The sequence below is a fragment of the Mycobacterium sp. pW045 genome, assembly GCF_041287085.1.
Classification (GTDB): Bacteria; Actinomycetota; Actinomycetes; order Mycobacteriales; family Mycobacteriaceae; genus Mycobacterium; species Mycobacterium algericum_A.
Genome location: NZ_JBGGKU010000007.1, coordinates 111583 through 169253 on the forward strand (window position 1 = coordinate 111583; position 57671 = coordinate 169253).

Here is a 57671-nt window from a genome sequence, read left to right on the forward strand (position 1 = left end):
GTCGATCTCCACGGCGATCACGTTCGGGTGCCGGGCGGCCATGTCCTGCGCGGACAACCCCAGCCGCGCGGTGGCGCCCGGTGCGAGGTTGGAGACCAGCACGTCGGCGGTGTCCAGCAGTCGGTGCAGAACCTCGCGTCCCGCCTCGCTTTTGAGATCCAGCGTGACCGACTGTTTGCCGCGGTTGACCCAGACGAAGTGCGCCGCCTGGCCGTTGACCACGTCGTCGTAGTAGCGGGCGAAGTCGCCGCCGTCGGGGTTCTCCACCTTGATCACCCGCGCACCGAAGTCGGCCAGCGCGCGGGTGCACATCGGGGCGGACACCGCCTGCTCCAGGGCCACCACCGTGACACCGGCCAGCGGTGGGGTCATCAGTAGCTCCTCGGCATCCCGAGCACATGCGAGCCCAGGAAGTTCAGGATCATCTCCTGGCTGACCGGGGCGATCTTCATCAGCCGGGACTCCCGGAAGAACCGGGAGATGTGGTACTCCTCCGAATAGCCCATCCCGCCGTGGGTCTGCAAAGCGCGGTCCGCCGCCGCGAAACCGGCATCCGCGCACAGATACTTGGCCATGTTGGCTTCACGACCGCAGGACTTGCCGTTGTCATAGAGCCAGGTGGCCTTGCGCAGGATCAACTCGGCGGCGTCCAGGCGGGCCAGCGAGTCGGCGAGCGGGAACTGGATGCCCTGGTTCATGCCGATCGGCCGGTCGAACACCACGCGCTCGTTGGCGTAGCGGACCGCGCGGTCCAGCGCGACCCGGCCGATGCCGAGCGCCTCGGCGGCGATCAGCATGCGCTCCGGGTTGAGCCCGTGCAGGATGTAGGAGAAGCCCTTGCCCTCTTCGCCGATCCGGTGCGCGGCCGGGACTCGCAGGTCATCGATGAAGACCTCGTTGGAGGACACCGCATTTCGGCCCATCTTGGGGATCGGCCGGATGTCGACGTGGTCGCGGTCGATGTCGGTGAGGAACAGCGTGAGGCCCTCGGTCGGCTTGCCTCCTCGCTTCTCCACGTCGTCGCGGGACTCGGTGCGGGTCAGCAGCAGGATCTTCTCGGACTCGAGGGCCTTGGAGATCCACACCTTGCGGCCGTTGACCAGGTAATCGCTGCCGTCCCGCTTGGCGAACGTGGTGATACGCGATGTGTCGAGTCCCGCGGTCGGTTCGGTGACGCCGAAGCACACGTGCAGGTCGCCTTGGGCGATGCGGGGCAGGGTCTCGGCCTTCATCTCGTCGGAGCCGAACACCACCACCGGCTGCATCCCGAAGATCGACATGTGGATGGCGCTGGCGGCATTCATGCCACCGCCGGAACGCGCCACCTCCTCGGCCAGGATGGTGGCCTCGGTGATGCCCAGCCCGTGGCCGCCGTAGGCCTCGGGGATGGTCATGCCCAGCCAGCCGCCGCCGGCGATGGCGTCGTAGAACTCCTGCGGGAACTCGTGCGCCTGGTCCTTGGACATCCAGTAGTGGTCGTCGAACTTGGACGCCAGCTCGGCGACCGACTGCCGGATCAGCTGCTGGTCCTCGGTCAGCTCGAAGCTCATTCCTTCGGGCATGGTCTCCTCCAGCTCGTCGCTGCACTCAGGGATATGCGTTAGCCGAAAATGAGAATAGCATTCTCACTCATTGGGTTCCCTCGGCGTACCAGGTGCGGAACTCGGCGTAGTTGGGCATCTCCTCCGAGTTGGCCTTGGGGTCGATGCACACGTGGATCACCGCGGTACCGCCCGCAGCATAGGCCCGCTTGATCGCCGGTCCGATCTCCGCCTCGTCCTGTACGTATTCCCCGTGGCAGCCCATGCCTTCGGCGATCTTGTCGAACCGGACGTCCTTGCTCCAGTGCACCCCGGGCTGCGGCGAGGGTTGCTCGAAGGTCCGCTTGTACACCCCGACCTCCAGGCCCCACTGGTGGTCGACCCCGACCACGCAGACCAGCGGTAGCCCCAGCCGGGCCGCGGTCTCCAGTTCGGCGATGTGGAACAGGAACGCCGAGTCGCTGGTCAGCAGCATCACCGGGCGCTTGCCGCCTTCGGCGACCGAGGCGCCCACCGCGTACGGCAGCCCGGTGCCGAGGTGGCCGAAGTTCTGGTTCCACATCACGTCGTGCGGTTTGGACTGCGAATAGGTCCACTGGAAGATCACCGTGGCGCCGCCGTCGCGGACCATGATCCCGTCGGCCGGGAATGCCTTGGTGGCCTCGACCACGTAGCGCGCCGGATGCACCGGGGAACGACCCGCCGGTGCGGTCTCGGCCAGCTCGGCCAACTGCTCGGCGTCCTGGCGGATCCAGCGGTCCAGCTCGGCCGACGGGCTCCGCGGTGTGTCTTTGAGGGCGTCGACCAGCTGCGGGACGACGCCGCGCAGGTCGCCCACCAGGGGCACGTCGATCGGCCGGTTCACCCCGATCGCCAGCGGGTCCTGCTCGACGTAGATCCACTTGCGGTCGGCGTTCCGCTCCGCCCAGTGCCGGGTGGTGCCGTAGTGCACCGGCTCGCCCAGTTCGGTGCCCAGCGCCACACAGACATCCGAGGCCACCACCGCCTCGACCGCCGATTGGGAGAACCCGTAGGGGAAGGTGCGGTCTTCCAGACCGGGGATGAACGCGGTACCGCCGGAGGTCTGGATCACCGGGCATGCCAGCAGTTCGGCGAGCTCGCGCACCGCGTCCGCGCTGCGCGAGGTGTGTACCCCGTGACCCACCAGCAGAATCGGGCTGGCCGCGTTGCGGATGATCTCGGCGGCTTCGGCGACCTCGGCCGCCCCGGCCCGCTGGTTGACCAGCCGATAACGGTGCGGCTCCGGCGCACCGGCGACATCGAGCTCTTCGAGGATCACGTGTGACGGGTATTCGATGTAGGCCGGGCCGGGGGTGCCGGACATGGCCCGGCGGATCGCCTCGTGCACGATCTCATCGGTCTGGTCGGCGTACTCGATCGACGCGCTGTACTTCACCGAGGGCGCGAAAAGTTCTTCCTGGCGGACGAATTGGATACGCCCGCGCCGCACTCGCCGCTCGGTGATGCGGGCCCGCTGCCCACCCAGGAACACCACCGGGGAGTTCTCCACCTTGGCGCACATCATCGCCCCGGCGATGTTGGCCACGCCGGGCCCCAGGGTGCCGATGCACAGCCCGGGCGCCCCGGTCATCCGCGACGCCGCCTCGGCCATGAACCCGGCGCTCTCCTCGTGGTGCGGCGCCACCACCGACCAACCGCGCTGTTCGGCCTCGACGAACATGTGCACGAAGTTGGGGTCGGGGATACCGAACAGCGTGTTGACGCCCTCGGCCTCGAACAATTCCAAAATCCGGCGATATACGGGCACACCCACTTCTCGAAACTCCTTGCTTGACTTGTTAATACCGTTGAGCGAGATGTCGGCGGTGCGCTGCCGGTGACCCGAACAGCGACCGATTGAATACGGCGCGTTTCAGATAGACGTGGATGCCGCTCTCCCACGTGTAGCCGATCCCGCCGTGTAACTGCAGCGCCTTGCCGACGACCTCAACCGCGCCGCCGCAGGCATACGACTTGGCCATGGCCACGGCGGTGTCGGTGTCGGTGTCGGAGCCGTCGAAGCCGGTGGTGGCCACCGCGTCGACAGCCTCGCGCACCAGGGCGCGAGCCACCGAGACCGTCACCAGCATGTCCGCGCAGGCGTGTTTGACGGCCTGGAAGGAGCCGATGGGACGGCCGAACTGGTGGCGGGTCTGCGCATACGACACGGTGGCGGCCAGCATGGCCTCGGCCAAACCAAGGCTGTCGCAGGCCACCGCGACGGCCGCCCGGTTCTGCACCGACCGGGGATTGCCGGTGAACCGCAACGGCTCGGCCACCTGCACCCCCTCGGCGAGCACGGTGGCGACCCGGCGAGTCTGGTCGAGCACCGGCTGCGCTGAGACGGCGAGCATGTCGGTGTCCACGGCGACCTCGGCACCGGTGTGGTCGCTGGCCAGCACCAGCAGCCGATCGGCGCCGTCGGCGTCGGGAACGAAGTCGGCACGCCCGGACAGCCGCCCGTCGGCGGCCAGGGTGAAGTCACCCATCACCGTGGCGAGCCGTGCCGTGCCGGCGGTGACATCGGTCAGCAACCGGTCACGAACCGCACTGTGCTGCAGCGCGTTCAGCACTCCCACCGTCAGCACCGCGCTGCCCAGATAGTCGGTCGCCGCGGCGGCCCTTCCCAGTTCTTCGCAGACCACGGCGACCTCGGCGAACGTCGCACCGGCCCCGCCGAAGGCCTCGGGTACCTCCAGCCCCACCCAGCCGGCGTCGGCCATGGTCGGCCAGTCGGTGACACGGCCGCGGGACAGCACGTCGGCGGCGACGGCCCGAAGGTCGTCGTGCAGTTCGGCGAAATCGGTTGTGGTCACGGCAGGCTCGGTTCTCGCGGCAAACCCAGGCCGCGTTCGCCGATGATGGTGCGCTGAATCTCGCTGGAGCCGCCGGGGATGGTCCACTCCCAGGAGCCGATGAAATCCAGCACCCAGGATCCCGACTCCCAGCCGCTGGACAGCGGTTTGGCCAGCGCCGTGTGCGCGGCCAAACCGCCGATCTCGGCGCCGAAGTCGGTGAGCCGCTGCAACAGCTCGCTGTAGTAGAGCTTCACGATCGAGGCGTCGGCGGGCCCGGCCGTGCCGGCCTCGGCGTCTTCCACGAGTCGGCGGCACATCGCCCGCAGGCCGGTGATCTCGGTTTCCAGCTGCGCCAACCTGTCGGCCACCACCGGGTCGTCGGTCGGCGCGGCCTGCACCAGCCAGCGAAAGCCCGCGCAGCCCAGCCGCTCGGCCAGCTCAAGCATGGTCATGCCGCGTTCGGCCCCGAGCGTCGCCTGCGCCACCTGCCAGCCGGTGTTCTCGGCCCCGATCAGGTTGGCCGCCGGGATAGTCACGTCATCGAGGAAGATCTCGCAGAAATGCTCATCGCCGACGGCGTTGCGGATCGGCCGCACCTGCACCCCGGGGGTGGCCATGTCCAGCAGGAAGTACGAGATCCCTTTGCGCTTGGGGGCATCCGGGTCGGTGCGGGCCAGCAGCAGACACCATTGGGCGTGGCTCGCGCCGCTGGCCCACAGCTTCTGGCCATTGATCACATAGCTGTCACCCACCCGGCGCGCGGTGGTGCGCAGCGACGCCAGGTCCGAGCCGGCCTCGGGCTCGGAGAAGCCCTGCACCCAGATCTCGCCGTCGAGGATCCCCGGCAGGTGCCGGCGGCGCTGCTCCTCGGTGCCGGCGGCCAGCAGGGTGGCCGCCGCGTGGTGGATGCCGACGAAGGCCAGCACCAGCCGCGGCGCGTCGTGGGCGGCCAGCTCCTGATACAGCACGGCCTGTTCGGCCACCGACATGCCGCCGCCCCATTCGCGCGGCCAGTGCGGCACGGCGAACCCGGCACTGTGCAGCGTGGCGAACCAGCGGCGCTGGAAGTCGACGAACTCGGCCTCGCTGATCCCGGTCTGGGTGCGGCGCCAGTCCGCCGGGATGTTGTCGGCGCACCACTGGCGTACCTGGGCGCGGAAATCACCGGTGCCGGTCATCCTGCGTAGAGTCCCGTCAGCCCGGCGCGGCCGGCGCGCTCGACCAGCAGCCCGCGGGTCGCCGAGAGCCCCCACGGCAGCCGGCGCAGCGGTTGGCTGTAACGCGACAGCCAGGACAGGGCCGTCTCGTCGCAGAACCCGACGGCGCCGTGCAGTTGGTGGCAGACCCGGAATACCACGTCGGCGGCTTCCAGCGCCGCCGCGCGCAGCGCCAGCGCGTCGTCGACCGCTTCGGGGCGTGCGGTCGCGATGCTCCACAGCGCGTACTTGGCCAGCATGTCCAGCCCGGCGCGTTCCACCTCGGCATCGGTCAGCTGGAACTGCACGCCCTGGAACTTCGCCAGCGGCTGGCCGAACTGTTCACGCAGCCGCACATGGTCTTTCGTGAGGTCCAGCGCCCGGTCCAGCATCCCCAGCAATGTCCAGCATCCCAGCGCCAGCGCCAGTGCCACATCATCGGCGCCGGCGGTGTCGAGCGCGGTCAGCGTCAGCTCGGCAACCAGCCCCGGTCCGGCCGCCGGTTGCGCCACGGCCGTGCTGCGCACCCCGGCCAGCGTGACCGCGGCCCACCGTTTCGACAACCCGGCCACCGCCCCGGCGGGCGCGTGCTCGGCGACCACGATGAGGCCGTCCACATCGAGACCGGCGGGCGCCGAAAGACATTCGGCCACCGGGTAGGGCAGCGCCCAGTAGCCGGCGCTGCGGCACAGCGCGGCGGCGGCTTCGAGTTCGTCGGCGTCGGCACGGGGCTTGAGGTCGAATGCGCCGAGGCCACGCAGCACCGGGGCGACCAGCTCGTCGCGCACGGTCGGGTCGGCGTCGGCGCGCACCACCAGCTCGTCGCCACCGGCCGCGTCGAACGCCCGCAGTGCCGCCCGCCCGTATTCGTCGGCGTCCGCGCCGAGTTCGAGGATCATCGCGACCCCGCCAACAGCGCGCGGGAGAGCAGAATGCGCTGCATCTCGATGCTGCCCGACGAGACGGTGGCGGCCTGCGAATAGCGCCAGTGGTCGTCGACCTCGGCACGGAACCACTGCCCCCGCGGTCCCGCCGGGGCTTCGGCGGCGATCTCCATCAGGACCTCGGCGCTCTCCTGGTCCAGCCGGGTGACCGCGATCCGGTAGGCGGCCGCGTCCCCCGGCGCAATCCGCCCGCTGGCCTGCAGCGAGACCACCCGGTAGGCCATCAGCCGGGCGCGCCGGCAGTGCGTGAGCATCCGCACCCACCGCGCCGTCAATTCGGCGGGCAACGTCTCCCAGCGATCGCCGAGCGCGTCCGGCGCGGCGGCAAGCAGGCGTTCGCAGCGCGCGTAGCGGGCGATGCCCACCCGTTCGTAGGACATCACGTCGGCCACGATCGACCAGCCGGCGTCGACCTCGCCCAGCACGTCGGCGTCGGTCACCCGCAGGTCGTCGAAGAACACCTCGTTGAGATGGTGCGGGCCCATCATGGTGCGAATCGGCCGGACCTGGATCGCCGGGTTGTCCATCGGCACCAGGAACACCGTCAGGCCCTGCTGCTTCTTGGTCGCCACCCCTTCTTTGAGGTCTTCACCGAGGCGGGTGGTGCGGGCCAGCAGGAAACACCACTGCGCCATGGTCGCGTAGGAGGTCCAGATCTTCTGGCCGTTGATCAGCCAGCCGTCGCCATCGCGGCGGGCGTGGGTGCGCAGCGACGCAAGGTCGGAACCGGCCTCGGGCTCGGAGAATCCCTGGCACCAGATCACCTCGCCGGCGGCGATCGGCGGCAGGTGCCGGCGCTGCTGTTCGGGGGTGCCGTGCCGCATGATGATCGGCCCGACCCAGTTGACCCCCATGTACTGCGCCCCGCGCGGTTCGTGGTGGGCCCACATCTCCTCGCGGACCACGGTCTGCTCCCACACCGAGGCGTCCGCTCCGCCGAACTGCTGCGGCCAGGACAGGCACAGCAAGTCGCGCTCGGCGAGCACCCGGCAGAACCGTTGTGCGGCAGCCAGATCGGCCGGATCGTCGGTGAACGCGCCCGGGAAGTGCTCCGGCAGCTCGTGTTCGATCAGCTCGCGCAGCTGGCCTCGCAGCGCGCCGGCGCGGGGCCCCATGTCGAAGTCGAGGCTCATGCGCGCGCTCCGTCGAGCCCGAGTTCGGCGAGCACCGCCGCGGTGTGGGCTCCCAGCTCCGGCGCGGGGCCGGCGACCCGGCCGGGGGTGCGCGACAGCCAGGTGGGCACACCGGGAAAGCGCACCGGTCCGGCCGGGGTGTCGACGGTCTCGAACAGGCCGACCGCGTTGAGGTGCGGATCGTCGAAGAGGTCACCCGGGGCGTTCAGCGGGGCGGCCGGAATCTCCAACTCGTGCAACAGCTTCAGCCATTGCGCGGTGGTGCGTTCCGTCATGGTCTCGGCCAGCAGTCCATACACGGTGTCGATCTGCTGGGCGCGCTGCGCCAGGGTGGCGTACTGCTCGGAGGCCCAGGGCGGCTGCACGGCATCGATGAAGGCGTTCCAGTGCTTGTCGTTGTAGATCAGCGCGGCGATATGTCCGTCGCTGGTCTGATACGGGCGCCGGTTGGGCGCCACCGTGCGCGGGTAGACCGCCGGCCCCAGCGGCGGGTCGAACATCGCGCCGTTGGCGTGTTCGACGAGCATGAACGAGGCCATGGTCTCGAACATCGCGACCTCGACCTCCTGGCCCTGCCCGGTGCGCTCCCGGTGGAACAGCGCCATCATCGTGGCGTACAGCGCGGTCAGCCCGGCGATCTTGTCGGCCATGATGGTGCCCACGTAATCGGCCCGGCCGGTGAGTTGCTGTTGCACCGCGGGCAGTCCGCATTCGGCCTGGATGGTGTCGTCGTAGGCCGGACGGTCGCCCTCGGGGCCGCGGCGGGAGTAGCCGTAGCAGTTGGTGTAGACGATCGCGGGGTTGATCGCGGCCACCGCGCCGTAGTCCAGGCCCAGCTTGGTGATCGCCTTGGCGCGCATCGAATGGATGAACACGTCGGCGCCGGCGATCAGCGCGGTCATCGCCGCCTTGCCTTCGTCGGTGCGCAGGTCCAGCACGATGCCGCGTTTGCCGCGGTTGACGTTGACGAACACCCCGCTCATGTCCGGCGCGGGGCCCGCCGAGATGTAGCGGGTGGCATCGCCTTCGGGCGGCTCGACCTTGATGACGTCGGCGCCCATGTCGGCCATGATCTGCGTGCAGTAGGGGCCCATCACCATGGTCGTCAGGTCGACCACGCGGACACCGTGCAGCGGTCCGCTCGCCGGAGCGCCCCCAGCAACGTCCACCGTGATTTGTTCGGACAAAATACTCCGTTCTGCGTATTGCAGAACACTATTCCGCAGCGCTTATTCGCGCGTCAAGGCCCAGACGCGCATCACCGACGGCTATTGTCTGGACTAACTGCGCTTGGTAGCGTCCGAAGGTATGACGGCACCCTCCCCGCTTCTTCCGCGCGATGGGCGGACCGACCCGACGGTCGCACCCGGCTGGCGGTTGGAGCGGGTCACCGCCCCGAGCCGGCTGTTCGGCGCCAACGGCCTGCGGACCGGCCCCGACGGCCGGGTCTACGTCGCCCAGGTCACCGGAAGCCAGATCAGCGCGCTGGACGTGTCCACCGGCGAGCTGGCCGTCATCAGCGCACGCGGCGGGGACGTCGTGGCCCCCGACGACGTCGCCTTCGACTCCGCCGGCACGCTGTATGCCACCGAGGTGATGGACGCCCGGGTCAGTGCGCTCGACAACGGACGCGCCCGGGTCCTGCGCGACGATCTGCCGTGCGCCAACGGGATCACGGTGCATCAAGACCGGCTATTCGTCGGGGAGTGCCGCGACGGCGGCCGGCTGATGGAGCTGGACCGTGCCACCGGGGCGCAGCGCATCCTGGCCGAGAACCTGCCGTCGCCCAACGCCATGGCGGTGGGGCCCGACGGGCTGCTGTACTTCCCGGTGATGACCGCCAACGAGATCTGGCGCATCGACCCGTTGGCGACCGAGGCCCTGCCGCAGCGGGTTGCAGGCGATCTCGGTGTTCCCGACTCGGTGAAGTTCGACGCGGACGGATTCATCGTCTCGACCCAGGCGGCCACCGGCCAGGTGTTGCGGATCGACCCGCGCACCGGCGATCACACCGTGCTGGCACAGCTGAGTCCCGGCCTGGACAACTGCACATTCGTCGGCGAGCGGCTGTTCGTCTCCAACTTCAGCGGCGAGATCGCCGAGATCACCGGCGGTGCGGTGACCACGGTGCTGCCCGGCGGACTGAACTGGCCGCTGGACCTCACCGTCGACGCCACCGGCACGCTCTACGTCGCCGACGGCACCTACTTCTATGCGGTCGGCGACGACAACCGACTGCAGACGCTGGGCATGCTGTTCAGTCCCGGCTATCCCGGCTTCATCCGCGGCGTGACCGCGGTGGGCGCCGGCGAGTTCGTCGTCACCACCTCCGGTGGACAGGTCAGCCGCTACCTGCCGGCGCAATCGGCCGTCGAGGTGCTCGCCGACGGCTTCGACCAGCTCTACGGGGTCACCGCCGGACCCGCCGGGGTGGTGGTCACCGAGTTCGGCACCGGCCGGGTGCTGCGCGTCGGCGCCGGTGAAACCGAGGTGCTCGCCGCGGGACTGGCCGGCCCGGTGGGCATCGCCGCCACGGGCGATGGTTCCCACCTGGTCGCCGAATCCGGCGCCGGGCGGGTGGTGCGGGTCGGTGGGTCCGGCACCGAGACGGTCGTCGACGGCCTGGCCCGGCCGCAGGGCATTCTGCCGGCCGACGGCCGGCTCTACATCGTGGACGCGGGCAATCGCGAGGTGCTCGCCGTCGACCTGGCCACCGGGTCGCGGCACACCGTCGCAGCCGGCCTGCCGATCGGACCGCCGCCGGGCGTGGTGCCCAAACCGCTGCGGGGCATGCCGCCGTTCTCCGGTCCGCAGGGCCCGTTCGCCGGCATCGCACGCGACCGGGACGGCACGTTGTTCGTCGCGGCCGACGGGGAGGGCAGCGTGCTGGCACTGCACCCGGTCGACCCGTGACCGACCACCGCTACCTCAAGGTTGCGCGGGCCCTGCGCAAGGAGATCGCCGACGGGGTCTATCCGGTGGGTTCCCAGCTGCCCACCGAACACGAACTGTGCGAACGGTTCTCGGTCAGCCGTTACACCGTCCGCGAAGCGCTGCGACGGCTGCGGGAGGACAACCTGGTGGTATCCCGGCCCCGCGCGGGCACCGTGGTGATTCCCCGCGCGGCGACGAACTGCTATGCCCAGGACGTGGTGTCGATCGATGACCTGGTCGCCTTCGCGGCCGGCGCCTCCTTCGAGATCGACGCCAATGCCATGGTCACCGTCGACGACGAAATCGCCGCGCGCACCGGGCTGCCGGCGGGCACCGACTGGCTGGCGGTGCGCGGCTACCGGCGAGCCGACGGCCAGCGCGCGCCGATCTGCCGGACCGAGTACTACATCAACCGCGCGTTCGCGCGCGTCGGCCGATTGCTGCAGCGGCACAGCGGTCCGATCTTCCCGCTGATCGAGGACGTGTTCGGCGTCAGCGTCGTCGAGGTGCGCCAGCACATCCGCGCGGTGATCGTCACCGCCGAACTCGCCGGCGAACTGGCCGTCGAACCCGGAACCGCCGCACTGCAGATGCAGCGCAGCTACACCACCTCCGAGGGCGAGATCGCGCAGGTGACGGTGAACACCCACGCCGGCGACGACTACCGGTATTCGATGACGCTGCACCGGGTGATGGGACAGCCCGGCCCATGAGGCTGCACACGCTGGCCGACGCCCTGGCGCAGGAAACCGATCGGGCTCCCGACCGAGTTCTGCTCGTCGACGGCGAGACCCGGCTGACCTGCCGGGAGTTGCATTCCGCTGCCCACGCGCTGGCCGGCGCGATGTCGCAGAAGATGCCGGCGGGCAGCGTGGTGTCGTTCATGCTGCCGAACTGGCACGAGGCCGCCGTGGTCTACCTGGCCGCGGCACTGGCCGGGATGGTGGTCAACCCGATCCTGCCGTCGCTGCGGGATGCGGAGCTGACGTTTATCCTGTCGGATTCGGACAGCCGAATGTTGTTCGCCCCGCAGCGCTTCCGCGGTCACGACTACGCCGCCATGCTGACCCGGGTGACCGCTGCACTCGCCGAGCCGCCGGAGGTGGTGTTGGTGCGTGCATCCGGCCCGGCCGCCGGCACCGACTACCGTGCGCTGACCGACCACCCGCGCGCGGTGTCGCTGCCGCCGGTGGACCCGGACGCGGTGCTGTTGCTGCTGTACACCTCTGGTACCACCGGCCGAGCGAAAGGCGTGCTGCACAGCCATAACTCGATCAACGCGCTGATCGCTCAGCTCGGGCGGCACTGGCTGATGGAGCCCGGCGCCACGTTCCTGGTGCCGTCTCCGATCGCCCATATCGGCGGATCGATCTATGCGTTCGAGGCACCGCTGCTGCTGCGCACGACCGCGGTGCTGATGGACAGCTGGGATGCCGAGGCGGCGGTGGCGCTGATGCGGGCCGAACACTGCACCCATGTGGCCGGGGCGACGCCGTTTCTGGCCCAATTGCTGGCCGCCGCCCGTCGCGCCGGCACCCGGTTGCCCGACCTGAAGCTCTTCGTCTGCGGCGGGGCAGCCGTGCCGGCGTCGTTGATCCGCGAGGCGGCCGACTACTTCGACGGCGCCGCCGTCACCCGGGTGTACGGGTCCAGCGAGGTTCCGGTGACCACGGTCGGCGCGGTCGGCGCCCACGAGCGCGCCTACGCCGCGGACACCGACGGCCGAGCCGGGATCGCCGATATCAAGTTGGTCGCCCACCGCGGCGCCCCGGACGGCGAGGGCGAGATCTACGTCCGGGGGCCGCAGATGCTGGTGGGTTACCGGCGCAGCGAGGACGCGCGGGGCTGCTTCGACGCCGACGGCTACTTCGCCACCGGCGATCTGGGCCGCTGGGTCGACGACGAGTACCTGCTGGTCACCGGCCGACTCAAGGACGTCATCATCCGCAACGGGGAGAACATCTCCGCGCGAGAGGTGGAGGACATCCTGATCGGCCATCCCGGCATCGCCGAGATCGCCGTGGTGGGCGTGCCCGACGAGCGCACCGGGGAACGCGCCTGCGCCGTGATCGTCCCAGCCGGCGGCACCGCGCCCGACGTGGCCGAGTTGCGCGAACTGCTGACCGCGCAGGGTGTGGCGGTGTTCAAGGCGCCCGAACAGGTGGAGATCTGGGACGAGCTGCCCAAGAACGATGCCGGAAAGGTTGTCAAGCAGCGCATCCGGGCGGTGCTGGCCCGGTCGAAGGTAGGTGAGTGAGCATGCAGGTGGCGATCGTGACGGGTGCCAGCAGCGGAATCGGATTCGGCTGCGCCACAAAGCTTGCCGCGGACGGGCTGGCCGTGCTGGGGACCGGCCGCGACGCCGATCGGCTGGCCGGGCTCACCGCCGAGATCGGCGATCCGGATCGGGTCGCCACGCTGGCCGTCGACCTCACCGCGGCCGACGCGCCGCAGCAGATCGTCGATGCCGCGCTGGGCCGGTGGGGCCAGGTGGACTTTCTGATCAACAATGCCGGCGTCGGCAGCCCGAAACCACTGCACGACACCGACGACGACACCCTCGACCACTTCCTGAACCTGATGCTGCGAGCACCGTTCCGGCTGGCGCGTGAGGTGCTGCCGCACCTGCGGCCCGGGTCGGCGATCATCAACGTCACCTCCACCTTCGCGGTGGTCGGCGGCCTGCGCGGCGGGGCGTACTCCGCCGCCAAGGGCGGGATGACCGCGCTGACCACCCACATCGCCTGCCAGTACGGAGCCCAGGGCATCCGGTGCAACGCGGTGGCCCCCGGGGTCACCGTCACGCCGATGGTCGAACAACGCCTCGACGACCCGCGCTTCCGCAAGATCAACACCGAGATGACGCCGTATCCGCGACTGGGCCGGGTGGACGACATCGCCAACACCGTCGCCTTCTTGTGCTCGGAGGCCGGCGCGTTCATCAACGGCCAGACCATCGTGGTGGACGGCGGTTGGAGTTCGACCAAGTACCTCTCGGACTTCGGGCTCGACTCGCAGTGGGTGCAGCCGTGAACCTGTTCTCGCTGCTCGATCAGGCCGCGGCCCGATTCGGCGAGCGCGGCGCGGTGTATCACGGTGAGCGCCAACTGCACACCTGGCGCGAGCTGGCCGACCGCGTGCTGCGCTTGGCGGCATCACTGCGCGCAGCGGTTGCGCCCGGGGCACGGATCGTGATCGCCAGCGAGAACCGGCCCGAGATCATCGAGCTGATGTTCGCCACCTGGGCGGCCGACGGCGTCGTCGTCCCGCTCAACTACAAGCTGCACCCACGGGAGATGGCCCAGATCATCTCCGACGCCGGCGCTGATCTGATTTTCGCGTCCCCGACGCTCGCCGCCGGGCTGAGCGGTGCGGTACCCGTCCCGATCGAGATCATGGGCAGCGCAGCATATCTGGAGCGGTTCCAGATCGAACCGGCCGCGCCGCCGGATCCGGATCCCTCCCGGCCGGCGTGGCTGTTCTACACCAGCGGCACCACCGGGCGCTCGAAGGGGGCGATGCTGACCCACCGCAACCTGATGGCGATGACGGTGGCGCATCTGGCCGACCTCGACGATCCCGACGCCGATTGCAGCCTGATCCACGGCGCCCCGATGTCGCACGGCTCCGGGCTGTACATCGCGCCCTACGTGTTGCGCGGGGCGCGGCAGGTGGTGCCGGCCTCCGGCGCGTTCGACGCCGACGAATTCCTCGACCTGTGCGGGCATCATCCCGGCGCCACCGCGTTTCTGGCGCCCACCATGGTGGCGCGGCTGTTGGCCACCGGCCGCGGGCGCCCGCCCAACCTGCGCACCATCATCTACGGCGGCGGCCCGATGTATCTCGGGGACCTCAAGCGCGCACTGGCCGCGTTCGGGCCGGTGTTCGCCCAGCTCTACGGCCAGGGCGAGGCCCCGATGACGATCACCGGCCTGAGCCGTGCCGACCACGCCGGCGGCGACGACGCGATGCTGGGCTCGGTGGGCTATCCGCGCTCCGGAGTGCAGGTCTCGGTGCTGCGCGACGACGGCACCCCCGCGCCGGTCGGCGAGGTCGGCGAGATCGTCTGCCGCGGCGACGTGGTGATGGGCGGCTACTGGAAGGACCCGGAAGCCACCGCCGCGACCATCAGGGACGGCTGGTTGTTCACCGGCGACAAGGGCTGCTTCGACGAACGCGGGTTTCTCACGTTGCGGGACCGCTCCAAGGACGTGGTGATCAGCGGCGGCAGCAACATCTATCCCCGCGAAGTCGAAGAGGCGCTGCTGGACCACCCGGGGGTCGTCGAGGCCGGCGTGGTGGGTGCACCGGATGCCGAATGGGGCGAGGTCGTGGTCGCGTTCATCGTCGGCGATGCCTCAGCGGCCGAACTGGACGCCCATCTGCTGGAACGCATCGCCCGGTTCAAGCGCCCGAAACGCTACGAGTTCGTCGACGCGCTGCCCAAGAACAGCTACGGCAAGGTGCTCAAACGTGAGCTGCGGTCGTTGGCCTGCGCGACTACTTGACCTGTGACTTCATCTCGTCGAGGTTGACCAGCACCGGCCAGCCGCAGACCGAGAGCGCGTTGCCGTGGCCGGTCTCGTGGATGTCGAAGGCGGACTGGACCGCCGAGTAGAAGCCCTGCACATCCAGGGTCTGGTTGACCGCCCGCTTGGCCTGCCGCAGCGCGAAGGACGGCATGGTGGCGATGTGCTCGGCGAGCCGGCGGGTCTCGGCGTCGAGCTCATCGCGCGGCACCACCTTGTTGACCATCCCGGTCTGCTCGACTTCCTGGGCGGTCATCGCGCGGCCGGTGAACAGGATCTCCTTGGCTTTGCGCGGGCCCAGTTCCCAGGTATGCCCGTGGTACTCGACGCCGCCGATGCCCATCAACACCACCGGGTCGGAGAACTGGGCGTCATCGGCGGCGATGATCAGGTCGCACGGCCAGCACAACATCAACCCACCGGAGATGCACCGGCCCTGCACCGCGGCGATCGACGGCTTGGGCACGTTGCGCCACCGCAGCGTGTACTCCAGGTACCGCTTGCACTCGTGTTTGTAGATGAACTCCAGGGTGATCTTGTCCGGCACCGGGCCGCCGCCCTTGAGGTCGTGGCCGGCCGAGAAGTGTTTGCCGTTGGCCCGCAGCACGATGACGGCGACATCGTCGTCGTCGGCGGCGCGCGTCCAGGCCGCGTCGAGCTCGTCGAGCAGCTCGGGATTCTGGGCGTTGGCGGCCTCGGGCCGGTTCAGCGTGATCGTCGCGATCCGGTCGGCGACCTCGTAATCGATGTACATGGGTGTCCTTCAGTTGCGGGATCGGCAATCGATGAGAAGCCGCTTCTCATTCTGGGAAAGTTACCATCTTCGCCGCCGGGACGGCACCGCCGCGATCGGCCACGCCGACATGACCGCATTCTCCGGTAAGGTGCATTCGTGTTCTCCCAAAAAGGCAACGGTCGGAGCCGCTGGTGAGCAACCCCGAAGAGGAGCCCGTCTGGAAGCAGCGGGCGGTTGAGCGATCGATCAAGACCGCACGGCTGCGCGCCGCCCAGCGCGTTCAGCGATTTCTGGACGCCGCCCAGGCCATCATCATCGAGAAGGGCAGCACGGACTTCACCGTCCAGGAGGTCGTGGAGCGCTCACGGCAGTCGCTGCGCAGCTTCTACCTGCAGTTCAACGGCAAGCACGAGTTGCTGCTGGCGCTGTTCGAGGACGCCCTGAGCCGGACCGCCGACCAGATCCGCGCCGCCACCGAGGACCAGACCAAGCCACTGCAGCGGTTGAAGGTCGCCGTCGAGTTGCTCTTCGAGCTGTCCCGGCCGGACCCGTCGGCCAAGCGCCCGCTGTTCACCGATTTCGCACCGCGGCTGCTGGTTTCGCATCCCACCGAGGTCCGGGTCGCTTTCACCCCGCTGCTGAGTCTGCTCACCGAGTTGATGGAGGCCGCCGAGCAGGCCGGCGAGTTGCGCAACGGCGTCAACGCGCGGCGCATGGCGGCGATGACCATGCAGACCGTGATGTTTGTGGCGCAGTCCAGCGGCGAATCCGACGACCCGGCGATCCATCCCATCACCGCCGATGAGGTGTGGGACTTCTGCGCCCACGGCCTGGCCAACTGACCGGACTTTCCTGCGCGAGCGGGCGTGTTTCCGGTCGACACGCCGCCGAAATTCCCGGGTTTGCGCACGCTCGCACCCCGGCACCACTGCCAGCGCGACGCCCGGAGCCGGCATCGGCTTCCCTCTCAGATGGTCATATGCTCTAATTGAGAATGTGATTTCCACATTGTGCCGTCCCCCGGCGAGTGCCGCCCATGCGTAAAGTCCTGGCTCCCGAGGTCACCAACTGGCCCGACGAGAACCTCGCCCTGGTCGGCAGTCAATGCGACGACTGCGAGGCGACGGTGTGGCCGCGGCAGGATCACTGCCCGCGCTGCAGCGGCCCGCGGATGCAGGATCTGCTGCTGCCCCGCCAGGGCACGCTAGAAGCCTGGACCACCCAGGGCTTCGTGCCGAAGCTGCCCTACGCCGGCGGCGAGACCGCCGAGAGCTTCACCCCCTTCGGCATCGGATTGATCCGGCTCGGCGACGTGATCCAGGTCGAGGCCCGCCTGACCGAATCGGATCCCGCCAAGCTGAAATTCGGGATGGACGTCGAACTGACCATGGTGCCGTTCTATGTCGACGACGACGGAACCGAGATTCTCACCTGGGCCTTCCAGCCCGTCTAAGGAGACCTGCGACATGACGGTAACCAACAACGATGTGGCGATCATCGGCGTCGGCCTGCACCCGTTCGGCCGGTTCGACAAGTCCGCGATGCAGATGGGCGCCGAGGCGATCCACACCGCGCTGGCCGACGCCGGTGTCGAGTGGAAGGACATCCAGTTCGGGGTCGGCGGCAGCTACGAGATCTCCAACCCCGACGCGGTGACCCGACTGGTCGGGCTCACCGGCATCCCGTTCACCAACGTGTTCAACGCCTGCGCGACGGCGGCGACGGCCACCCAGGTCTGCGCCGACAACATCGCATCCGGCAAGTACGACATCGGCATCGCGATCGGCATGGACAAGCACCCTCGCGGGGCGTTCACCGATGACCCGGCCAAGCTGGCGCTGCCGGCCTGGTACGCCGAGAACGGGCAGTTCGTCACCACCAAGTTCTTCGGCATGAAGGCCAACCGCTACCTGCACAAGCACAACATCTCGCAGCAGACGCTGGCCAAAGTCGCCGCCAAGAACTTCCGCAACGGCGCGCTGAACCCGAATGCCTTCCGGCGCAAACCGATACCTGAGGACGCCATCCTCAACTCGGCGGTGCTGAACTACCCGCTGACGCAGTACATGTTCTGCGCGCCGGACGAGGGCGCCGCCGCGGTGGTGATGTGCCGTGCCGACATCGCCCACCGCTACACCGACAAGCCGGTGTATCTGAAGGCCACCGAGATCCGCACCCGCACCTACGGCGCCTACGAGGTGCACGGCACGTCGGCTCCGATCGAAGAGGACGTCGCGCCGACGGTGTATGCGGCCCGCGCCGCGTTCGAAAAGGCCGGTGTGGCACCCGAAGACGTCGATGTGATCCAGCTGCAGGACACCGACGCCGGCGCCGAGGTCATCCACATGGCCGAATGCGGTTTCTGCGCCGACGGCGACCAGGAGAAGCTACTCGCCGACGGCGCCACCGAGATCTCCGGGTCGCTTCCGGTCAACACCGACGGCGGCCTGATCGCCAACGGCGAGCCGATCGGGGCGTCCGGGCTTCGCCAGCTGCACGAGCTGGTGTTGCAGCTGCGCGGCCGGGCCGGTGACCGTCAGGTGCCGGGCGAGCCGAAGGTGGGCTTCGCGCAGGTCTACGGTGCGCCCGGGACGGCGTCGGCGACCATCGTCACGGTCTGAGCGCTCACGGCGCGACGGCCGGTTACAGCGCCGGCGGCGGCCGGTAGTCGGGTTCGTACCCCGCGACGCGAATCGGGCTGCCCACCAACCGAAAATCGCCGGCGGTGACGATGGCGTGGTGATATTCCTTGAGCGCTTCGGGCATGGTCCGAACGGCGGCCGCGGGGATCCCCAGCGGACGCAGGCGGCGCTCCCAGCCGGCCGCGGTGTCAGCCGCCAGCGCGGCGGTGACCACGGCCAGCACTTCCGCACGGCGGGCTGCGCGCTCCTCCATGGTCGCAAAGCCGTCGATACCCGCTTCGGTGGCAAAGCTCTTCCAGAATCCGTCATGGGTGACGAACAGCGCCAGATAGCCCGCTGCCGTCGGAAATAGCTGGGCCGGCACGTAATAGGAGTGTGCGCCGTGCGGATGCCGCTGCGGCTCGACGCCCTCGTTGAGGTAGGCCGACGCCCGGTAGTTCAGCTGGGACAACATCACGTCCAGCAGCGACACTTCGACCTGGCCGCCGCGGCCGCTGACGATCTGGGCCAGCAGACCCAGGGCGGCCGCCAGGCCGGTGGAGTTGTCCGCCGATGAGTAGCCCGGCAGCGTCGGCGGGCCGTTCGGGTCGCCGGTCATCGCGGCGATCCCGGTGGCCGCCTGGATCACGTAGTCGAACGCCGGCTCGTCGCCGCCGTCCAGCCCGAATCCGGTCAGCGCGACGCACACGATCTTCTCGTTGTGCCGCCGCAGCGCATCGTAAGTGAGTCCCAGCCGGCGGATCACCGACGGCTTCATATTCACCAGCAGCGCATGGGATTCCGCGACCAGCTCGGCCAGCCGCGCCTGCCCGGCGTCGGTGGTCAGATCCAGCCGGACGCTGCGCTTGTTGCGGTTGAGGCTGGCGAAGTAGCTCGGGCCGACCTGGCGGGAGATCTCCCCGCTCGGCGGTTCGATCTTGATGACCTCGGCCCCGAGATCGGCCAGCAGCATCGTCGCGTACGGACCGGCCAGCATCACTCCCACTTCGAGGATGCGGATCCCCGACAGCGGTCCGGTCACGAAATCTCCTTGGCCAGCTCGGCGATCACCTCGCGGGTGCGGTACTTGGAGGCGATCAGCTCATCGCGGTTGTCGCCGATCGGCAGCAGCCGCACCGACAGGTCGGTCACCCCGGCGTCGGCGAACTGCTTGAACCGCTTCAGGATCGACTCCTCGTCGCCGGCCGCGCACAGGTCGCCGACATCGCGGGCCGAGCCGCGGTCGAGCAGGCGCTGATAGTTCGGCGAGGTCTCGGCCTCCGCCAGGATCCGGTTGGCGCGCTCTTTGGCGGTCTCGATCTCGGAATTGGCGCACAGCGTGACCGGGATGCCGGCGACGATACGCGGTGCGAGTCTGCCCGCTTCCGCGGCGGCCTTGTTGATCTTCGGCGCGATGTGCTCGGCGATCGCCTTCTCGTCGGCCATCCACAGCGACGTGCCGTCGGCGTGCTCGCCGGCGATCTGCAACATCACCGGACCGAGCGCGGCCACCAGCACCGGCATCTTGGTCTCGGCGCCCAGTGCGGTCGGATTGTGCACGGTGAAGTGGTCGTTCTCGACGTCCACCGGTCCCGGGCCGGCCAGCGCGGCGTTGAGCACCTGCAGGTAGTCGCGGGTGTAGGCGGCCGGCTTGTCATACGGCAGGCCGAGCATGTCCCGGATGATCCAGTGGTGCGACGGCCCGACGCCCAGGGCCAGCCGGCCACCGGAGACCGCGTGCACCGAAAGCGCCTGGCGCGCCAACGCAATCGGGTGCTGAGCCTGCAACGGCACCACGGCGGTGCCGAGTTCGATCCGGGTGCTGTGGCAGGCCATCAGCGTCACCATGGTCAGCAGATCGAAATCGTCGGGCACCTGCGGCATCCACGCGGTGGACAGCCCCGCCGAGTCGGCCCATTCGATATCGGAGATCAGTTTTTTGACCTTGCGCGCCATGTCGCCGCGCTCGGCGCCGATCATCACCCCAAGTCGCATGTCAGGAGGCCTCCACGTGGCCGATGACCCGGCGAACACCGGTCACCAGGTCGTCCAATGATGTTCCGGTGGGAAAGACCGCCGCCGCCCCCAGCGACAACAGCTTGTCCACGTCGGACTGCGGGATGGTGCCGCCGACCACCACCGCGATGTCACCGCCGTCGGCGGCCCGCAGCGCCTCGACGATGCGGGCGGTCAGCGCAACGTGCGCGCCGGACAGAATGCTCAAGCCCACCACCGCGACGTCCTCCTGCAGCGCGGTCGAGACGATGTCCTCGACACGCTGCCGGATGCCGGTGTAGATGACCTCGAAGCCGGCGTCGCGCAGCGTCCGCGCGACGATCTTGGCGCCGCGGTCGTGGCCGTCGAGGCCGGGCTTGGCGACCAGAACCCGCTGGGGCACAGCCGAAGGGAGCGCAGAAGTCATCAGTACACCACCGGTTGCTGGAACTCGCCCCAGACCGCCTTGAGCGCCGAGACCATCTCACCCACCGTGCAGTAGGCGTTGGCGCAATCGATCAGGGAATGCATCAGGTTGTCATCGCCTTCCGCGGCGCGCGACAGCGCTGCCAGCTTGGCGGCGACGTCGCCGGCGTCCCGCTCGGCTTTGACCCGGGCCAGTCGCTTGAGTTGGACGTCGCGGCCCTCGGCGTCGAGCTCGTAGGTGGCGATCTCCGGTGGCGGCTCGTCGGAGGTGAACTTGTTGACGCCGACGACCGGCCGCTCCCCCGACTCGATCTCGTGATGGATCTTGAACGCCTCGTCGGCGATCAGCCCCTGCAGATAGCCGTCCTCGATGGCGCGCACCATCCCGCCGTGGCGCTCCAGGTCGTCCATGATCTCGATGATGCGCTCCTCGGTGGCGTCGGTGAGCGCTTCGACGAAGTAGGAGCCGCCGAGCGGATCGGCCACCCGGGTCACGCCCGTCTCGTAGGCCAGGATCTGCTGGGTGCGCAGGGCCAGCGTGGCGGACTCCTCGCTGGGCAGCGCGAACGGCTCGTCCCAGGCCGCGGTGAACATCGACTGCACTCCGCCCAGCACCGCCGCCATCGACTCATACGCCACCCGCACCAGGTTGTTCTGGGCCTGCGGGGCGAACAGCGATGCCCCGCCGGCGACACAGCCGAACCGGAACATCGACGCCTTGTCGGTGCCGGCGCCGTAGCGCTCGCGGACGATGGTGGCCCAGCGGCGCCGTCCCGCCCGGTATTTGGCGACCTCCTCGAAGAAGTCGCCGTGGGTGTAGAAGAAGAACGACACCTGCGGGGCGAACTGGTCGATGGTCATCCGACCGCGCTCCACCACGGTGTCGCAGTAGGTGACGCCGTCGGCCAGTGTGAACGCCATCTCCTGGACGGCGTTGGCGCCGGCGTCGCGGAAGTGCGCACCGGCCACCGAGATCGCGTTGAAGCGGGGCACCTCGGCGGCGCAGAACTCGATGGTGTCGGCGATCAGCCGCAGCGACGGCTCCGGTGGCCAGATCCAGGTGCCGCGGGAGGCGTACTCCTTGAGGATGTCGTTCTGGATGGTGCCGGTGAGCTTGGCCCGCGGGACGCCCTTGCGCTCGGCGGCGGCCACGTAGAACGCGAGCAGGATGGCGGCGGTCCCGTTGATGGTGAAGCTGGTGCTGATCTTGTCCAACGGGATCGAGTCGAACAGGATCTCGGCGTCGGCGAGGGTGTCGACGGCCACGCCGACGCGGCCGACCTCCTCGCCGACCTCGGGGTCATCGGAGTCATACCCGCACTGGGTGGGCAGGTCCAACGCGACGGACAGCCCGGTGCCGCCTTGGTCGAGCAGGTAGCGGTAGCGCCGGTTGGACTCCTCGGCGGTGCCGAAACCCGAGTATTGCCGGAAGGTCCACAGCCGGCCGCGGTAGCCGGACTCGAAGTTGCCCCGGGTGAACGGGTAGGTCCCCGGTGCGGCCGGTTCGACGCGACGGTCGTCCGGCCCGTACACCGGTTTCAGCGGGATTCCCGAGGAGGTTTGCACTGGGTCGTTCATCATTGGATACGGTACTTGCAAAAAATGAGAATGCCAATACCACTAGTTGTGACGTGCGTCGATGCCGCCGGACTAGCCCGCCAGATTGAAATTGCCGCTGGCGCCGTAGACCGACAGCGACACCAGCAGCGTCACCGACACGACGACGACCAGTGACGTCCGCACCGCGTTGCCCACCGCGACACCGACGCCGGCCGGGCCGCCCGCGGCAAAATAGCCGAAATAGGTGTGGATCAACAAGATGGTGACCGCCATCAGGAAGGCCTGCAGGAACGACCACAGCAGGTCGATGGGGTTCAGGAAGGTCCGGAAGTAGTGGTCGTAGAGGCCGGCCGACTGCCCGAACAGAAAGACCGTGGTGAAGCGGCTGGCAATGAACGACAGGATCACCGCGATGGAGTACAGCGGTGTGATGGCGACCAGACCGGCAACGATGCGGGTGCTGACCAGGTAGGCGATCGGGCGGATCGCCATCGCCTCCAGCGCGTCGATCTCCTCGTTGATGCGCATCGCGCCCAACTGCGCCGTCACCCCGGCGCCGAAGGTGGCCGCCAGCCCGATGCCGGCGACCACCGGAGCCGAGATGCGGACGTTGATGAACGCCGCCAGGAACCCGGTCAGTGCCTCGATGCCGATGTTGCCCAGCGAGCTGTAGCCCTGCACCGCCAGGGTGCCGCCGGCCGCCAGGGTCAAGAACCCGACGATCACCACCGTGCCGCCGATCATCGCCAGCGTCCCGGTGCCCATGCTGATCTCGGCGATCAGCCGGATGACCTCCCGGCGGTAATGGGTGAACGCGAACGGCGCCGTGGTGATCGCCCTGCCGTAGAACAGCGTGTGGTCACCGAGCCGGCCCAGTGCGGCGATGGGTCGGCGGACCTGCCGGGTCACCCCCGGATAGACCGCCTGCAGAGCCCGTAGCGCCATGGCTCAGCGCGCCGTCATCTTGATGCCGATCGCGGTGACGACCACGTTGACGACGAACAACGACATGAACGCGTACACCACCGTCTCGTTGACGGCGTTGCCGACGGCTTTGGCGCCGCCGCCGGAGATCGTCAGGCCGCGGTAGCAGGCGACCATGCCGGCGATCAGGCCGAACAGCGCCGCCTTGATGCAGGAGATGATCAGCTCGGGCACCCCGGTCAGCAAGGTGATGCCGGCCGCGAACGCGCCCGGGTTGACGTCTTGGACGAAGACCGAGAACACGTAGCCGCCGAGGATGCCGATGATCACCACCAGGCTGTTGAGCAGCAGCGCCACCAGCCCGGCGGCCAGCATGCGCGGTGTGACCAGCCGCTGCACCGGGTTGATGCCCAGCACTTCCATGGCGTCGATCTCTTCGCGGATGGTGCGCGAGCCCAGGTCGGCGCACATGGCGGTGGCACCGGCGCCGGCCACGATCAACACCGTCACCATCGGCCCGACCTGGGTGACCGCCCCGAACGCCGCGCCGGCACCGGAGAGGTCCGCCGCGCCGAGCTCCCGCAGCAGGATGTTCAGGATGAAGCTGACCAGCACCGTGAAGGGAATCGCCACCAGCAAGGTGGGCGCCAGCGACACCCGCGCGACGAACCAGGACTGCTCGAGGAACTCCCGCGCCTGAAACGGGCGCTTGAACAAGAAGCGCACCGCGTCCACGGTCATGGCGAAAAGCCCCCCGACGGCCTGCATCGGCTCCGCCAGCCGCCCGATCGCCAGCTGCGGGGACCACGAGGTCAGGTCCTTGATCCCCATAACGGCAGACTCCTTTAAGAACACTCGTGGCACGCGCGAGTGGATACTATCCGATTCAAGGTTTGTGCGATAGCTGCTTCTAGTTTTTTTGCACACTCATTCTCATTTAGAGCAAACGCCTCATCTATAGTCGTCCGTCGATCCGCAAGTCGGGATGCACCCAGTCCGGAGACCGGCGCTCTTTGAACGACCGGAAGCCCTCGACGGCCTCCGGTGCACGCAGGCTGGTGCTCATCCCGATCCGGTCGAACAACCCGATGTAGGAGTCCAGGCTGGCCTTGACCACCGCGCGCGCGGCCGGCGCCGTCCGGCAGCACTGCGCCAGCACGTCACGCGCCGTGGCGAGCAGGTCGTCATGCGGGACCACCCGGGCCACCATGCCCCAGTCCAGTGCCTCCTGGGCGCCGAACGTGCGACCGGTGAACATCAGGTCGCGGGTCCGGACCGGCCCGATGACCCGCGCCAGCATCTGGCTGTAATAGGTGTCGGCGATACCGCGGAACAGCTCGGGCACCCGGAACGTCGCCCGGTCGCTGACCACCGCGACGTCGCTGCACAACGCGATCTGCAGCCCGCCGCCCTGACACAGGCCGTTGACCGCGGCGACGACCGGTTTGACCGAGGTGCGGACGGCATCGAACGGGGTGACGTCCATGCCGAGCGCGGCGCCGAAGGTGATCCAGTCATCCGCCCCGCCGCCGCCCATGTCACCACCCGGCGCGAACACGTCGCCGGTGCCGGTGATCAGCAACCCGGCCAGCTCGGGGTCCTCGTTGACCCGGCCGACCGCGTAACGAATCCCGAAGTACATCGCGGGCGTCATCGCGTTACGGGCCTCGGGGCGGTCCAGCGTGCACACCGCGATCGGCCCCTCGCGCCGAAACGACAGGAACGGCGTTCCCAGCCAGTCACCCTCGGGCGGCCGCGGTGATTCAGCATTCATTTGCACAGACCTCTCGCACCAACTCCAGCGAGCCCAGCTCGCGGATCGCCTGACAGGCCCGTCGCAACATGGTGACGAACATGTCGTCGCCGCGGTCGGTGCCGGTCGCGAAGACCAGCCCGAACGCGCAGATCAGCGGGGCCTGCAACATCCCGAACCGGTAGTCCTGCCAACAGGTTTCCCGGTCATAATCGGTCACCCCGTGGCCCAGCAGCGCGTCGTGGTAGGCCGCGACCAGATCGGCCTCGATCGCCGACCGCAGCTCGGGCCGCAGGCTCGTCGCGGTGAAGTACGCCAGATCCCGGGCCGGCAGCCCGACACCCAGCGTCTGCCAATCGACCACCCAGATCTGCTTTTCGTCCGGGCTGAACAGCATGTTGTCCAGCCGGTAATCCCCGTGGATCAGCGAGAACCGGCCGAGCGGCGCCGACACCCACGGCGTGATCAGACCCAGTGCGGCCGTCAACGTCTCACAGTCGGCGTCGCCGAGTTGGCCGCCGAGCCGCTCGACGGTGGTGTCGGCGCACATCCGGGCGATGTCGCCCATGCCCTTGGCGCCGGCCTCGTCCAACTGGGTCATCGCCAGGCCGGGGAACGTCAGCCACTTTTCGCCGCACCAGGTGGGCGCGTGCAGTCCGGCCAGCGCGGTCACCGCCAGTCGCGCCTGTTGCTCATCGCATCCCGCGATCTGATCGCCCTGTGCCGCGGGCGCGCGATCGGCGAGCAGCAACGCGTACTCGGTTGCATCGGCATTGATTTCGCAGTGGAAGCACTCCGGGATCGGTATCCGGACGCGGTCGGCGACATCTTGGTAGAAGGCGCACTCACTGCGGTAGCCCAGCACGACACGATCGCGGACGGCATCGTCACCGGCCGGCAGTTTGATCACGAACGTGCCGGGCAGCTCGCCGGGGTTGTCGGTGTAGCGGGCCGTCACCCGGTAGGTGGCCCCGGTCTGGCCGGTGCCGACCGGGACGACGTCGACAGAAGCCACCTCGACCGGTTGTCCCCGGGTACTCAATACCGCCGAAAGCCACTCGCTGGTCACGTCGTGCGGATACCGCGGAACCGAACTACCCGAAGTCACCGGCCACACTCCGGCGCAACGGAACTCATCCCCGAAGTCCCGACCGGCAACCACTTCCAACCATGCCGGGAGACGTTACAGTAAGAATTTCAGTATGGTCAACGAATGGAGACTCCGCAGATGACGAACGCCCAGGGCTGGCAGGAGACGCTGGAGGATCTGGACCGGCGGCGGCAGCACACGCAGGCCATGGGCGGCGCCGAGCGGGTGGCCAAGCACCGCGGCAAGGGCAAGCTCGACGCACGAGCCCGGATCGCTCACCTGCTCGACCCGGGAACCTTCCGCGAGCTGGGCACCATGGTGGGCGCCGAGATCGCCGCCGACGGGATCGTGGTCGGGTCCGGGGAGATCAACGGCTCCCCGGTGATGGTCGGCGCGGAGGATTTCACCACGCTGGCGGGCAGCATCGGGCCCGGCGGCAACGCCAAGCGGTACCGCATCGCCGAACTGGCCCTGCGCGACAAGATTCCGCTGGTGATGCTGCTGGAGGGCGCCGGATTCCGCCCCACCGGTGAGCATTACGGCCGCACCCCGACCGACCTGCTGGCCCAGGCGCAGTGCTCGGGCAAGGTGCCGACCGTCGCCGCGGTACTGGGCCCGTCGGCCGGGCATGGCGCTCTGGTCGGCCCGGTCTGCGATTTCCGGATCATGAGTCGCCACGGCGCGATCTTCACCGCCGGGCCGCCGGTGGTGAAAGAGTCGACGGGCGAAGAGATCTCGAAGGAGGACCTGGGCGGTCCCGAGGTCGCCCTGAACAGCGGCGTGATCCACAACCTCGCCGACGACGACGCCGCGGTGCTCGACGACATCCGCCGGTATCTGTCCTACTTCCCGCCGAGCGCCTGGTCGTATCCGGCGGCGCTGCCCGCCGACCCGGCCGGCGAATCGAGGCCCACACCCGAACTACTCGACATCGTGTCGCGGGACAATCGTCGGGTCTACGACATGCGGTCGGTGCTCGACGTCGTCTTCGACCGGCCCGACTGGTTCGAGGTGCAGCCCCGGTTCGGCCGCGCGATCATCTGCGCGCTGGCCCACCTGGGTGGCCATCCGGTGGCAGTGGTCGCCAATCAGCCTCAGGTGCTGGCCGGCTCCATCGACACCGACGCCGCGGACAAGGCCGCCCACTTCATCACCGTCGCCGATTCGTTCCACCTGCCGATCGTGTTCCTGGCCGATAACCCCGGCATGCTGCCCGGCAGCCGTTCGGAGCGCAGCGGCGTGCTGCGGGCCGGCGCCCGGATGTTCGCCGCCCAGACCGCGGCCACCACCCTGAAACTGCATCTGACGCTGCGCAAGGCCTACGGTTTCGGCTCGATGGTGATGTCGCTGCTCGGGTTCGACTCGCAGGTGGCGACATTCGCCTACCCGGGGGCGACGATGGGAGCGATGAGCGCGGCCGCTTTGAGCGCCGCCTCGCACGCCGGCGAGGATCTGGCGGCCAAGCTGCGCGACACCGAACTGCAGGCGTCGTATCACTCAGCCAAGCAGCTCGGCTTCGACGAGCTGATCGACCCGCGGGAAACCCGCGATGCGCTGCTGAGCGCCCTGCGGCGCGGTCTTTCCAGCCGGCAGGCCGCCGCCGAACCGGTGACCCGAACCGTCATCATGCCCTGATGGCCACCTTGCGCGACGCGATCCTGGGCGGCTGGGAATTGTCGTCGATGGAATCCCGCGACGTCGACACCGGGGCGGTGTCGCACCCGCTGGGCTCAGCACCGCGCGGCCTGATCCTCTACACCGGTGACGGCTACATGTCCGCGCAGCTCGCTTCGGGCGACGATGCGGCGCTGCGCCAGTACATCGCCTACGGCGGGCGGTTCCGGGTCGACGAGGACACCGCAACCGTGCACCATCTGGTGAGTGTGTCGATGCTGCCGGAGTTGCTCACGGCGCCGCAGTTGCGTCAGGCCACCGTCGACGGCGACCGGCTCACCTTGTCGGCGACCACCACCAGCGACGGTGTGACGAGCCACAACACGCTGGTCTGGGTCAGACGTCGATGATGATCTTGCCGATGGCCTTACGGTCGGCCACGTAGCGCAGCGCCGCCGCGGTCTCGGCCAACGGGAAGCGGGCGCCGATGTAGGGGCTGACTCTGCCCTCGGCGAACAGTCGCTGCAGTTCGGTCAGGTCGCGCTCGTTGTATTCCGGGTGGTCGTCGGCGAATGTCCGGATCTCCATGCCCTGCACCGTGATCCCCTTGAGCATCACCAGGTTCAGCGGGATCGCCGGGATCGAACCGGCGGCGTAACCGAGCGTGACGAAGCGGCCGCCGCGGGCCAGGCTGCGCAACGCCGGTTCGGCATAGCGCCCGCCGACCGGGTCGAGCACCGCCTGCGCGCCGTCGCCGGTGATCTCACGGATCCGGACCTTGAGATCCTCCCGGTCATAGTCGATCACAGCCTCCGCGCCACGTTCGGTGCATACCGCGAGCTTCTCCGGGCTGGACGCGGCGGCCAGCACCCGCGCGCCCATCGCCACTCCCAGGTCGACCGCAGCCAGCCCGACACCGCCGGCCGCGCCGAGCACCACCACCCAATCCCCTTGCACCACTTGGGCGACCGAACGCAGCGCGTGATACGCGGTGCGGTACGTGACGCCGAATCCGGCCGCGGCCGCGTAGTCGACGCCGTCGGGAATCGCGCTCGCCGCCGCCGCCGGCAGCAGCGCCTGCTCGGCGAATCCGCCCACGAACGAGGTGCCGGCCACCCGGTCACCGGGGGCGAACGGCACCCCGTCGCCGACTGCGATCACATCGCCGGACAGTTCGCTGCCGGGAGTGAACGGCGTCGGGATCTTCAGCTGGTACTTGCCGTCGATCATCAGCACGTCGGGGAAGTTGACCGCCGCGGCCCGCACCCGCACCACCATCGTGCCGGGCCCGGGTGTGGGGTCCGGAAGCTCCTGCAACACCAGGTCTTCCGGCGGTCCGTACTGTTGGCAAACGATCGCGCGCATCAAACTCCCAGTCCACGTAGACAGAACGCCACCAGATGGTCGACATCGGTCCGCTTGGGCTGGGCGGCGCCGCCCAGGTAGCGGCGCATGGCGGCCAGTGTGCAGGTGAAAACGATATCCGCGTCCCGGCTCGGGTCGCGACCCCCGAGTGCCGCCACCGGTTCGGTGAGCAGATCGCGCAGCGGCGCCAGGATCTCATCATCGGAGACCCCGGTGGCCGTCAGCTGGGAACTGGCCGCGCGGCTCAGGCTCAGCAGATGCGGGTCGGACACCTGCGCCACCGTACCGCGGATCCATCGGGCCACCTTGCCGGCCGGCGTGGCCTCCTTGGCCAATTGGTGCTCCAGATAGGAGACGACGATCGCGACGCCGCGTTCCATCACCGCCTGGAAGAGTTCGTCCTTGCCGGTGAAGTAGCGGTAGAACGCCTTGTTCGACGATCCGGACTCGGCGACGATGTCCGACACCCGCGGCTCTTCGGGCGCCACCCGCGCCAGCACCGTCACCGCGGCGGCCAGGATGCGTTCCACCTCGGCGGTCGCCTGCTGCTCGCGCAGGTCGAGCGCGCGGTGTACCGCGGCGTCGACACGTGTGGTCACGGCAGCGCGGGGACCCGGTCGACCAGGTCGCCGTACTTGGCGCGGGCGGCCTCGATGCGGTTGTCCAGGAATTCGCTGGGCCACTCCGGGTCCTCGGCCTCATAGCCTTTGAGCAGTAGCCGGGCCAGGTTGACCTTGTGCGCCTCGGTGGGCCCGTCGGCCAGCCCGAGTGCCACCCCACCCAGCAGCACGTTCACCAGCGGGAGCTGCTCGGTCAGCCCCATTGCGCCGTGAACCTGGATGGCGCGCAACCCGATTGACTTCAGTACCTGCGACGCCAGGATCTTGCACACCCCGATCTCGGCGCGGGCGGCATGCTCGCCGGCGGTGTCGATCAGCCAGGCGGCGTGCAGCACCGTCAACCGGAAGGGCACCAGCTCGGCGTAGGAGTCGGCGATGAATTCCTGCACCAGCTGCTTGTCGGCCAGTGAACTGCCCTGGGTGAAGCGGCTCTTGGCGCGGCGGGCCATCATGTCGATGGCGCGTTGCGCCACCCCGATGGAGCGCATGGCGTGATGCAGCCGCCCGCCGGCCAGCCGGTTCTGCAGAATCAGGAACCCTTGGCCCGGCTCGCCGAGGATGGCCTCGGCCGGCACCCGCACGTCGTCGTAACGCACCAGCGAATGCCCGGCCTCATGCGGATGTGAACCCACCAGGTGGTGGGTGGCCTCGACGACCAGCCCCGGCGTGCCGGCCGGGATCAGGAACGTCGACGCGCCGCGGTGCACCGGCACGTCCGGGTCGGTGATGGCGACCACGATGAAGAACGATGCCACCGAGGCGTTGGAGGAGAAGTACTTTCGGCCGGTGATCACCCACTCGTCGCCGTCGCGCACCGCCTTGGTGGTGAACACCCGCGGGTCGGCGCCGCCCTGCGGTTCGGTCATCGAGAAGCAGGAGAAGATCTCGCCGGACAGCAGCCCGGCCAGATACTTGTCCTTTTGGTCCTGGGTGCCGAACCGGGCCAGGATCTCGGCGTTGCCGGTGTCGGGGGCCTGGGTGCCGAACACGATCGGCGCCCAGCTCGACCGGCCCAGGATCTCGTTGATCAGGGTCAGTTTGACCGCGCCGAAGCCCTGCCCGCCGAGTTCGGGACCCAGATGCGGGGCCCACAGTCCCTGCTCGCGCACCCGGTCTTTGAGTGGGTCGACGATGCGGCGCCGTTCGTCGTTCAGCGGCAGATATTCGCAGCCCGGGAACAGCACCTCGAGTGGTTCGACCTCGTCGCGCACGAACTCCCGGATCCAGTCGAGCTTCGCCTCGAACTCCGGTTCGGTGGAGAAATCCCACGCCATGTCCGCTCCTTTCGTCGCTCGATCAGGGCGGGCCGCCGTCGGCCCGCAGTATCGAGGCAGTGGTGTAGCTGGATGCATCCGACATCAAAAACAGTGCCGCGCCGACGATCTCGTTCGGCTGGCCGGCACGTTGCAGGGCGAAGTGACCGAACGGGTTGGCGTCGCCGAAGTTCCACGCCTTGGAGATGTCGGTCAGGAACGGCCCCGGCATCAAGGTGTTGACCCGCACGGCCGGCCCGTACGCCTGGGCCAGCGCTTCGGTCATGACGTTGAGTCCGGCTTTGGCTGCGGCGTAGGGGATGAACGACGGATGCGGGCGCAGCGAGCCGTGGGTGCTGACGTTGATGATCGAGCCCCGGCCGGCGGCCACCATGCGTTCACCGACCAGGGCCGAAAGCCGGAACGGCCCCTTGAGGTTGAGGTTGACCACCGCGTCGAACATCTTCTCGGTGACGTCGGTCTGCTTGTCGTACACCGGCGACATGCCCGCATTGTTGACCAGCACGTCGACCCGGCCGAACTGCTCATAGGCCGCGTCGACCAAGCCGTCGAGCTGATCCCAGCGCCCGACGTGCACCGCGTACGGCATGGCGGCGCGCCCCGTCGCCGCCTCGATCTCGGCGGCGGTGGCCTGGCACGCGTCGAGTTTGCGGCTGGCGATCACCACGTCCGCGCCGCAGTGGGCGGCCGCCAGCGCCATCTCGCGGCCCAGACCGCGGCTGCCACCGGTGACCAGCACCACCCGGTCGGTCAGGTCGAACAATCCGTCGGCATACCCCATGTCAGGCTCCCGTCGACGAGCGGGCCAGTTCGGCCGCGCTGGCGATCAACTGCGGGATCATCGGGCCCATGGCCGCGGCGATCTTCGGGTCGACCCGGTCGCCGGTGACCGAGGCGGCGTAGGTCTTCTCCAGCACGATCCCGAGTTTCCAGTTGGCCAGCACCAGGTAGTAGTCGATGTGCTCCGTCGACAGCCCGCTGATCTTCTCGTAATGCTCGAGCAATTCGCTGCGGGTGGGCATGCCGGCCAGGTCGGCGTAATAGCCTTGGGTGCGAGGGTTTTCGCCGTCGTAGCCCAGCAGCGCCCAAGCCAGATCCAGTAGCGGATCGCCGATGGTGGTCATCTCCCAGTCGATGATCGCGACGAGTTTCGCCGGGGCGCCGTGGGCATACATCACGTTGGCGAACTGGTAGTCGCCGTGCATGATGCCCGGGGTGTAGTGGGTGGGGCGGTTGCCGCGCAACCAGTCGGATGCCTCGTCGAGGCCCGGCAGGTCGCGCACCCGGTAGCTGTCCAGGAAGGCCAGCCAGCGATCGACCTGGCGCTCGTGAAATCCGTCTGGACGGCCGAACCCTTCCAGCCCCTGCGCCCGCCAGTCCACCCGCCCGAGCCGGGCGGCGCCCTCGACCAGTTCGAAGGCCAGGCCGCGTCGCGCGGTCAGGTCGGCGTCGAACGGAGCCGGCCACGCGTTGCCGGTCGAGTTCCAGCCGTCCACCTCGGCCATGACGTAGAACGGTACGCCGAGCAGTTCGCCGGTGTCGTCGGCGGCGATCAGTTCCGCGTGCGGGACGTCGGTGCCCGACAGGGCACGCACCAGCCGGATCTCGCGCCGCAGCCCGTCGATACGGGCCGCGTCGGCCCGCGCGCCCGGCATCCGCAGCACCATCGCGGCACCGCCCCGGCACAGCCGGTAAAGGGTGTTCTGCGAGCCGCCGGTGAGCGGTTCCAGCGTGGGGGTCTCGCCATCTCCGGGGGCGCCGTTGGCGTCGAGCCAGCGGCCCAGCGCCACCGCGTCGAGCCGGGTTCCTTGTCCGTCATCCATCGGCCGCACCTCTCAATCTCCAAATGGAGAATACCGTTCTCCGCGGAAAACGGAAGGGCTGCCCGCGATTGCGCGGGGACTGCTGCCGCGGTCAGGAGTTGAGGACCTCGGCGATCGGGGCGCCGCCGGCGATCTTGGCCCGCACCCCCATCACCTTGCCGGGCCGGCCCGCGCCGACGACACCGACCAGCACGCCGTCCCGCTCGTAGTAAGCCAAGAACTTGTGGCCGTCGTCCTCGACCAGGTGCACAGTGTCGGTGGCCTTCGGCTCGCCCAGGCACTGGATCTTGACGTCGTACTGGTCGCTCCAGAAGTACGGCGGGACCAGTACGTCGTGCAACGACTCCCGGCCCAGCATCGTCGGCACCATCACCCGCACCTGGGTGACCACGTTGCTCCAGTGCTCGACCCGGACTTCATGTCCGCCACCGCGCCAGAACGCCACGTCGCCGACGGCCCACACGTTCGGCGCGCTGGTGCGCCCGGTCAGGTCGCAGAGCACCCCGTTCTCGACCTCGATGCCGCTGCCGTCCAGCCAGCCGGTCGCCGGGTGCGAGCCGACGCCGAGCACCACCAGGTCGGCGGCCAGCTCGGTGCCGTCGGTGAGCACAACGGTCTCGACGCGCCCGGCGCCGCGGACCTCCGCGACCCCGATGCCGCCGCGGACCTCGACACCGTTGGCACGGTGCATTCGCGCCACCAGTTCACCGATCTGCTCCCCGAGCACCCCGGCCAGCGGGGTGGGCTGCGGCTCGACCAGCACCACGTCGACTCCCAGCTTGCGCAGGCTGGCCGCCGCCTCGCAGCCGATGAAACCGGCGCCGATCACCACCGCGCGCCGTGCCGCGGCCGCATCGCCGCGCAACACCAGGCTGTCCTCGAAGGAGCGGACCACCCGGATGCCGTCCACGTCACCCAGGCTCGGAATGCGCCGCGGCACCAGGCCGGTGGCGATGACGAGCTGGTCATAGCCGAGCACGGTGCCGTCGGCCAGGGTCACGGTCTGCGCCGCGGGGTCCACGCCGCTGGCGCCACATCCCAGCCGCAGGTCGATAGCGCGGTCGGCGTAGAACTCCGGCGGTTCCAGGGTGGTGTCGTCGCGTTCGCCGCGCAGCACGTCCTTGGTCAGCGGTGGCCGGTCATACGGCAATCGGGTCTCATCGGAGACGATCGTGATCGGCCCGGTGTACTCCTCGCGTCGGAGCTCCTCGGCGGTACGCACGGCGGCCAGACCCCCGCCGACGATGACGATCCCGTGTTCGGGCACGTCGATCCCCCTAGTTGTGGTCCCAGCAGAGCGCTCAGTATTTCAAAGCGCCCTTGTCGACCGGGATCTGCACACCCGTCAGGACTCCCGAACCCTCACCGGCCAGCCAGACGACCACCTCGGCGACCTCTTCGGAGCTCATGAAACCGTTGGGACGCAACGGCATCGGGGGGAAGGCGTGCAGGAAGTCGGGGTGCTCGCCGAAGATCTTGGCCATCACCTGCGGTTCGATCATCGGGGTGTCCACCGAGTAGGGGTGAATGGAGTTGACCCGGATCCCGTGCTCGCCGACCTCCAGCGCCAGGGTGTTGGTCAAAGCCACCAGGCCGTACTTGGACGCCGCGTAGTGGCCGTTGCCGGGCGTGGCCTTCAACCCGGCCGAGGAGCTGACGATCACGATCGACCCGCCGTTGCCGGCCTCGATCATCGCCGGCACCGCGGCGCGGATGGTGCGCCAGGTGCCGGTCAGGTTGACGTCGATGACGGTGTTCCACTGCTCGTCAGTGAGCTCCCAGAGCCGGCCCCAGCTCAACACCCCGGCGTTGGCCACCACGACGTCGAGCCGGCCGAACTGCTCCACCCCGTCGGCGACCAGGGCACGCAGCGCGCCGTCGTCGCGGACGTCGAGCGAGCGGGCCAGCACCTTGCGGCCCTGCGCCTCGACCCCGCGGACCATCTCGGCGAGGTCGTCGGGCGTGGCGGCCGGATAGGTGATGCACTCCGATGCCGGCGCGCAGATGTCCGCGGCGATGATGTCGGCACCCTCGGCCGCCAACCGGATCGCGTGCGCCCGGCCCTGACCGCGCGCCGCGCCGGTGACCAATGCCACCTTGCCCTGCAAAGTCCCGTTAGCGTTCACGGGCTTCAGGCTAGCAGCAATTAGAACGTGTTCTACCGTCTGCGGACCTCACAGTTCGGCGATGATCTGTCGACGCTTCTGTGCGTATTCGTCGTCGGTCACCGCACCGGTGCGCCGCAGCGCGTCCAGTTCCAGTAGCCGTTCGGACGCTGACCGCGGCTCCGGTGCGGCCGGCCCCGACCGCTGCGCACCGGCCCGCCTGACCACCGCCGACACCTGTTGACGCAGCACCGGGTTCGACCGGATGTCGGTCATACCCCGCGCCTCGACGCCGTTGGCCCGCAGCAGCTGCAGGATCTCCATCAGCGGCCCGGCCTGACCGGTGAGGTCGTAGGTCGTGTCGTCCTCGGCCACGGTGAATCGGGCCGGGACCGCACCGGCGAGCAACGCGCTGCGCTGCCAGTCGATTCGGTAGTCGCGGGTGGCCGGGTCGACAAGCACCGCCAGTGTGCGGCTGGAGATCATGGGCAGCCGCGTCACCGACGCCAGCACCCGATCCTGGGCGTCGAACGGGCTCAGCCCGGGCCCCTCGATGTGCAGGTCGAGTTTGACCAGCGGTTGCTCGTTGATCCGCGTCCCGGTCTCGTGCACGCCGGTCACCTGCGCCAGGGCGAGCACACCATGCTGCTCCAGGAAATGGCTGGTGGCGCCCGACTTCGCGCCGTAGGAGGTCAGCGCCAGTGCGACGAGCACGTCGGCGAAGCTGACCAGCAACCCGGTGTAGAACATCCACTTCAGATCGGCCTGTCGTCCGGTCGCGAAAAAGACCGCGAGGAAGATCGGGCCCACCAGTCCCCCGCACAACAGCACCGCGGCCTGCGCCTTCACATAGCGCCACAACATGAGCGTCACAGTAGCGCCGGCCGGCCACCACGGCGAGCAGTCCCCCGCAAGCGGGAGGTGCCCCCAGCAAAAACCCCCTTTCCACGCGGGAAAGGGGGCCTTTACGTCTGCTCGCGCAGGGATGAACTACTTGATGATCTTGGTGACCCGGCCGGCGCCGACGGTGCGGCCACCCTCACGGATGGCGAACCGCAGACCCTCGTCCATGGCGACGGGCTGGATCAGCTTCACGCTCATCTCGGTGTTGTCACCGGGCATCACCATCTCGGTGCCCTCCGGCAGGCTCACCACACCGGTCACGTCGGTGGTGCGGAAGTAGAACTGCGGACGGTAGTTGGTGAAGAACGGCGTGTGACGGCCGCCCTCGTCCTTGGACAGGATGTAGGCCTGGCCCTCGAACTCGGTGTGCGGGGTGGTGGTGCCGGGCTTGACCACAACCTGGCCACGCTCGACGTCCTCACGCTTGATACCACGGATCAGCAGACCGACGTTGTCACCGGCCTGACCCTGGTCCAGCAGCTTGCGGAACATCTCCACACCGGTGACGGTGGTCTTGGTGGTCTCCGGACGGATGCCGACGATCTCGACGTCCTCGTTGACGTTGATCACGCCACGCTCGACACGACCGGTGACCACGGTGCCACGACCGGTGATCGTGAACACGTCCTCAACGGGCATCAGGAACGGCTTGTCGGTGTCGCGGACCGGGTCCGGGATGGACTCGTCGACGGCCTCCATCAGGTCCTCGACGGACTTGACCCACTTCTCGTCGCCCTCCAGCGCCTTGAGCGCCGACACGCGGACCACCGGGGCCTCCTCGTCGAACTCCTGGGCGGCCAGCAGTTCGCGGACCTCCATCTCGACGAGCTCGAGGAGCTCCTCGTCGTCGACCATGTCGGACTTGTTCAGCGCCACCAGGATGTAGGGCACGCCGACCTGACGGGCCAGCAGCACGTGCTCGCGGGTCTGCGGCATCGGGCCGTCGGTGGCCGCGACCACCAGGATCGCACCGTCCATCTGGGCGGCACCGGTGATCATGTTCTTGATGTAGTCGGCGTGGCCCGGGGCGTCGACGTGGGCGTAATGCCGCTTCTCGGTCTGGTACTCCACGTGGGAGATGTTGATCGTGATGCCGCGCTGCCGCTCCTCGGGAGCGTTGTCGATCTGGTCGAACGCACGCGACTCGTTCAGTTCCGGGTACTTGTCGTGCAGAACCTTGGTGATAGCCGCGGTCAGCGTGGTCTTGCCGTGGTCAACGTGACCGATGGTCCCGATGTTGACGTGCGGCTTCGTCCGCTCGAACTTCGCCTTCGCCACTTCATGTCCTCCTGGACTTGTTGGTGCTGGGTTACAGCAGGTTTGATGTTTTCCAGTTTGTGCCACCGTAGCGGCATGGGCGGGTAGTGCTTATTCGCCCGTCGCCTTGGCGATAATCTCCTTCGCCACCTGCGCCGGCACTTCGGCGTAAGTTGCGAACACCATGGAGTAGTTCGCCCGGCCCTGGGTCTTCGACCGGAGGTCTCCGACGTAGCCGAACATCTCCGACAACGGCACCTGCGCCTTGACGACACGCGCACCGCTGCGCTCCTCCATGGCCTGGATCTGACCACGGCGGGAGTTCAGGTCCCCGATCACATCGCCCATGTAGTCCTCGGGCGTGGTGACCTCGACGGCCATGATCGGTTCCAGGATCACCGGCTGCGCCGCTGCGGCAGCCTTTTTCAGCGCCTGCGAGCCGGCCACCTTGAAGGCCATCTCGGAGGAGTCGACGTCGTGGTACTGACCGTCGAGCAGCGTGACCTTCAGGTTGACCAGCGGGTAGCCGGCCAGCACGCCGTACTGCATGGCGTCCTGGGCGCCGGCGTCGACCGCGGGAATGTACTCGCGCGGGACGCGACCACCGGTGACCTTGTTCTCGAACTCGTAGGTCGCACCGTCTTCGCCGGTGAACGGCTCGAGGTCGATGATGACCTTCGCGAACTGGCCCGACCCACCCGTCTGCTTCTTGTGGGTGTATTCGACCTTCTCCACCTTGCGGCGGATGGTCTCCTTGTAGGCCACCTGCGGCTTGCCGACGTTGGCCTCGACCTTGAACTCGCGGCGCATCCGGTCGACCAGGATGTCCAGGTGCAACTCGCCCATGCCGCCGATCACGGTTTGACCGGTCTCCTGGTCGAGGTGCACCTTGAAGGTCGGGTCCTCTTCGGCCAGCTTCTGGATCGCCAGGCCCAACTTCTCCTGGTCGCTCTTGGTCTTGGGCTCGATGGCGACCTCGATGACCGGGGCCGGGAACGTCATCGACTCCAGCACGATCTGGTTGTTCGGGTCGCACAGCGTGTCGCCGGTGGTGGTGTCCTTCAGCCCGATCACCGCGTAGATGTGGCCGGCCGAAACCGAGTCGACCGGGTTCTCCTTGTTGGAGTGCATCTGGAACAGCTTGCCCAGCCGTTCCTTCTTGCCCTTGGTCGAGTTGATCACCTGGGCGCCGGACTCCACCTTGCCGGAGTACACCCGCACGTAGGTCAGCTTGCCGAAGAACGGGTGCACCGCGATCTTGAACGCCAGCGCCGAGAACGGCTCGTCGATGCTGGGCTTGCGGCTGATGACCTCGTCTTCCTTGCCGGGCACGTGACCCTGCACCGACTCGACGTCCAGCGGCGACGGCAGGTAGTCGACCACCGCGTCCAGCATCGGCTGGACGCCCTTGTTCTTGAACGCGCTGCCGCACAGCACCGGGTAGAGCTCCGAGGAGACCGTCAGCTTGCGGATGCCGCCCTTGATCTCCTCGACCGAGAGCTCCTCACCGCCGAGGTACTTCTCCAGCAGCGCCTCGTCGGTCTCGGCGACGGCCTCCAGCAGCGCGGTCCGGTATTCGTCGGCCTTGTCGGCCAGGTCGGCCGGGATCTCGACGGTCTCGTAGGTCTCGCCGAGCTTGGTCTCACCGCGCCACACCTTGGCGTTCATCTCGACCAGGTCGACGATGCCCTCGAAGTCGTTCTCCGCGCCGATCGGCAGCTGGATCACCAACGGAGTCGCGCCGAGGCGCTCCTTGATGGTGCGCACGGTGAAGTAGAAGTCCGCGCCCAGCTTGTCCATCTTGTTGACAAAGCAGATCCGCGGCACGTCGTACTTGTCGGCCTGCCGCCACACCTGCTCGGACTGCGGCTCCACACCTTCCTTGCCGTCGAAGACCGCAACGGCGCCGTCAAGGACGCGCAGCGACCGCTCCACCTCGACGGTGAAGTCGACGTGGCCCGGGGTGTCGATGATGTTGATCTGGTTGTTGTTCCAGAAGCAGGTCACCGCGGCCGAGGTGATGGTGATGCCGCGCTCCTGCTCCTGTTCCATCCAGTCGGTGGTCGAGGCGCCGTCGTGCGTCTCACCGATCTTGTAGTTGACACCGGTGTAGTACAGGATCCGCTCGGTGGTCGTCGTCTTGCCGGCATCGATGTGCGCCATGATGCCGATGTTGCGGACCTTGTTCAGGTCGGTGAGCACGTCCTGTGCCACAGCTGTCTTCCCACTCTTTCGATAACTTCTATTGCTTGTTGTCGCCGGACCTGCCCCGTCGATCGGGGTGCCGGCCGTCGTCTACCAGCGGTAGTGCGCGAAGGCCCGGTTCGCCTCGGCCATCTTGTGGGTGTCCTCCCGGCGCTTGACCGAAGCGCCGAGCCCGTTGCTGGCGTCGAGGATCTCGTTGGCCAGCCGCTCGACCATCGTCTTCTCCCGGCGCGCCCGCGAGAAGCTCACCAGCCAGCGCAGCGCCAGCGTGGTGGAGCGCTCGGCCCGGACCTCGACCGGCACCTGGTAGGTGGCGCCACCGACGCGGCGGCTGCGCACCTCGAGCGCCGGCTTGACGTTGTCCAGCGCGCGCTTGAGCGTGACCACCGGGTCGGTGCCGGTCTTGTCACGCGCCTGCTCCAGCGCGCCGTAGACGATGCGCTCGGCCAGTGACTTCTTGCCGGCCACCAGCACCTTGTTGACCAACTGGGTGACCAGTTGGGACCCGTAGACCGGGTCGGAAACCAACGGACGCTTGGGAGCGGGACCCTTGCGCGGCATCAGCTCTTCTCCTTCTTGGCGCCGTAGCGGCTGCGGGCCTGCTTGCGGCCCTTGACCCCCTGGGTGTCCAGCGAGCCACGGATGATCTTGTAGCGCACACCCGGCAGGTCCTTCACCCGGCCACCACGCACCAGCACCATCGAGTGCTCCTGCAGGTTGTGGCCCTCGCCCGGGATGTAGGCGGTCACCTCGACCTGGCTGGTCAGCCTGACGCGAGCCACCTTGCGAAGCGCCGAGTTCGGCTTCTTCGGGGTGGTGGTGTACACGCGGGTGCACACGCCACGCCGCTGCGGGCTGCCCTTGAGGGCCGCGGTCTTGACCTTGCCGAGCTTGTCGCGGCGGCCCTTGCGGACCAGCTGCTGAATGGTTGGCATCTACCGGCTTCCTGTATCGCTGTTCAAACTCTGTAATTCCTGCTGTCCTGCGCCCTACCGCTACCCCGCGGTCGGGCGTGTCGCACGGGCCGGCCTCGGATTTCTCCGCTGCATAATGGACATGCGAATTGGGCCAGGCGCGCGCGTTATGTCACCAAACGCGCCTCAGTGGCCAGGCACGAGCTACCACAATACCCGCCAGCACTCCGGCAGGTCAAAGCGCGTCCCCAGCCTTCCCTGCAGCCCCCGCCGCGGCTATCCGGTGCGGCTGTCCATCCCCGCGGCCAGCCGGCGCACCATGTCGGCGAAGACCGCGTCGGTGTCGACATTGTCCATCACCCCGGTCATCTCCAGCAGCACGAAACCGTGCATGGCCGCCCAGAACTCCAGGGCGGCGTGAAACGCCCGGTCGCCGTCGAGCCCGTAGGAGGTCAACACCTCGATCACCGGGGCCGCGGCGCGGGTGGCCGCCGCGGTGTATTCCGGGTCATCACCGCCCAGCGGCATCCGGGTGAACGCCGAATAGCGGCCCGGGTGGTGGTGGGCGTAGCTACGGTAGGCGCCGGCCATCACCAGCACCGCGTCGTCGCGGGCGCGGCCCTGGCCGACCTGGGTCAGCATCTCGAGGATGTCGTCGATGACTCGCATCCGCATCGCGCGGCGCAGGTCACCCAGGCTGTGCACATGGTTGTACAGCGAGGGGCCTTTGGTGCCCAGCTGGGTGGCCAGCGCATTGATGGTCAGGGCGTCCCAGCCCTCGCGGTCCAGGAAGTTCAGTGCGGCGTTGACGATTACGTCCCGGCTCAGCTTGACCGGGCGCGTCCCCGATCTGCCGTTGCCGCGCGAGCGACCACCCGCCGACGGCGGGTCTGGCTGAGCTGACATGGTGTTCGCCCTTCTTAGCGCGGGTGCCGGACGGGAGACGGACGCGCGATCAGCACAAAACTCTAATCGACGGGCAGTTGGGGGAACCCGCCTACGGCCGAGGCGGCGCGACGTAAGCTTTGCCGGGATCGCGTCCGTCGAGAGGGGCACGCAGATGAAATGGACCACGCTGGGTGCCGCCCTGCTGTGCGTCGCGGGCGGTTTGGCGGGCGGCTTGACGAGCGGGGCCCCGAGCGCGCACGCCGTGCCCGGCGACATTCACGTCTACGGGGTGCACGAGACGCGCACGCTGGACTGCAACGGCGGCACGCTGTTCATCAACGGGGTCAACAACACCGTCCACGCGATGGGCAACTGCTGGGCGGTGACCATGCAGGGCTCGCAGAACACCGTCATCGCAGAGACCATCATCAACGACGTCACCGTTTACGGCTACGACCAGACCGTGTACTACCACAACGGCGACCCGCTGCTGTTCGACCGCGGGCGTGAGCTGGGGATGACCAACCGGCTCCAACGCGTAGCGGCGTGACCCGCGGGTCGCCGCCGCTGGGCTGCGCCGCGATCACCACCTTGATGCTCGGCCTGGTTCTCGGTCTGGCCGGCTGCGACGATGCCACCGATGCGGCCCCGGCCAAGCGGCTGTCGATGAGCGCGAATATCGACACCATCGATTACGGCTCGTTCGGGACCACCTCGGCGGTGGACTGTGCCGACGGCAAATCGCTCAATGTGGCCGGGTCCAACAACCGGTTGACGGTCCGGGGTCGCTGCGAGGCGGTGAACGTCGCGGGGGCTGACAACCGGATCACCGTCGAGCGGGTGGACAAATCACTGACGATCACCGGGCTCAACAACTCCGTCACCTACCGCGCCGGCGAGCCGAGCGTGGACGATCGCGGATCGGGCAACACCATCGCCGGCAGCCGCTGACCGCATACGGTCCGGGTTGCGGCGCTCAGGCCTTGGCGCCGTGCCGGCCGGCGCCACCGGCGAACCGGCCCGCCCCCCGCCGCGCCTCATCGGCCACCCGCGAAAGGCTGCCGAATTCGAGATCCATCGCATGCGGTTCGGTCATGCCCCACTGGTGCAGCGCCGACAGCCGATCCGAGCGCAGGCAGCGCTGCGGCAACTCGGCCAGTTCGCCGGCCAACTGCTCGGCGGCGGCGCGGGCCTGCCCGGTGGGCACCACCCGGTTGGCCAGCCCGATCGCGTGCGCCTCGGCGGCGTCCACGGCCCGCCCGGTGAGGATCATGTCCATGGCCCGGCTGTGGCCGATCAATCGGGGCAACCGAACGGTGCCACCGTCGATGAGCGGTACCCCCCAACGCCGGCAGAACACGCCGAACACCGCGTCGGCCTCGACGACCCGCAGGTCGCACCAGAGCGCCAGTTCCAGGCCGCCGGCCACGGCGTAGCCGCTCACCGCGGCGATCACCGGCTTGGTCAGCGTCATCCGGGTCGGCCCCATCGGCCCCGGCCCGCTGCGATGGGTCTGATTGGTCTTCTCGGTGCCGAACGCCTTGAGATCGGCTCCGGCGCAGAAGGTTCCGTGGTCGCCCCACAGCACCGCCACGGCTGCCGAGTCGTCGCGGTCGAATTCGGCGAAGGCCTGATACAACGCGGCGGCGGTCGGTCCGTCGACGGCGTTACGCGCCTCCGGCCGGTCCAGGATCACCGTGGTCACCGCGCCGCTGCGCTCCACTCGTACGTTCATGGCACCTCCACCGTTCGGCCGGCGTCGCGCTGCGCGGCCACCTCGTCTACGAATTCCGCGTAACGCCTGCGGATCCGGTCTCCGGGCCAGTCCGGCGGGAGCAGTTCGGTGGGCAGTACCGGATCGCGGCGCAGATGGCGGACCATGGCAGCGGCGACGATGAAGCGGCCGGGCACGTCGGGGGCAGCCGCGATCTCGGCGAGCAGTTCGTTGCCGGTTGCCGCCCACCCGGCCAGATCCCATAGCCTGCCGGCGAGTTCGGCCGGTGTCTCGTCACGCGCGGTGAGCAGTCGGGTGTGCGCGGTCAGCTCGGCGCCCAGGTCGACGGCGATATTGTCGGGCCGCATCCAAATCCCTTCGCGCAGTTCGCCGAATCGCCGCTCGGTCAGACGGGATCGCAAGGCGGCCCGGGTTCGGGCGTCGCAGCCGATGCTGGTGATCACCACGGCGAGCCAGTCGCCGCCCCAACGCCGGGTCTGCGGATTCAACGCCTCGTCCTGCCGGCGCTGGCGCTCGAGCAGCCGTTCGGAGAGCCCATAGCCCCCGGCGGATCGGACCAGGTCCCCGGCAGCAACCAGCCGGGTGAGCGCCACCCGCATGGCGGTCTCTTTGATGCCGAAACCCGCTGTGATATTGAGTAGTTCAGCAGATGTGGCCGAGGCGGGGTGCGCCCCCAGCAGCACCGACAGCACCACCGATCGGGCCGTCATGCGGACGGGTGCGTCAGGCATGGCCGCTACACATCCGAGGCTCGCCGGCCGTAATCGCCGAACGGCTCGTCGCGGTGGCGCACCGCCTCGCGAAACCCGTGTGCCACCGCGTCGGCGACGAACGCGTGCCCCTCGGGAGTGTGCCGCGCCACGCCGTCGAAGACGGTGCTGACCATTCGGCTGGTCGCCACGCCTTGTTGCTGCAGCGCGGTGTTGAGCGCGAGCTTGGCCATGATCAGCTGGTTGACCGGCATCGCGGCGATACGCGCCACCAGGCGTTCGGTGCGCTCGTCGAGATCCGCCGGATCCGGGGCCTCGATGGCCAGACCCCATTCGGCGGCTTGGGCGCCGGTGATGCAATCCCCGGTCAGCAGTAGGCGTTTGGCACGCTGGTCGCCGAGCCGGTGTGCCCACAGCCCGGCCGCCGGCACCCCCCACACCCGGGTCGGCGGATAGCCGATCTTGGCGTCGGACGCCGCGATCACCTGGTCGGCGTGCAGCGCGATATCGGTGCCGCCGGCCACGCAGTAGCCGTGGATCTTGACCACGGTCGGTTTGTCGGCGTACATCAGCGAGGCGAAGCCGCGAACGAACCGGCTCATCATCTGGTAGTCGACCATCGGATCCCACGGCTGATCGGCACGATGGTTGGCCGCCTGCACCTTGCCGTCGAGCACGCTGCCCCGGTAGCCCTCGCCGCCCGCCGACGACGACCCTTCGGCGTAGGCACTCAGGTCGAAACCGGCGCAGAACCCCTCGCCGCGACCGGATACCAGAATCACGTGCACGTTCGGATCCAGGTCGGCCCGCTCCACCAGGGCCGACAGTTCCAGCGGGGTGTCGGCGGTGATCGCGTTGCCCTTCTCGGGGCGGTCGAAGGTGATCCGGGCGACGCGGTCGGTGACCTCGTAGGTCATCGTCCGCAGGTTGTCGTACTCAACCGGGGCGATGTGGTGCCGCATGAATTCGCCGGCCCCTCAGTCCTTCACCAAGGACCGCTCGAGGATCGGCCCCAGCTCCAGGCCGGCCGGCAGGGTGCCGAACGCGCCGCCCCACCGGCCGTCGAGGCGGGTCGCCAGGAACGCCTCGACCACCGCCGGGTGGCCGTGACGCACCAGCAGCGCACCCTGCAACGCCAGGCAGATGTCCTCGGCGATCTTGCGGGCCCGATACTGGGCGACCTGAAGATCGCCGCCCAGGTCGCCCAGTTGGGTCTTGAGGGCAGCGACGTGGGCGTCGAGTCGCACGTCTTGTCCGGCGCTGTCGGCCAGCTCGTCGAAGAGCACCGTCACCGAGTCGGGCTGGGTTGCCAAGGCCCGCAGCGTGTCCAGTGCGCTGACGTTGCCCGACCCCTCCCAGATGCCCATCAGCGGCGCCTCCCGGTACAGCCGCGGCATCAAAGTGTCCTCGATGTAGCCGTTGCCGCCCAGGCATTCCATCGCCTCGGCGGCGTGCGGCGTGGCACGCTTGCACACCCAGTACTTGGTGGCCGCCAGCCCGATCCGGCGCAGCAGGCCCTCCCGGTCGTCACCCTGGACCGCCTTGTCGGTGGCGCCGGCCATCCGCATGGTCACCATGGTGGCCGCTTCGGCCTCCACCGCCAGGTCGGCCAGCACGTTGCGCATCAGCGGCTGGTCGATCAGGTAGTCGCCGAACGCCTTTCGGTGCTGCGTGTGATAGATGGCGCGGGCCAGCCCCATCCGCATGCTGGTGGCGCTGCCCAGCGCGCAGTCCAGCCGGGTCAGGTTGACCATCTCGATGATGACCGAGACGCCGCGGCCCTCCTCGCCGACCAGCCACGCGGTGGCGCCGTCGTACTCGATTTCGCTGGAGGCGTTGGCGTGGTTGCCGAGCTTGTCCTTGAGCCGCTGCAGCCGCATCCGGTTGCGGGTGCCATCCGGCAGTACCCGCGGCAGGAAGAAGCAGCTCAGGCCGCCGGGTGCCTGGGCGAGCACCAGGAACACATCGCACATCGGCGCGGAGGTGAACCACTTGTGCCCGGTCAGCGTGTAGCTGCCGTCAGCGTTGGGCACCGCCTGGGTGGTGCCGGCGCGCACATCGGAGCCGCCCTGCTTTTCGGTCATCGACATGCCCGCGGTGAGGCCCGCCTTGTCGGCCGGCACCTTCAGCTCGGGGTCATAGACCCGACTGGTCAACAGCGGCTCGTAGGTCTTCGACAGTTCCTGGTTGTAGCGCAGCGCCGGGACGATCGCGTAGGTCATCGAGATCGGACACATGTGGCCGGGCTCTGCGGTCCATACCCCGGTCTGGGCGGCACGCACCACGTGGGCGCCCGGCCGCGGGTCGGCCCACGGCGCGGCGTGCAAGCCGTGCTCGATCGCGGTGCGCATCAACTCGTGGTAGGCGGGGTCGTATTCGACTTCGTCGATGCGGTTGCCGACCACATCGTGGGTATGCAGAACCGGGCGGTTGCGATCGGCGAGTTCGCCCCAGCGCTGCACTTGCCGGGAGCCGGAGAGGGCACCAAGGTCGGTGACTTCGTCGACGCCCCACTGGCCGCCCTCACGGATCAGCGCCTCGATGAGGGCCGGCGAGGAGGCCGGATTGTAGCCCCGTAAGGGCGGAACCTGGTTGGTTACGATGTGCGTATCGGCCATGACCGAGTATTACAGTTTTTCGACGTTTGCACAACGGATGTAATCCGACTTACGGTCGGCAAACAAACGGCGATCACGGCCCGAGGTCGGGAGGTTCCGGGCCGTGATCGCCGCGTCTATGGGGCGCCGGGCTAAGCGCTGCTCATCCCTGCCGCACCGCAGCCGCGCCGCCCAGCCATGGGGATCCTTCCAGCGAAAGAGATCGTGTAAGCCGCCCGTACTGACGGGGCCTAGCAAATTAATAGCACATTACCAACCGTTTGTCATAGTCCTTTAGGAAAATAAGTCAATACGGATGTATTTTCGGCTGGATTAGGGCGTTCGGTATCCTCGCCGCCGCGGTCAGCCGAGGCGTTCCCGCAGGAAGGCGATGTCGGCCTTGCGGCCCTCCTCGGCGGTCTCGCAGATGACCGGGGCGCCGGCGGCCTTGACGACGGCGACCAACAGCTCCGGATCGATCTGCCCGGTGCCGAAGTTGGCATGGCGGTCCCGACCCGACCCGGCGGCATCCTTGGAGTCGTTGCAGTGCACCAGATCGATGCGCCCGGTAATGGCCTTGATCCGCTCCACCGCATCGGGCAGGGACTCCCCGGCCGCCCAGGTGTGGCAGGTGTCCAGGCAAAACCCGACCCCGGTGTCGCCGATGTGATCCCACAGCCTGGCGATGGTGTCGAAGCGGCGGGCCATCGCGTGGTCCCCGCCGGCGGTGTTCTCCAAATAGACCGGAACGGTCGTCTCGAGCTGGTCGAGCGCCTTGCGCCAGCGGATGAACCCGGCCAGTGGATCATCGTCGTCGGCGGTGACGTGTCCGCCGTGGACGATCACCGCGGCCGCGCCGATGTCGGCGGCGGCGTCGCAGGTCTGCTGCAAGACCTTGCGCGAGGGGATGCGCACCCGGTTGTTCGGGGAGGCGACGTTGATCAGGTACGGCGCGTGCACGTAGATCGGCAACGCGGCCTCCCGCAGCTGTGCCGCGTCCTCACGCGGCTTGGGGGCCTTCCAGCTCTGCGGGTTGCCGAGGAAGATCTGCACCGTGTCGGCGCCGTCGGCCGCCGCAGCGGCCAACGGATCGGCCGGGCGCACATGGGAACCGATCAACACGGTGGTCAGCTTAGTTGCCAGGTGTGCACCGGCTGGTTGGTGTGCATCTGCGCGCAGTAACGCCGCAGCATCTCGGTGAGCGCCTCGGGCCGGCTCATCCCCTGCGCCTGCAGCGCCCGCACCGTCGCCACCTGCCAGGTGGCGCCGTTGCGCCCGGTGGCGACCCGGCCCTCGATGATGCCGAGGAAGCGGTCGGACACTTCGGCGGCCACCCCCCAGTCGTCGAGGCCCCGACGGGCCATCGGCAGCAGTTCGCGCCGGGTCAGCTCCGCTACGCTCACCTCCCCCAGCTCGGGCCAGTACAGCCGGGCGTCGATGCCGTGGCGGGCGGCCGCCCGGAAGTTGGCGTGGGCGGTGGCGAAGCTCATCTGGGACCACAGCGGCCGCCGCTGGTGCGCCAGGCCGCGCAGTAGGCCGTAGTAGAAGACCGCGTTGGCCAGCATGTCGGCGACCGTCGGACCGGACGGCAGCACCCGGTTCTCCACGCGCAGGTGCGGCCGTCCGTCGACGACGTCGTAGACCGGCCGATTCCACCGATAGACCGTCCCGTTGTGCAGGCGCAGCTCGGCGAGTTGTGGGGTGCGGCCCTGCGCCAGCTCGGCGACCGGATCCTCGTCGGACACCTCCGGCAGCAGCGACGGGAAGTAGCGCACGTTCTCCTCGAACAGGTCGAAGATCGAGGTGATCCACCGCTCGCCGAACCAAACTCGCGGCCGCACGCCCTGGTTCTTCAGTTCGTCGGAGCGGGTGTCGGTAGATTGGGCGAACAACTCGACCCGGGTCTCCGCCCACAGCCGGTGGCCGAAGACGTACGGGGAGTTGGCGCCCAACGCCAACTGCGGGCCGGCCAGCACCTGCGCCGCGTTCCAGTGGTCGGCGAACTGCGCGGGCGACACCTGCAGATGCAACTGCATGCTGGTGCACGCCGACTCCGGCGCGATCGTCGCCGCGTACAGACTCAGCGGCTCCGGCCCGTCGATCTCGATCGCGAGCTCCTCACCGCGGGCGGCGAAGATCGAATCGTTGAGTGCCGCATACCGGGCCGAGTCGCTCATCCAGCCCGTGGCCAGGTGCTCGGGCATCAGCGTGGGCAGGATGCCGATCATCACGATGCGTGCGCCGTCGGCGCGGGCCTTGGACTCGGCGGCGTTGAGGCTCGAGCGCACCTCGGCTTCCCACTCCAGTCCCGACTGCCCGCACAGCGGCCGCGGCGGGACGTTGAATTCGATGTTGTGGGCGCCCAGTTCGCGTTGATATGCCGGATCGTCGATCGTGGCGAGCACATCGGAGTTCGACATCGCCGGCCGATAGTCACCGTCGATCAGGTTGCCCTCGATCTCCATGCCGGTCAGCGGCTGCGCACAGTCGAAGTCGGACTGCGCCAGCATCGCCTCGAAGACGTCGAGGCACTGCTGGATCTTGCGCCGGTAGCGCTGACGTTGGCTGCGGCCGTGAGCGGTGTGGTTCACCTGGTCCCACATACCCGCGATGGGGGCCGAGCACGCCTGCGCCGGCCGCCGAGCGGCAATCTCACGACGCGACACGCCGCAAGTCCGTCGTACGATTGCCGCTCGAGCGGGGCGCACCAACGCGACACCAACGCGGCGCCGACGAGAAAAGCCCCGGGGGTGTACCCCGAGGCCCTTCTCGTCGTGGACTACCGGTAGTCGCTGTACCCGTAGTCGTCCAGCGGAACCGCGGCACCGGTGGCGGCGCCGAAGTCCGGGCTGTAGTACTGATCCTCGTAGGACGGGATCGTGTACGCGGCGGCCCGGGCCTCCTCGGTCGGCTGCACCGCGATGTTGCGGTAGCGGTTGATCCCGGTGCCGGCCGGGATCAGCTTGCCGATGATCACGTTCTCCTTCAGCCCCTGCAGTTTGTCGCTGCGGCAGTTGATCGCCGCATCGGTCAGCACGCGGGTGGTCTCCTGGAACGACGCCGCACTCAGCCACGAGTCCGTGGCCAGGCTCGCCTTGGTGATCCCCATCAGCACCGGACGGCCGGCCGCGGGCTCGCCGCCCTCGGCCACCACCCGACGGTTCTCGGTCTCGAACTCGGCCCGCTCGGTCAGCGAACCGGGCAGGAACTCCGTGGCGCCCGAGTCGATGATGGTCACCCGGCGCAGCATCTGCCGGACGATCACCTCGATGTGCTTGTCGTGGATCGACACGCCCTGAGCGCGGTAGACCTGCTGGACCTCCTTGACGAGGTGGATCTGCACCTCGCGGGGACCCTGCACGCGCAGCACCTCGTGCGGGTCGGCCGAGCCCTCCATGAGCTGCTGTCCGACCTCGACGTGGTCACCGTCGGCCAGCAACCGCTCGGAACCGTCCTCGTGCTTGAACACCCGCAGCCGCTGACGCTTGGGCAACTTGTCGTAGACCACTTCCTCGCCGCCGTCGTCCGGCACGATGGTGATCTTGTAGAACTTGTCGCCCTCCTCGAGTTGCACCCGTCCGGCGACGTCGGCGATCGGCGCCTTGCCGCGCGGAATCCGCGCCTCGAACAGCTCCTGCACCCGCGGCAGACCACCGGTGATGTCCTCACCGACACCACCCTGGTGGAAGGTGCGCATGGTCAGCTGGGTACCGGGCTCACCGATGGACTGCGCCGCGACGATGCCGACGGCCTCGCCGATGTCGACCAGCTTGCCGGTGGCCATCGACCGGCCGTAACAGGTCGCGCAGACGCCGGTTCCGGTGGCACAGGTCAGCACCGACCGCACCTTCACCTGCGAGATACCCGCACCCAACAGTGCCTCGATCGACGGGTCGCCGAGGTCGTGGCCGCGCTCGATAACGACATTGCCGTTGCCATCGACGGCGTCGACCGCCAACGTGCGGGCGTACGCCGAGGTCTCGATGAACGGGTCGCGGATCAGCGAACCGTCGGCAGCCACCTCGGCCAGTTCCACCAGGATGCCGCGCTCGGTGCCGCAGTCGTGCTCGCGCACGATCACGTCCTGCGAGACGTCCACCAGACGACGGGTCAGGTAGCCCGAGTCCGCGGTACGCAACGCGGTGTCCGCCAAACCCTTTCGGGCGCCGTGGGTGTTGATGAAGTACTCCAGCACCGTCAGGCCCTCACGGAACGAGGACTTGATCGGCCGCGGGATGAACTCACCCTTGGGGTTGGTCACCAGACCCTTCATGCCCGCCAGCGTCCGGGTCTGGGTGAAGTTACCCGTCGCACCGGAGTCGACGATGGTGATGATCGGGTTGTCGGCCGGGTAGTGGTCACGCAGCGCCTGACCCACCTCCTCGGTGGCTTCCTTCCAGATCTCCACCAGCGCCTCGTTGCGCTCGTCGTGGTTGAGAGCGCCACGCTGGAACTGCTTTTCGACCTTGTCGGCGCGCTCCTCGTAGGAGTCCAGGATCTCCTTCTTGCGCGGCGGCACCAACACGTCAGCCATCGACACCGTGACACCCGAACGGGTGGCCCAGTAGAAGCCGGCGTCCTTGAGCTTGTCCACGGTCTGGGCGACCACGATCATCGGGTAGCGCTCGGCCAGGTCGTTGATGATGACGGCCTGAACCTTCTTGTGCATCTGCTTGTTCACGAACGGGTAGCCCACGGGCAGCAGCTCGTTGAACATCACCCGACCCAGCGTGGTCTCGGTCATCCAGGCGTCACCCGGACGCCAGCCGTTCTCGCCGAACAGCTCGGTCTCCACCTCGGCGGGCGGCCGCAGCTGATCCAGCCGCACCTTGATCTTGGCGCGCACCGAGAGTGCACCGCGGTCGACGGCCATGATCGCCTCGGCGGGCGAGGAGTAGACGCCGCTCTCCGGACGGTCCTTGGCGGCCGGGGTGTATTCGCCTGTGTCACCTTCGATCTCGGTGGTCAGGAAGTACAGTCCGGTCACCATGTCCAGTCGCGGCATGGCCAGCGGACGACCCGAAGCCGGCGACAGGATGTTGTTGGACGACAGCATCAGGATCCGGGCCTCGGCCTGCGCCTCGGCGCTCAACGGCAGGTGCACCGCCATCTGGTCACCGTCGAAGTCGGCGTTGAAGGCCTCACACACCAGCGGGTGCAGCTGAATGGCCTTGCCCTCCACCAGCTGCGGCTCGAAGGCCTGGATGCCCAGGCGGTGCAGCGTGGGGGCGCGGTTGAGCAGCACCGGGTGCTCGGCGATGACCTCTTCGAGGACGTCCCACACCTGGGGGCGCTGCCGCTCCACCATCCGCTTGGCGCTCTTGATGTTCTGCGCGTGGTTGAGGTCGACCAGCCGCTTCATCACGAACGGCTTGAACAGCTCGAGTGCCATCAGCTTGGGCAGACCGCACTGGTGCAGCTTGAGCTGCGGACCCACGACAATAACGGAGCGACCGGAGTAATCCACACGCTTGCCGAGCAGGTTCTGCCGGAACCGGCCCTGCTTGCCCTTGAGCAGATCCGACAGCGACTTCAGCGGGCGGTTGCCCGGCCCGGTGACAGGCCGGCCGCGACGGCCGTTGTCGAACAGCGCGTCGACGGACTCCTGCAGCATCCGCTTCTCGTTGTTGACGATGATCTCGGGCGCGCCGAGGTCGATCAGCCGCTTCAACCGGTTGTTGCGGTTGATGACCCGACGGTACAGGTCGTTGAGGTCGGAAGTGGCGAACCGGCCACCGTCGAGCTGCACCATCGGGCGCAGCTCCGGCGGGATCACCGGAACCGCGTCGAGCACCATGCCCATCGGGGAGTTGCCCGACTGCTGGAACGCCGCGACCACCTTGAGCCGCTTGAGGGCACGAAGCTTCTTCTGCCCCTTGCCGTTCTTGATGGTGTCGCGCAGCGACTCGGCCTCGGCGTCGATGTCGAAGTTCTCGATCAGCTTCTGGATCGACTCCGCGCCCATCGCGCCGGTGAAGTACTCGCCGTAGCGGTCGACCAGCTCGCGGTAGACGGTCTCGTCGACGATCAGCTGCTTGGGAGCCAGCTTGACGAAGGTGTCCCAGATGTTGTCGAGCCGGTCCAGCTCACGCTGGGCACGGTCGCGCAGCTGACGCATCTCACGCTCGCCACCGTCGCGAACCTTGCGTCGCACATCGGCTTTCGCGCCTTCGGCCTCCAGCTCGGCCAGGTCGGCCTCCAGCTTCTGGGCACGGGCCTCCAGGTCGGCGTCCCGCTGGTCCTCGACACCCTTCTTCTCGACGACCATCTCGGCTTCCAGCGTCGACAGCTCGTTGTGGCGCATCTCGGTGTCGACGTCGGTGATGACGTAGGCCGCGAAGTAGATGATCTTCTCGAGGTCCTTGGGCGCCAGGTCCAGCAGGTAGCCCAACCGGGACGGCACGCCCTTGAAGTACCAGATGTGGGTAACCGGCGCGGCCAGTTCGATGTGGCCCATCCGCTCACGGCGCACCTTGGCACGGGTCACCTCGACGCCACAGCGCTCACAGATGATGCCCTTGAAGCGCACGCGCTTGTACTTGCCGCAGTAGCACTCCCAGTCGCGAGTCGGTCCGAAGATCTTCTCGCAGAACAGGCCGTCCTTCTCGGGCTTGAGCGTGCGGTAGTTGATGGTCTCCGGCTTCTTGACCTCGCCGTAGGACCATTGCCGGATGTCCTCCGCGGTCGCCAAGCCGATGCGGAGCTCATCGAAGAAGTTGACGTCGAGCACGTAACTCCCTTTCCCCTTGCGGGACTAGAAAATAATTAGGCCAAATCCTCAACTGAGGCGGATTCGTTGCGGGACAGGTTGATTCCCAGGTTGGCGGCTGCCCGCTCCAGGTCCTCGTCCTCGCCTTCGCGCAATTCGATCGCCGCGCCGTCCTTCGCCAGCACCTCGACGTTGAGGCACAGTGACTGCAGCTCTTTGAGCAGCACCTTGAACGACTCCGGGATACCCGGCTCGGGGATGTTCTCGCCCTTGACGATCGCCTCGTAGACCTTGACGCGACCGACGGTGTCGTCGGACTTGATCGTCAACAGTTCCTGCAGCGTGTACGCCGCGCCGTAGGCCTGCATGGCCCAGCACTCCATCTCACCGAAGCGCTGGCCACCGAACTGCGCCTTACCGCCCAGCGGCTGCTGGGTGATCATCGAGTACGGGCCGGTGGAGCGGGCGTGGATCTTGTCGTCCACCAGGTGGTGCAGCTTCATGATGTACATGTAGCCGACGGTCACCGGGTACGGGAACGGCTCACCGGAGCGGCCGTCGAACAGCGTCGCCTTGCCGTCGCCGTTGACCATGATCTCGCCGTCACGGTTGGCCAGCGTCGAGGAGAGCAGGCCCTGCAGCTCGTTCTCCTGGGCGCCGTCGAACACCGGGGTCGCGGTGCGGGTGTCCGGGTCGGCGGCGTACAGCTCCTCGGGGAGCTTCTCCGCCCAGTCGGGCACGCCGGCAGCAACATCGATGTTCCAGCCGGTCTTGGCGATCCAGCCCAGGTGGGTCTCCAGGATCTGACCGATGTTCATACGACGAGGCACACCGTGGGTGTTCAAGATGATGTCGACCGGCGTGCCGTCCGGCAGGAACGGCATGTCCTCGGCCGGCAGGATCTTGCCGATGACGCCCTTGTTGCCGTGCCGGCCGGCCAGCTTGTCACCGTCGGAGATCTTGCGCTTCTGCGCGACGTAGACGCGCACCAGCTCGTTGACCCCGGCGGGCAGCTCGTCGTCGTCCTCGCGGGAGAACACCCGGATGCCGATGACCTTGCCGGACTCGCCGTGCGGCACCTTCAGCGAGGTGTCGCGGACTTCGCGGGCCTTCTCACCGAAGATGGCACGCAGCAACCGCTCCTCGGGGGTCAGCTCGGTCTCACCCTTGGGAGTGACCTTGCCGACCAGGATGTCGCCATCGCGGACCTCGGCACCGATGCGCACGATGCCGCGCTCGTCGAGGTCTGCCAGCACCTCATCGGAGACGTTCGGGATGTCCCGGGTGATCTCCTCGGCGCCCAGCTTGGTGTCGCGGGCGTCGATCTCGTGCTCCTCGATGTGGATCGAGGTGAGCGTGTCCTCCTCGACCAGCCTGTTGGACAGGATGATCGCGTCCTCGTAGTTGTGGCCCTCCCACGGCATGATCGCCACGAGCAGGTTCTTGCCCAGGGCCATCTCGCCGTTGTCGGTGCATGGGCCGTCCGCGATCACCTGGCCGGCCTCGACACGCTGGCCGGCGTCGACGATCGGCCGCTGGTTGGCGCACGTGCCGTGGTTGGACCGGTTGAACTTGCGCATCCGGTAGGTCTGGCGGGTGCCGTCGTCGGCCATCACCGTGATGTAGTCGGCGGAGACCTCCTCGATGACACCGGCCTTGTCGGCGACGATCACGTCACCGGCGTCGATCGCGGCGCGCAGCTCCATACCGGTGCCCACCAGCGGCGCCTCGCTGCGCACCAGCGGAACCGCCTGACGCTGCATGTTGGCGCCCATCAGGGCACGGTTGGCGTCGTCGTGCTCCAGGAACGGGATCATGGCCGTGGCCACCGACACCATCTGGCGCGGCGAGACGTCCATGTAGTCGACCTCGGCCGACGACACGTACTCGACCTCGCCGCCCTTACGACGGACCAGCACGCGCTCCTCGGTGAAGCGACCGTCGCCCTCCAGCGGCGAGTTGGCCTGCGCCACGATGTAGCGGTCCTCCTCGTCGGCGGTCAGGTAGACGATCTCATCGGTGACCACACCGTCGACCACCTTGCGGTACGGGGTCTCGATGAAGCCGAACGGGTTGACCCGCGCGTAGGTCGCCAGCGACCCGATCAGACCGATGTTCGGGCCTTCCGGGGTCTCGATCGGGCACATCCGGCCGTAGTGGGACGGGTGCACGTCACGAACTTCCAGGCCGGCCCGCTCACGCGACAGACCACCGGGCCCCAGCGCCGACAGCCGGCGCTTGTGGGTCAGACCCGACAGCGGGTTGTTCTGGTCCATGAACTGCGAGAGCTGGCTGGTGCCGAAGAACTCCTTGATCGCGGCCACCACCGGGCGGATGTTGATCAGGGTCTGCGGCGTGATGGCCTCGACGTCCTGGGTGGTCATCCGCTCGCGGACCACGCGCTCCATACGCGACAGGCCGACCCGGATCTGGTTCTGGATCAGCTCTCCCACGGTGCGCAGCCGCCGGTTGCCGAAGTGGTCGATGTCGTCGACCTCGACGGGCACCTCGACGCCGCCCGGCACCGTCATGGTGCCGGACACCCCGTCCTGAGCTGCCTGGTGCAGCCGCACCAGGTACTCGATGGTGGCCACGATGTCCTCTTCGGTCAGCGTGGTCGGCGCCGTTCCGACGGCCGACGGCGCGGCCGGCAAGCCCAGCTTCTTGTTGATCTTGTAGCGACCCACCCGGGCCAGGTCGTAGCGCTTCTCCTTGAAGAACAGGTTCTCCAGCAGGGTCTGCGCGGACTCCCGGGTGGGCGGCTCGCCCGGACGCAGCTTGCGGTAGATGTCCAGCAGCGCCTCGTCGGTGTTGGCGGCGTTGTCCTTCTCCAGCGTCGACATCATGATCTCGGAGAAGCCGAACCGCTCCCGGATCGCCTCGCTGGTCCAGCCCAGCGCCTTGAGCAGCACGGTCACCGGCTGGCGGCGCTTGCGGTCGATCCGGACGCCGACCAGGTCCCGCTTGTCGACATCGAACTCCAGCCAGGCGCCCCGTCCCGGGATCACCTTGACCGAGTGCAGCGTCTTCTCGGTGGACTTGTCGATGTTGGCGTCGAAGTACACACCGGGCGAGCGCACCAGCTGGGAGACGACGACACGCTCGGTGCCGTTGATGATGAAGGTGCCCTTCTCGGTCATCATCGGGAAGTCGCCCATGAACACCGTCTGGCTCTTGATCTCACCGGTGTTGTTGTTGATGAACTCCGCGGTGACGAACAGCGGCGCCGCGAAGGTCATGTCCTTGTCGCGGCACTCCTCGACCGGGGCCTTGACGTCGTCGAACCGCGGGTCGGAGAACGACAGCGACATCGAGCCGGAGAAGTCCTCGATCGGCGACAACTCCTCGAGTACTTCCTCGAGGCCGCCCCTGGGCGCGGTGCCGGTCAGGTTCTCCATTTTCTCGCGCCACTCCGGCGCCCCGATCAGCCACTGGAACGAGTCGGTCTGCACGTCGAGCAGACCCGGAACCTCGAGCGGTTCACGCAGCTTGGCGAAGGAGATCCGGTTGGGAGCTCCGGGGACGGAGCTATTCGGAGAATATTGGGTGGTAGTACCTGAAGCGTTCTTCTTGCTCTGGCGGGAGACTGCCAAGATGCATCCTTCCAGCACCTAATGCGGCCAGCGGGTCCCGGTTCTCACCAGACCCCGTTCGCTGCGAATATCAACCGTTGGTTCGGCTGGCGGACGCTCTGTCCGGTCTCACGAACAGCCAAACCATGAGGTCACAAGCCTTAAACGAGCCGACCGACGCGACTCAAGGCTGGTACTGCGGGTTCGGGTGCGGGTAAGGGTGGGCAGGAGGAAGCCAGCGCAACGTCCAACAATAGCGCAGGCTCACGCAATCCTCAACTGCCGCGTCCCGGGGCCCTATCGGTGCTGGCTGGCCTCCGCCGGAGCCTCCACACAAACGCTGGGAACAGATTGGACCGTTTACGTCCGTCCGTCAAGAGCTGACACGGTGCGGGCCGGTGGCGAGGACTCAGCCCGGCGGAGACGGGATCGAGGCGGTCGGGGCGTCGTCGTCGGCCGGGAACTCGTGCACGGCGTACTTGTGGGTGCCCTCGAGATCATCCCGGATGGCGGCCTGCGCGCTGGGCGGCAGGGTGTGCAGGATCTCGCGCACCCGGGCTTGCCGGCGGCCCACGGCCTTGCGCTCGGGCATGCCCGGCGAGGCGGTCAGCTGCGGCGGCACCCCTTCGACCTCCTCGACACCGCCGTGGTGCTGGCCGGCGGCCAGCATGGCCTCCTCGGCCGCCGCGGTCGCCTGGTCCTTCTCCTCGGACATGCCGATGGGGCCGATGCGCCGGCCGTTGAGGAACTGGCGCACCACCGGCTCCTCGGAGGTCAGCAGCACCTCGCGGGGTCCGAACATCACCAGCTGCTTGCGGAACAGCATGCCGATGTTGTCCGGCACGGTGCGGGCGATGTTGATGTTGTGCGTGACGATCAGGATGGTGGCGTCGATCTGGGCGTTGATGTCGATCAGCAGCTGGCTCAGGTAGGCGGTGCGGACCGGGTCCAGACCGGAGTCGGGCTCGTCGCACAGGATGATCTGCGGGTCCAGCACCAGGGCGCGGGCCAGGCCGGCACGCTTGCGCATACCGCCGGAGATCTCACCCGGGAACTTGTAGCCGTCGTTGGGCATACCGACCAGCTCGAGCTTCTCCATGACGATGTCACGGATTTCCTTCTCGGACTTCTTGGTGTGCTCGCGCAGCGGGAAGGCGGTGTTGTCGTAGATGTTCATCG

General features: G+C 68.2%; 51 protein-coding genes (2 of these 51 only partly in view). 12 read left to right on the forward strand and 39 right to left on the reverse strand.

Annotated elements, in window-relative coordinates; translation table 11 throughout:
• The 8 genes from ACAG20_RS13240 to ACAG20_RS13275 form a co-directional block, all read right to left on the reverse strand.
• A protein-coding gene (locus tag ACAG20_RS13240; protein WP_370492837.1) for a CaiB/BaiF CoA transferase family protein crosses the window boundary here: on the reverse strand, nucleotides 1–372 show its 5' portion. The gene continues 834 nt to the left of window position 1, outside the view; only the first 372 of its 1206 coding nucleotides appear in the window; it begins with the start codon at nucleotides 370–372; its stop codon lies beyond the left edge, outside the window.
• Complete coding sequence (locus ACAG20_RS13245; RefSeq protein WP_370492838.1) at nucleotides 372–1562, reverse strand: acyl-CoA dehydrogenase family protein; 1191 nt, start codon at nucleotides 1560–1562, stop codon at nucleotides 372–374. Before ACAG20_RS13245 ends, ACAG20_RS13240 begins: the two co-directional genes overlap by 1 nt.
• Before the next feature lie 67 nt (nucleotides 1563–1629).
• A complete protein-coding gene (locus tag ACAG20_RS13250) occupies nucleotides 1630–3336 on the reverse strand; it encodes a thiamine pyrophosphate-binding protein (RefSeq protein WP_370492839.1) in 1707 nt (568 codons plus the stop codon).
• Nucleotides 3337–3361: 25 nt separating this feature from the next.
• Nucleotides 3362–4378 (reverse strand): acyl-CoA dehydrogenase family protein, encoded by a 1017-nt coding sequence (locus ACAG20_RS13255; RefSeq protein WP_370492840.1) that lies wholly within the window; start codon nucleotides 4376–4378, stop codon nucleotides 3362–3364.
• Entirely contained in the window at nucleotides 4375–5538 is a 1164-nt protein-coding gene (locus tag ACAG20_RS13260; RefSeq protein WP_370492841.1) for an acyl-CoA dehydrogenase family protein, read from the reverse strand. Before ACAG20_RS13260 ends, ACAG20_RS13255 begins: the two co-directional genes overlap by 4 nt.
• Nucleotides 5535–6455: an acyl-CoA dehydrogenase family protein gene (locus ACAG20_RS13265; RefSeq protein WP_370492842.1), complete on the reverse strand. Its 921-nt coding sequence runs from the start codon at nucleotides 6453–6455 to the stop codon at nucleotides 5535–5537. Before ACAG20_RS13265 ends, ACAG20_RS13260 begins: the two co-directional genes overlap by 4 nt.
• Nucleotides 6452–7633 carry an acyl-CoA dehydrogenase family protein gene (locus tag ACAG20_RS13270; RefSeq protein WP_370492843.1) on the reverse strand — a complete coding sequence of 394 codons (1182 nt, stop codon included), beginning with the start codon at nucleotides 7631–7633 and terminating at the stop codon, nucleotides 6452–6454. Before ACAG20_RS13270 ends, ACAG20_RS13265 begins: the two co-directional genes overlap by 4 nt.
• Complete coding sequence (locus ACAG20_RS13275) at nucleotides 7630–8766, reverse strand: CaiB/BaiF CoA transferase family protein (protein ID WP_370492963.1); 1137 nt, start codon at nucleotides 8764–8766, stop codon at nucleotides 7630–7632. Before ACAG20_RS13275 ends, ACAG20_RS13270 begins: the two co-directional genes overlap by 4 nt.
• A 175-nt stretch (nucleotides 8767–8941) precedes the next feature.
• Between ACAG20_RS13275 and ACAG20_RS13280 the strand changes: the two genes are divergently transcribed.
• Genes ACAG20_RS13280 through ACAG20_RS13300 form a run of 5 tightly spaced genes read left to right on the forward strand, consistent with a single transcriptional unit; the run spans nucleotide 8942 to nucleotide 15075 of the window.
• Complete coding sequence (locus ACAG20_RS13280) at nucleotides 8942–10546, forward strand: SMP-30/gluconolactonase/LRE family protein (RefSeq protein WP_370492844.1); 1605 nt, start codon at nucleotides 8942–8944, stop codon at nucleotides 10544–10546.
• Nucleotides 10543–11280 (forward strand): GntR family transcriptional regulator, encoded by a 738-nt coding sequence (locus tag ACAG20_RS13285; RefSeq protein WP_370492845.1) that lies wholly within the window; start codon nucleotides 10543–10545, stop codon nucleotides 11278–11280. Before ACAG20_RS13280 ends, ACAG20_RS13285 begins: the two co-directional genes overlap by 4 nt.
• A complete protein-coding gene (locus ACAG20_RS13290; RefSeq protein WP_370492846.1) occupies nucleotides 11277–12824 on the forward strand; it encodes an AMP-binding protein in 1548 nt (515 codons plus the stop codon). The genes ACAG20_RS13285 and ACAG20_RS13290 overlap by 4 nt, the downstream gene beginning before the upstream one ends.
• Before the next feature lie 2 nt (nucleotides 12825–12826).
• Nucleotides 12827–13600, forward strand: coding sequence for an SDR family NAD(P)-dependent oxidoreductase (locus ACAG20_RS13295; RefSeq protein WP_370492964.1), 774 nt, complete (start codon nucleotides 12827–12829; stop codon nucleotides 13598–13600).
• Entirely contained in the window at nucleotides 13597–15075 is a 1479-nt protein-coding gene (locus ACAG20_RS13300; RefSeq protein ID WP_370492847.1) for an AMP-binding protein, read from the forward strand. Before ACAG20_RS13295 ends, ACAG20_RS13300 begins: the two co-directional genes overlap by 4 nt.
• On the opposite strand, the gene ACAG20_RS13305 is transcribed toward ACAG20_RS13300, so the two are convergent.
• Nucleotides 15068–15850 carry an enoyl-CoA hydratase gene (locus ACAG20_RS13305; RefSeq protein ID WP_013827663.1) on the reverse strand — a complete coding sequence of 261 codons (783 nt, stop codon included), beginning with the start codon at nucleotides 15848–15850 and terminating at the stop codon, nucleotides 15068–15070. The two genes, ACAG20_RS13300 and ACAG20_RS13305, sit on opposite strands and share 8 nt — an antisense overlap.
• 173 nt (nucleotides 15851–16023) lie before the next feature.
• Between ACAG20_RS13305 and ACAG20_RS13310 the strand changes: the two genes are divergently transcribed.
• The 3 genes from ACAG20_RS13310 (at nucleotide 16024) to ACAG20_RS13320 (ending at nucleotide 18453) form a co-directional block, all read left to right on the forward strand.
• Nucleotides 16024–16674: a TetR/AcrR family transcriptional regulator gene (locus ACAG20_RS13310; protein WP_370492848.1), complete on the forward strand. Its 651-nt coding sequence runs from the start codon at nucleotides 16024–16026 to the stop codon at nucleotides 16672–16674.
• 194 nt (nucleotides 16675–16868) lie between these two features.
• A complete protein-coding gene (locus tag ACAG20_RS13315) occupies nucleotides 16869–17285 on the forward strand; it encodes a Zn-ribbon domain-containing OB-fold protein (protein WP_112684324.1) in 417 nt (138 codons plus the stop codon).
• 13 nt (nucleotides 17286–17298) lie between these two features.
• Nucleotides 17299–18453 carry a thiolase family protein gene (locus ACAG20_RS13320; RefSeq protein ID WP_370492849.1) on the forward strand — a complete coding sequence of 385 codons (1155 nt, stop codon included), beginning with the start codon at nucleotides 17299–17301 and terminating at the stop codon, nucleotides 18451–18453.
• A 22-nt stretch (nucleotides 18454–18475) separates the two neighbouring features.
• Here the strand turns inward: ACAG20_RS13320 and ACAG20_RS13325 are convergent, their stop codons facing one another.
• The 8 genes from ACAG20_RS13325 to ACAG20_RS13360 all read right to left on the reverse strand — a co-directional run bounded on the left by ACAG20_RS13325 (nucleotide 18476) and on the right by ACAG20_RS13360 (nucleotide 26219).
• Nucleotides 18476–19495, reverse strand: coding sequence for a CaiB/BaiF CoA transferase family protein (locus tag ACAG20_RS13325; RefSeq protein ID WP_370492850.1), 1020 nt, complete (start codon nucleotides 19493–19495; stop codon nucleotides 18476–18478).
• Complete coding sequence (locus ACAG20_RS13330) at nucleotides 19492–20448, reverse strand: LLM class F420-dependent oxidoreductase (RefSeq protein WP_370492851.1); 957 nt, start codon at nucleotides 20446–20448, stop codon at nucleotides 19492–19494. Before ACAG20_RS13330 ends, ACAG20_RS13325 begins: the two co-directional genes overlap by 4 nt.
• Nucleotide 20449: 1 nt before the next feature.
• A complete protein-coding gene (locus ACAG20_RS13335; RefSeq protein ID WP_112684320.1) occupies nucleotides 20450–20851 on the reverse strand; it encodes a cobalamin B12-binding domain-containing protein in 402 nt (133 codons plus the stop codon).
• A gap of 23 nt (nucleotides 20852–20874) precedes the next feature.
• On the reverse strand, nucleotides 20875–22452 hold the full coding sequence (locus ACAG20_RS13340) for a methylmalonyl-CoA mutase family protein (protein WP_370492852.1): 1578 nt from the start codon (nucleotides 22450–22452) through the stop codon (nucleotides 20875–20877).
• A 72-nt stretch (nucleotides 22453–22524) separates the two neighbouring features.
• A complete protein-coding gene (locus ACAG20_RS13345; protein ID WP_112684319.1) occupies nucleotides 22525–23379 on the reverse strand; it encodes an ABC transporter permease in 855 nt (284 codons plus the stop codon).
• 3 nt (nucleotides 23380–23382) lie between these two features.
• Nucleotides 23383–24189, reverse strand: a complete 807-nt coding sequence (locus ACAG20_RS13350; protein ID WP_112684318.1) for an ABC transporter permease — start codon at nucleotides 24187–24189, stop codon at nucleotides 23383–23385.
• 124 nt (nucleotides 24190–24313) lie between these two features.
• A complete protein-coding gene (locus ACAG20_RS13355; RefSeq protein ID WP_370492853.1) occupies nucleotides 24314–25132 on the reverse strand; it encodes an enoyl-CoA hydratase/isomerase family protein in 819 nt (272 codons plus the stop codon).
• On the reverse strand, nucleotides 25122–26219 hold the full coding sequence (locus ACAG20_RS13360) for a phosphotransferase family protein (RefSeq protein ID WP_370492854.1): 1098 nt from the start codon (nucleotides 26217–26219) through the stop codon (nucleotides 25122–25124). Before ACAG20_RS13360 ends, ACAG20_RS13355 begins: the two co-directional genes overlap by 11 nt.
• 120 nt (nucleotides 26220–26339) lie before the next feature.
• On the opposite strand from ACAG20_RS13360, the gene ACAG20_RS13365 reads away from it, so the two are divergent.
• On the forward strand, nucleotides 26340–27836 hold the full coding sequence (locus tag ACAG20_RS13365; RefSeq protein WP_112684346.1) for an acyl-CoA carboxylase subunit beta: 1497 nt from the start codon (nucleotides 26340–26342) through the stop codon (nucleotides 27834–27836).
• Entirely contained in the window at nucleotides 27836–28225 is a 390-nt protein-coding gene (locus ACAG20_RS13370; RefSeq protein ID WP_112684316.1) for a lipocalin-like domain-containing protein, read from the forward strand. Before ACAG20_RS13365 ends, ACAG20_RS13370 begins: the two co-directional genes overlap by 1 nt.
• Here ACAG20_RS13370 and ACAG20_RS13375 read toward each other — a convergent pair.
• The 13 genes from ACAG20_RS13375 to ACAG20_RS13435 form a co-directional block, all read right to left on the reverse strand.
• Entirely contained in the window at nucleotides 28212–29180 is a 969-nt protein-coding gene (locus ACAG20_RS13375) for an NADPH:quinone oxidoreductase family protein (protein WP_112684315.1), read from the reverse strand. The genes ACAG20_RS13370 and ACAG20_RS13375 overlap by 14 nt on opposite strands.
• On the reverse strand, nucleotides 29180–29779 hold the full coding sequence (locus tag ACAG20_RS13380) for a TetR/AcrR family transcriptional regulator (RefSeq protein WP_370492855.1): 600 nt from the start codon (nucleotides 29777–29779) through the stop codon (nucleotides 29180–29182). The genes ACAG20_RS13375 and ACAG20_RS13380 overlap by 1 nt, the downstream gene beginning before the upstream one ends.
• The gene (locus ACAG20_RS13385; RefSeq protein ID WP_370492856.1) at nucleotides 29776–31074 is read right to left on the reverse strand and encodes an acyl-CoA dehydrogenase family protein; all 1299 of its coding nucleotides are present in this window, start codon (nucleotides 31072–31074) and stop codon (nucleotides 29776–29778) included. The genes ACAG20_RS13380 and ACAG20_RS13385 overlap by 4 nt, the downstream gene beginning before the upstream one ends.
• Nucleotides 31075–31096: 22 nt before the next feature.
• Nucleotides 31097–31855, reverse strand: coding sequence for an SDR family NAD(P)-dependent oxidoreductase (locus tag ACAG20_RS13390; RefSeq protein ID WP_370492857.1), 759 nt, complete (start codon nucleotides 31853–31855; stop codon nucleotides 31097–31099).
• Between the two features lies 1 nt (nucleotide 31856).
• Nucleotides 31857–32897 carry a phosphotransferase family protein gene (locus tag ACAG20_RS13395; RefSeq protein ID WP_370492858.1) on the reverse strand — a complete coding sequence of 347 codons (1041 nt, stop codon included), beginning with the start codon at nucleotides 32895–32897 and terminating at the stop codon, nucleotides 31857–31859.
• 91 nt (nucleotides 32898–32988) lie between these two features.
• Entirely contained in the window at nucleotides 32989–34164 is a 1176-nt protein-coding gene (locus ACAG20_RS13400) for an NAD(P)/FAD-dependent oxidoreductase (protein ID WP_370492859.1), read from the reverse strand.
• A gap of 34 nt (nucleotides 34165–34198) precedes the next feature.
• Nucleotides 34199–35023, reverse strand: a complete 825-nt coding sequence (locus ACAG20_RS13405) for a mycofactocin-coupled SDR family oxidoreductase (RefSeq protein ID WP_083037212.1) — start codon at nucleotides 35021–35023, stop codon at nucleotides 34199–34201.
• A 48-nt stretch (nucleotides 35024–35071) separates the two neighbouring features.
• Entirely contained in the window at nucleotides 35072–35866 is a 795-nt protein-coding gene (locus ACAG20_RS13410) for an SHOCT domain-containing protein (protein WP_370492860.1), read from the reverse strand.
• Nucleotides 35867–35992: 126 nt separating this feature from the next.
• Nucleotides 35993–37183, reverse strand: a complete 1191-nt coding sequence (tuf, locus tag ACAG20_RS13415; protein WP_370492861.1) for an elongation factor Tu — start codon at nucleotides 37181–37183, stop codon at nucleotides 35993–35995.
• A gap of 90 nt (nucleotides 37184–37273) precedes the next feature.
• Nucleotides 37274–39376: an elongation factor G gene (gene fusA, locus ACAG20_RS13420; RefSeq protein ID WP_370492862.1), complete on the reverse strand. Its 2103-nt coding sequence runs from the start codon at nucleotides 39374–39376 to the stop codon at nucleotides 37274–37276.
• An 81-nt stretch (nucleotides 39377–39457) separates the two neighbouring features.
• A complete protein-coding gene (gene rpsG, locus ACAG20_RS13425) occupies nucleotides 39458–39928 on the reverse strand; it encodes a 30S ribosomal protein S7 (protein ID WP_112684306.1) in 471 nt (156 codons plus the stop codon).
• The gene (rpsL, locus tag ACAG20_RS13430) at nucleotides 39928–40302 is read right to left on the reverse strand and encodes a 30S ribosomal protein S12 (RefSeq protein WP_370492863.1); all 375 of its coding nucleotides are present in this window, start codon (nucleotides 40300–40302) and stop codon (nucleotides 39928–39930) included. The genes rpsG and rpsL overlap by 1 nt, the downstream gene beginning before the upstream one ends.
• 255 nt (nucleotides 40303–40557) lie before the next feature.
• A complete protein-coding gene (locus ACAG20_RS13435; RefSeq protein ID WP_370492864.1) occupies nucleotides 40558–41187 on the reverse strand; it encodes a TetR/AcrR family transcriptional regulator in 630 nt (209 codons plus the stop codon).
• Between the two features lie 154 nt (nucleotides 41188–41341).
• Here ACAG20_RS13435 and ACAG20_RS13440 point away from each other — a divergent pair, with 154 nt between their 5' ends.
• Both ACAG20_RS13440 and ACAG20_RS13445 read left to right on the forward strand, forming a co-directional pair.
• Nucleotides 41342–41719 (forward strand): DUF3060 domain-containing protein, encoded by a 378-nt coding sequence (locus ACAG20_RS13440; protein WP_370492865.1) that lies wholly within the window; start codon nucleotides 41342–41344, stop codon nucleotides 41717–41719.
• Nucleotides 41716–42120 (forward strand): DUF3060 domain-containing protein, encoded by a 405-nt coding sequence (locus ACAG20_RS13445; RefSeq protein WP_112684302.1) that lies wholly within the window; start codon nucleotides 41716–41718, stop codon nucleotides 42118–42120. The genes ACAG20_RS13440 and ACAG20_RS13445 overlap by 4 nt, the downstream gene beginning before the upstream one ends.
• Before the next feature lie 25 nt (nucleotides 42121–42145).
• On the opposite strand, the gene ACAG20_RS13450 is transcribed toward ACAG20_RS13445, so the two are convergent.
• The 9 genes from ACAG20_RS13450 to ACAG20_RS13490 form a co-directional block, all read right to left on the reverse strand.
• A complete protein-coding gene (locus ACAG20_RS13450; RefSeq protein WP_370492866.1) occupies nucleotides 42146–42904 on the reverse strand; it encodes a crotonase/enoyl-CoA hydratase family protein in 759 nt (252 codons plus the stop codon).
• Nucleotides 42901–43635: a PaaX family transcriptional regulator C-terminal domain-containing protein gene (locus ACAG20_RS13455; protein WP_370492867.1), complete on the reverse strand. Its 735-nt coding sequence runs from the start codon at nucleotides 43633–43635 to the stop codon at nucleotides 42901–42903. Before ACAG20_RS13455 ends, ACAG20_RS13450 begins: the two co-directional genes overlap by 4 nt.
• A 5-nt stretch (nucleotides 43636–43640) precedes the next feature.
• The gene (locus ACAG20_RS13460) at nucleotides 43641–44576 is read right to left on the reverse strand and encodes a crotonase/enoyl-CoA hydratase family protein (RefSeq protein WP_112684499.1); all 936 of its coding nucleotides are present in this window, start codon (nucleotides 44574–44576) and stop codon (nucleotides 43641–43643) included.
• 15 nt (nucleotides 44577–44591) lie between these two features.
• Nucleotides 44592–46232, reverse strand: a complete 1641-nt coding sequence (locus ACAG20_RS13465) for an acyl-CoA dehydrogenase family protein (RefSeq protein ID WP_370492868.1) — start codon at nucleotides 46230–46232, stop codon at nucleotides 44592–44594.
• A gap of 342 nt (nucleotides 46233–46574) precedes the next feature.
• Complete coding sequence (locus ACAG20_RS13470) at nucleotides 46575–47333, reverse strand: deoxyribonuclease IV (protein ID WP_112684497.1); 759 nt, start codon at nucleotides 47331–47333, stop codon at nucleotides 46575–46577.
• A 5-nt stretch (nucleotides 47334–47338) separates the two neighbouring features.
• A complete protein-coding gene (locus ACAG20_RS13475; RefSeq protein WP_370492869.1) occupies nucleotides 47339–48814 on the reverse strand; it encodes a glutamate--cysteine ligase in 1476 nt (491 codons plus the stop codon).
• 176 nt (nucleotides 48815–48990) lie between these two features.
• Nucleotides 48991–52941 carry a DNA-directed RNA polymerase subunit beta' gene (locus tag ACAG20_RS13480; RefSeq protein WP_112684495.1) on the reverse strand — a complete coding sequence of 1317 codons (3951 nt, stop codon included), beginning with the start codon at nucleotides 52939–52941 and terminating at the stop codon, nucleotides 48991–48993.
• A 35-nt stretch (nucleotides 52942–52976) separates the two neighbouring features.
• Nucleotides 52977–56513 (reverse strand): DNA-directed RNA polymerase subunit beta, encoded by a 3537-nt coding sequence (locus ACAG20_RS13485; protein ID WP_370492870.1) that lies wholly within the window; start codon nucleotides 56511–56513, stop codon nucleotides 52977–52979.
• Nucleotides 56514–56901: 388 nt separating this feature from the next.
• On the reverse strand, nucleotides 56902–57671 hold the 3' portion of the coding sequence (locus tag ACAG20_RS13490; RefSeq protein ID WP_370492871.1) for an ABC transporter ATP-binding protein. 283 nt of this gene lie beyond the right edge of the window; only the last 770 of its 1053 coding nucleotides appear in the window; its start codon lies off the right edge, out of view — the gene reads right to left on this strand; it ends in the stop codon at nucleotides 56902–56904.

What these genes read in the sequence shown, in the direction of transcription:
- ACAG20_RS13355 (WP_370492853.1), bottom strand. Translation starts at nt 25,132, where the DNA reads ATGAATGCTGAATCACCGCGGCCGCCCGAGGGTGACTGGCTGGGAACG.
- ACAG20_RS13245 (WP_370492838.1), bottom strand. Translation starts at nt 1,562, where the DNA reads ATGCCCGAAGGAATGAGCTTCGAGCTGACCGAGGACCAGCAGCTGATC.
- ACAG20_RS13345 (WP_112684319.1), bottom strand. Translation starts at nt 23,379, where the DNA reads ATGGCGCTACGGGCTCTGCAGGCGGTCTATCCGGGGGTGACCCGGCAG.
- ACAG20_RS13440 (WP_370492865.1), top strand. Translation starts at nt 41,342, where the DNA reads ATGAAATGGACCACGCTGGGTGCCGCCCTGCTGTGCGTCGCGGGCGGT.
- ACAG20_RS13340 (WP_370492852.1), bottom strand. Translation starts at nt 22,452, where the DNA reads ATGAACGACCCAGTGCAAACCTCCTCGGGAATCCCGCTGAAACCGGTG.
- rpsL (WP_370492863.1), bottom strand. Translation starts at nt 40,302, where the DNA reads ATGCCAACCATTCAGCAGCTGGTCCGCAAGGGCCGCCGCGACAAGCTC.
- ACAG20_RS13270 (WP_370492843.1), bottom strand. Translation starts at nt 7,633, where the DNA reads ATGAGCCTCGACTTCGACATGGGGCCCCGCGCCGGCGCGCTGCGAGGC.
- ACAG20_RS13350 (WP_112684318.1), bottom strand. Translation starts at nt 24,189, where the DNA reads ATGGGGATCAAGGACCTGACCTCGTGGTCCCCGCAGCTGGCGATCGGG.
- ACAG20_RS13265 (WP_370492842.1), bottom strand. Translation starts at nt 6,455, where the DNA reads ATGATCCTCGAACTCGGCGCGGACGCCGACGAATACGGGCGGGCGGCA.
- ACAG20_RS13455 (WP_370492867.1), bottom strand. Translation starts at nt 43,635, where the DNA reads ATGCCTGACGCACCCGTCCGCATGACGGCCCGATCGGTGGTGCTGTCG.
- ACAG20_RS13315 (WP_112684324.1), top strand. Translation starts at nt 16,869, where the DNA reads ATGCGTAAAGTCCTGGCTCCCGAGGTCACCAACTGGCCCGACGAGAAC.
- ACAG20_RS13375 (WP_112684315.1), bottom strand. Translation starts at nt 29,180, where the DNA reads ATGCGCGCGATCGTTTGCCAACAGTACGGACCGCCGGAAGACCTGGTG.
- ACAG20_RS13390 (WP_370492857.1), bottom strand. Translation starts at nt 31,855, where the DNA reads ATGGGGTATGCCGACGGATTGTTCGACCTGACCGACCGGGTGGTGCTG.
- ACAG20_RS13460 (WP_112684499.1), bottom strand. Translation starts at nt 44,576, where the DNA reads ATGCGGCACCACATCGCCCCGGTTGAGTACGACAACCTGCGGACGATG.
- ACAG20_RS13435 (WP_370492864.1), bottom strand. Translation starts at nt 41,187, where the DNA reads ATGTCAGCTCAGCCAGACCCGCCGTCGGCGGGTGGTCGCTCGCGCGGC.
- ACAG20_RS13295 (WP_370492964.1), top strand. Translation starts at nt 12,827, where the DNA reads ATGCAGGTGGCGATCGTGACGGGTGCCAGCAGCGGAATCGGATTCGGC.
- ACAG20_RS13365 (WP_112684346.1), top strand. Translation starts at nt 26,340, where the DNA reads ATGACGAACGCCCAGGGCTGGCAGGAGACGCTGGAGGATCTGGACCGG.
- ACAG20_RS13280 (WP_370492844.1), top strand. Translation starts at nt 8,942, where the DNA reads ATGACGGCACCCTCCCCGCTTCTTCCGCGCGATGGGCGGACCGACCCG.
- ACAG20_RS13305 (WP_013827663.1), bottom strand. Translation starts at nt 15,850, where the DNA reads ATGTACATCGATTACGAGGTCGCCGACCGGATCGCGACGATCACGCTG.
- ACAG20_RS13450 (WP_370492866.1), bottom strand. Translation starts at nt 42,904, where the DNA reads ATGAACGTACGAGTGGAGCGCAGCGGCGCGGTGACCACGGTGATCCTG.
- ACAG20_RS13330 (WP_370492851.1), bottom strand. Translation starts at nt 20,448, where the DNA reads ATGCGACTTGGGGTGATGATCGGCGCCGAGCGCGGCGACATGGCGCGC.
- ACAG20_RS13465 (WP_370492868.1), bottom strand. Translation starts at nt 46,232, where the DNA reads ATGGCCGATACGCACATCGTAACCAACCAGGTTCCGCCCTTACGGGGC.
- ACAG20_RS13370 (WP_112684316.1), top strand. Translation starts at nt 27,836, where the DNA reads ATGGCCACCTTGCGCGACGCGATCCTGGGCGGCTGGGAATTGTCGTCG.
- ACAG20_RS13290 (WP_370492846.1), top strand. Translation starts at nt 11,277, where the DNA reads ATGAGGCTGCACACGCTGGCCGACGCCCTGGCGCAGGAAACCGATCGG.
- rpsG (WP_112684306.1), bottom strand. Translation starts at nt 39,928, where the DNA reads ATGCCGCGCAAGGGTCCCGCTCCCAAGCGTCCGTTGGTTTCCGACCCG.
- ACAG20_RS13410 (WP_370492860.1), bottom strand. Translation starts at nt 35,866, where the DNA reads ATGTTGTGGCGCTATGTGAAGGCGCAGGCCGCGGTGCTGTTGTGCGGG.
- ACAG20_RS13320 (WP_370492849.1), top strand. Translation starts at nt 17,299, where the DNA reads ATGACGGTAACCAACAACGATGTGGCGATCATCGGCGTCGGCCTGCAC.
- ACAG20_RS13475 (WP_370492869.1), bottom strand. Translation starts at nt 48,814, where the DNA reads ATGTGGGACCAGGTGAACCACACCGCTCACGGCCGCAGCCAACGTCAG.
- ACAG20_RS13395 (WP_370492858.1), bottom strand. Translation starts at nt 32,897, where the DNA reads ATGGATGACGGACAAGGAACCCGGCTCGACGCGGTGGCGCTGGGCCGC.
- ACAG20_RS13385 (WP_370492856.1), bottom strand. Translation starts at nt 31,074, where the DNA reads ATGGCGTGGGATTTCTCCACCGAACCGGAGTTCGAGGCGAAGCTCGAC.
- ACAG20_RS13260 (WP_370492841.1), bottom strand. Translation starts at nt 5,538, where the DNA reads ATGACCGGCACCGGTGATTTCCGCGCCCAGGTACGCCAGTGGTGCGCC.